This is a genomic window from Collinsella sp. TF11-5AC, assembly GCF_003436775.1.
In the GTDB taxonomy this organism is placed as follows: Bacteria; Actinomycetota; Coriobacteriia; order Coriobacteriales; family Coriobacteriaceae; genus Collinsella.
In genome coordinates this window covers 57074-102053 of sequence record NZ_QSQO01000007.1, presented here as the reverse complement: position 1 = coordinate 102053, position 44980 = coordinate 57074, and the positions used below count along the sequence as shown (strand labels likewise).

Annotated in this window: 38 protein-coding genes and 1 riboswitch (1 of these 39 only partly in view); of the genes, 15 read left to right on the top strand and 23 right to left on the bottom strand. The window is 59.6% G+C overall.

All coding sequences use genetic code 11. From position 1 onward, the window contains the following. Window positions 1-575 precede the first annotated feature (575 nt). From ppk1 to DXD16_RS05045, 5 genes are all read left to right on the top strand, one after another. Window positions 576-2978, top strand: a complete 2403-nt coding sequence (gene ppk1 / locus DXD16_RS05065; RefSeq protein WP_233502624.1) for a polyphosphate kinase 1 — start codon at window positions 576-578, stop codon at window positions 2976-2978. 99 nt (window positions 2979-3077) lie between these two features. Further along, window positions 3078-4406 carry a 23S rRNA (uracil(1939)-C(5))-methyltransferase RlmD gene (rlmD, locus tag DXD16_RS05060; protein WP_117655327.1) on the top strand — a complete coding sequence of 443 codons (1329 nt, stop codon included), beginning with the start codon at window positions 3078-3080 and terminating at the stop codon, window positions 4404-4406. Window positions 4407-4513: 107 nt separating this feature from the next. Continuing rightward, complete coding sequence (locus DXD16_RS05055) at window positions 4514-5056, top strand: DJ-1 family glyoxalase III (RefSeq protein WP_117655326.1); 543 nt, start codon at window positions 4514-4516, stop codon at window positions 5054-5056. Beyond that, window positions 5053-5634 carry a nucleoside triphosphate pyrophosphatase gene (locus DXD16_RS05050; protein WP_117655325.1) on the top strand — a complete coding sequence of 194 codons (582 nt, stop codon included), beginning with the start codon at window positions 5053-5055 and terminating at the stop codon, window positions 5632-5634. Before DXD16_RS05055 ends, DXD16_RS05050 begins: the two co-directional genes overlap by 4 nt. 100 nt (window positions 5635-5734) lie before the next feature. Beyond that, the gene (locus DXD16_RS05045; RefSeq protein WP_117655324.1) at window positions 5735-6736 is read left to right on the top strand and encodes a P1 family peptidase; all 1002 of its coding nucleotides are present in this window, start codon (window positions 5735-5737) and stop codon (window positions 6734-6736) included. A 372-nt stretch (window positions 6737-7108) separates the two neighbouring features. Here the strand turns inward: DXD16_RS05045 and DXD16_RS05040 are convergent, their stop codons facing one another. Both DXD16_RS05040 and glf read right to left on the bottom strand, forming a co-directional pair. Beyond that, on the bottom strand, window positions 7109-8140 hold the full coding sequence (locus DXD16_RS05040; protein WP_117655323.1) for a glycosyltransferase family 2 protein: 1032 nt from the start codon (window positions 8138-8140) through the stop codon (window positions 7109-7111). Continuing rightward, a complete protein-coding gene (gene glf / locus DXD16_RS05035) occupies window positions 8133-9335 on the bottom strand; it encodes a UDP-galactopyranose mutase (protein WP_022094097.1) in 1203 nt (400 codons plus the stop codon). The genes DXD16_RS05040 and glf overlap by 8 nt, the downstream gene beginning before the upstream one ends. Window positions 9336-9566: 231 nt before the next feature. Between glf and pta the strand changes: the two genes are divergently transcribed. Continuing rightward, entirely contained in the window at window positions 9567-10547 is a 981-nt protein-coding gene (gene pta, locus DXD16_RS05030; protein WP_117655322.1) for a phosphate acetyltransferase, read from the top strand. 347 nt (window positions 10548-10894) lie between these two features. On the opposite strand, the gene DXD16_RS05025 is transcribed toward pta, so the two are convergent. The 9 genes from DXD16_RS05025 to rnd all read right to left on the bottom strand — a co-directional run bounded on the left by DXD16_RS05025 (window position 10895) and on the right by rnd (window position 19910). Continuing rightward, window positions 10895-12073 (bottom strand): acetate/propionate family kinase, encoded by a 1179-nt coding sequence (locus DXD16_RS05025; RefSeq protein ID WP_117655321.1) that lies wholly within the window; start codon window positions 12071-12073, stop codon window positions 10895-10897. A 163-nt stretch (window positions 12074-12236) separates the two neighbouring features. Continuing rightward, entirely contained in the window at window positions 12237-13415 is a 1179-nt protein-coding gene (locus DXD16_RS05020) for an acetate/propionate family kinase (protein ID WP_117583927.1), read from the bottom strand. 120 nt (window positions 13416-13535) lie between these two features. Then, entirely contained in the window at window positions 13536-14696 is a 1161-nt protein-coding gene (locus tag DXD16_RS05015; protein WP_117655320.1) for an MFS transporter, read from the bottom strand. Between the two features lie 119 nt (window positions 14697-14815). Next, a complete protein-coding gene (locus DXD16_RS05010; protein ID WP_117655319.1) occupies window positions 14816-15706 on the bottom strand; it encodes a LysR family transcriptional regulator in 891 nt (296 codons plus the stop codon). A gap of 41 nt (window positions 15707-15747) precedes the next feature. Continuing rightward, window positions 15748-16083 carry a histidine triad nucleotide-binding protein gene (locus tag DXD16_RS05005; RefSeq protein WP_117655318.1) on the bottom strand — a complete coding sequence of 112 codons (336 nt, stop codon included), beginning with the start codon at window positions 16081-16083 and terminating at the stop codon, window positions 15748-15750. Window positions 16084-16131: 48 nt separating this feature from the next. Further along, on the bottom strand, window positions 16132-16398 hold the full coding sequence (gene xseB, locus DXD16_RS05000; RefSeq protein ID WP_006234311.1) for an exodeoxyribonuclease VII small subunit: 267 nt from the start codon (window positions 16396-16398) through the stop codon (window positions 16132-16134). A 42-nt stretch (window positions 16399-16440) separates the two neighbouring features. Then, on the bottom strand, window positions 16441-17892 hold the full coding sequence (gene xseA / locus DXD16_RS04995; RefSeq protein WP_369831466.1) for an exodeoxyribonuclease VII large subunit: 1452 nt from the start codon (window positions 17890-17892) through the stop codon (window positions 16441-16443). A gap of 115 nt (window positions 17893-18007) precedes the next feature. After that, a complete protein-coding gene (locus DXD16_RS04990) occupies window positions 18008-18712 on the bottom strand; it encodes a zinc metallopeptidase (protein ID WP_117655317.1) in 705 nt (234 codons plus the stop codon). Window positions 18713-18776: 64 nt separating this feature from the next. Continuing rightward, window positions 18777-19910, bottom strand: a complete 1134-nt coding sequence (rnd, locus tag DXD16_RS04985) for a ribonuclease D (protein ID WP_117655316.1) — start codon at window positions 19908-19910, stop codon at window positions 18777-18779. A gap of 98 nt (window positions 19911-20008) precedes the next feature. On the opposite strand from rnd, the gene DXD16_RS04980 reads away from it, so the two are divergent. The 5 genes from DXD16_RS04980 to DXD16_RS04960 all read left to right on the top strand — a co-directional run bounded on the left by DXD16_RS04980 (window position 20009) and on the right by DXD16_RS04960 (window position 26847). Continuing rightward, complete coding sequence (locus tag DXD16_RS04980; RefSeq protein WP_117655315.1) at window positions 20009-20926, top strand: diacylglycerol kinase family protein; 918 nt, start codon at window positions 20009-20011, stop codon at window positions 20924-20926. Window positions 20927-21334: 408 nt separating this feature from the next. Beyond that, window positions 21335-23278: a C69 family dipeptidase gene (locus DXD16_RS04975; RefSeq protein ID WP_117655314.1), complete on the top strand. Its 1944-nt coding sequence runs from the start codon at window positions 21335-21337 to the stop codon at window positions 23276-23278. Between the two features lie 399 nt (window positions 23279-23677). Next, entirely contained in the window at window positions 23678-24250 is a 573-nt protein-coding gene (locus DXD16_RS04970; RefSeq protein WP_117635404.1) for a hypothetical protein, read from the top strand. A gap of 106 nt (window positions 24251-24356) precedes the next feature. Then, window positions 24357-26108, top strand: a complete 1752-nt coding sequence (locus DXD16_RS04965) for an ABC transporter ATP-binding protein (protein WP_117655313.1) — start codon at window positions 24357-24359, stop codon at window positions 26106-26108. Then, window positions 26101-26847: an energy-coupling factor transporter transmembrane protein EcfT gene (locus tag DXD16_RS04960; RefSeq protein WP_022094111.1), complete on the top strand. Its 747-nt coding sequence runs from the start codon at window positions 26101-26103 to the stop codon at window positions 26845-26847. The genes DXD16_RS04965 and DXD16_RS04960 overlap by 8 nt, the downstream gene beginning before the upstream one ends. 126 nt (window positions 26848-26973) lie before the next feature. On the opposite strand, the gene DXD16_RS04955 is transcribed toward DXD16_RS04960, so the two are convergent. Together DXD16_RS04955 and DXD16_RS04950 are read right to left on the bottom strand one after the other, a co-directional pair. Continuing rightward, a complete protein-coding gene (locus tag DXD16_RS04955) occupies window positions 26974-27720 on the bottom strand; it encodes an aspartate/glutamate racemase family protein (protein ID WP_233502622.1) in 747 nt (248 codons plus the stop codon). Between the two features lie 84 nt (window positions 27721-27804). Then, entirely contained in the window at window positions 27805-29061 is a 1257-nt protein-coding gene (locus DXD16_RS04950) for an ATP-grasp domain-containing protein (RefSeq protein WP_117655311.1), read from the bottom strand. A 394-nt stretch (window positions 29062-29455) separates the two neighbouring features. Here DXD16_RS04950 and DXD16_RS04945 point away from each other — a divergent pair, with 394 nt between their 5' ends. Continuing rightward, window positions 29456-30589: a glucosaminidase domain-containing protein gene (locus tag DXD16_RS04945; protein ID WP_117655310.1), complete on the top strand. Its 1134-nt coding sequence runs from the start codon at window positions 29456-29458 to the stop codon at window positions 30587-30589. A 37-nt stretch (window positions 30590-30626) separates the two neighbouring features. Here the strand turns inward: DXD16_RS04945 and DXD16_RS04940 are convergent, their stop codons facing one another. The 5 genes from DXD16_RS04940 to DXD16_RS04920 form a co-directional block, all read right to left on the bottom strand. Then, on the bottom strand, window positions 30627-32006 hold the full coding sequence (locus DXD16_RS04940) for a protein kinase (RefSeq protein ID WP_158551586.1): 1380 nt from the start codon (window positions 32004-32006) through the stop codon (window positions 30627-30629). 98 nt (window positions 32007-32104) lie between these two features. Continuing rightward, window positions 32105-32527: an XRE family transcriptional regulator gene (locus DXD16_RS04935; RefSeq protein WP_117635411.1), complete on the bottom strand. Its 423-nt coding sequence runs from the start codon at window positions 32525-32527 to the stop codon at window positions 32105-32107. A gap of 32 nt (window positions 32528-32559) precedes the next feature. Then, the gene (locus DXD16_RS04930; protein WP_117635412.1) at window positions 32560-33003 is read right to left on the bottom strand and encodes an FxLYD domain-containing protein; all 444 of its coding nucleotides are present in this window, start codon (window positions 33001-33003) and stop codon (window positions 32560-32562) included. 164 nt (window positions 33004-33167) lie between these two features. Continuing rightward, window positions 33168-33491, bottom strand: coding sequence for a hypothetical protein (locus DXD16_RS04925; RefSeq protein WP_147326450.1), 324 nt, complete (start codon window positions 33489-33491; stop codon window positions 33168-33170). A 2-nt stretch (window positions 33492-33493) separates the two neighbouring features. Then, window positions 33494-34681: an N-acetyldiaminopimelate deacetylase gene (locus DXD16_RS04920; protein ID WP_117655307.1), complete on the bottom strand. Its 1188-nt coding sequence runs from the start codon at window positions 34679-34681 to the stop codon at window positions 33494-33496. A 145-nt stretch (window positions 34682-34826) separates the two neighbouring features. Further along, a riboswitch (Lysine riboswitch) is annotated at window positions 34827-34995 on the top strand. 65 nt (window positions 34996-35060) lie between these two features. Between DXD16_RS04920 and dapA the strand changes: the two genes are divergently transcribed. The 3 genes from dapA to dapD are packed head-to-tail and all read left to right on the top strand — an operon-like array spanning window position 35061 to window position 38862. Continuing rightward, a complete protein-coding gene (gene dapA / locus DXD16_RS10475; protein WP_117655306.1) occupies window positions 35061-37370 on the top strand; it encodes a 4-hydroxy-tetrahydrodipicolinate synthase in 2310 nt (769 codons plus the stop codon). Then, the gene (dapB, locus tag DXD16_RS04910) at window positions 37363-38103 is read left to right on the top strand and encodes a 4-hydroxy-tetrahydrodipicolinate reductase (RefSeq protein WP_199408108.1); all 741 of its coding nucleotides are present in this window, start codon (window positions 37363-37365) and stop codon (window positions 38101-38103) included. Before dapA ends, dapB begins: the two co-directional genes overlap by 8 nt. Before the next feature lie 39 nt (window positions 38104-38142). Beyond that, the gene (gene dapD, locus DXD16_RS04905; RefSeq protein ID WP_117655305.1) at window positions 38143-38862 is read left to right on the top strand and encodes a 2,3,4,5-tetrahydropyridine-2,6-dicarboxylate N-acetyltransferase; all 720 of its coding nucleotides are present in this window, start codon (window positions 38143-38145) and stop codon (window positions 38860-38862) included. A gap of 245 nt (window positions 38863-39107) precedes the next feature. On the opposite strand, the gene DXD16_RS04900 is transcribed toward dapD, so the two are convergent. The 5 genes from DXD16_RS04900 to DXD16_RS04880 form a co-directional block, all read right to left on the bottom strand. Then, window positions 39108-40112 (bottom strand): nucleoid-associated protein, encoded by a 1005-nt coding sequence (locus DXD16_RS04900; RefSeq protein ID WP_117583913.1) that lies wholly within the window; start codon window positions 40110-40112, stop codon window positions 39108-39110. Between the two features lie 111 nt (window positions 40113-40223). Next, the gene (locus tag DXD16_RS04895) at window positions 40224-41384 is read right to left on the bottom strand and encodes an Mbeg1-like protein (protein ID WP_117655304.1); all 1161 of its coding nucleotides are present in this window, start codon (window positions 41382-41384) and stop codon (window positions 40224-40226) included. A 133-nt stretch (window positions 41385-41517) separates the two neighbouring features. After that, window positions 41518-42468, bottom strand: a complete 951-nt coding sequence (locus DXD16_RS04890) for an L-lactate dehydrogenase (protein WP_006234343.1) — start codon at window positions 42466-42468, stop codon at window positions 41518-41520. A gap of 201 nt (window positions 42469-42669) precedes the next feature. Then, entirely contained in the window at window positions 42670-43833 is a 1164-nt protein-coding gene (locus tag DXD16_RS04885) for a pyridoxal phosphate-dependent aminotransferase (protein ID WP_006234344.1), read from the bottom strand. 118 nt (window positions 43834-43951) lie between these two features. Beyond that, window positions 43952-44980, bottom strand: partial view of an NAD(+) synthase gene (locus DXD16_RS04880; protein WP_117655303.1) — the 3' portion only. Its footprint extends 960 nt past the window's final position; 1029 of the gene's 1989 nt are visible here — the last part of the coding sequence; its start codon lies beyond the right edge, outside the window — the gene reads right to left on this strand; its stop codon occupies window positions 43952-43954.

The window sequence follows — 44980 nt, the reverse complement described above, 5'->3', positions numbered from 1 at the left end:
TGCAGACCTTTCGTCATGGCCTCCTACCTTTCTTTCGGGCCTTTCGGCCGAATGTATCAGCGCCCCTCCATATGAGACGCTGCTTGCTGACAGCTCTAGTTATATCCAAAAATCAGCCGCAATTCCACCTCGCCCCCGAACGGTCAACAAAGTGCGATGAACGGTATATCGCATGTGATTCCCCCATGATGTACTTCGGCGTTCTAAAGTAACTTTTCTAAGGTAAACGCTCTTTTTTCTCAAAAATCATTCGCAATTACAACTCCAATCTTTCGATTAGGAATTGCATATCTAAAACGGTTTTATGTATATAAATGACGCTTGTTCGTGTTTCTGTCTGTATTCGATGATATTCAGCTACCTATCATTCTTATTCACATATACTCACCAGTTGAGTGAGGATATAGACCGTTTTTTCACAACGTGACGGGCGTCAGCTCTATGGCTTGTCAGCGTAAGAAGTAGGTAAAGATACCGTTCACGCGATACGTCCGTGCCATAGGTCGACTAAATTGAGACAATAGTGAATAGTGTTAGGCAACCGTCCCCTGCGGGGACTGAACGGACAGATGCATATGCCGAGCAAAATCGAAAAAAAGCAAGCCGCCGCAAAGCTGCGCAAGCCGCCGCGCGACTTCTCGTACACGCAGAACCGAGAGCTCAGCTGGCTGCGCTTTGACAACCGTGTGCTTGACGAAGCCTTCGACGAGACCGTTCCGCTGTTCGAGCGTCTAAAGTTCGTGTCGATTTTCGAGTCCAACCTCGACGAGTTTCTCATGGTGCGCGTGGGCGGCCTGTCCGATCTGGCAGAGCTCAAAAAACAGCCTGTCGACAACAAGAGCAATATGACCGCCTCCGAACAGGTCGATGCCGTCATGGCCGAAATGCCCGGGCTCCTTACCCGATGGGAGTCCATCTTTAAGAGCATCGAGGGCAAGCTCGACGCCCTGGGCGTTCACCGCGCGCGTGCCGATTCGCTTACGCCCGAGGAGCGCACCTTTGTAACCCGCTACTTCCAGGCCTACGTGTCGCCGGTCATCTCACCGCTGGTGATTGACCCGCGCCACCCCTTCCCCAACCTGCGCAACGGCGCACTCTACCTGGCCTGCGGCCTGGACGGCGTCACCGACGAGGAAAGTCTGCTGGGCCTCATCGAGATTCCCGCCTCGATGAACCGCGTGGTCGAGATCCCCTCGCCCGCCGGCACCTACTCCTACATTCTGCTCGAGGACGTCATCCTCGCCTGCCTGGACAGCTGCTTTGGCTCCTATAAGCCGCTCGACCGCGCGCTCATCCGCGTCACCCGCAACGCCGACATCGACCCGGACGGCGAGGGCGTCGAGGAGGAAGAGGATTACCGTCAGCACATGAAGCGCATCCTCAAGAAACGCTTGCGCCTGCAGCCGGTGGTGCTCGCGGTCTCGGGGTCGCTCGAGAAGGCGACGCTCAAGACCATCCGCAAGGCGCTCGAGCTTTCGCGCCGCTCTGTCTTTACCTGCGATATCCCGCTCGACCTAGGCTACGTCTTTGGCATTGAGGGCAAGATTCCCGAGCACCTGCGCAACGAGCTGCTCTTTACGCCGTTTAAGCCGCAGCCCAACCCCACCATCGACATGGCCCGTTCCATCCGCGAGCAGGTGCTGCAGCACGACAAGCTGCTCTTTTACCCTTACGAGGCCATGAATCCGTTCTTGGACCTGGTGCACGAGGCCGCCTACGACCCCGATTGCATCTCGCTGCGCATCACGCTCTACCGCGTGGCCAAGCAGAGCCGCCTGTGCGAGTCGCTGATCGATGCCGCCGAGAACGGCAAAGAGGTCACGGTGCTCATGGAGCTCCGCGCGCGCTTTGACGAGCAGAACAACATCGAGTGGGCCGAGCGCCTGGAAGAGGCCGGCTGCACCGTCATCTACGGCTCCGAGGGCTTTAAGTGCCACTCCAAGATCTGCCAGCTCACCTATCGCGAGGGCATGGCGCTAACGCGCTTGACGCTGCTGGGCACCGGCAACTTTAACGAGAAGACGGCCAAACTCTACAGCGACTTTATGCTCATGACCGCTCACCCCGGCATCGGCGAGGACGCCAACCTGTTCTTCCGCAACCTGTCGCTGGGCAACCTGCGCGGCGATTACCGCTTCCTGGGTGTGGCGCCCGTCGGACTGAAACCGCTCATCATGCGCGGGCTTGACCGCGAGATCCAGCGCGCCCTCGCCGGCGAGCCCGCCCGCGTGTTCTTTAAACTCAACTCGCTCACCGACCGCGAGGTCATCGACAAGATCGCCGAGGCATCGTGCGCAGGAGTCCGCGTGGACATGATCATCCGCGGCATCTCGTGCCTCAAGCCGGGCGTTCCTGGCAAGACCGAGAACGTGCATGTCCGTTCTATCGTCGGACGCTTTTTGGAGCATGCGCGCGTTTACGCCTTTGGCGTGGACTCGGACATGATCTATCTGAGCTCGGCCGACATGATGACACGCAACACCGAGCACCGCGTGGAGATCGCCTTCCCCGTGCTCGACCCCACCTGCCGCGCCCTGGTGCACGAGTACATGAGCATGCAGCTGCGCGACAACGTGAAGGCCCGCAGCCTCACGAGCGACGGCACCTGGGTCCCCGTGGAGCGCGCAGAGGGTGAGAAACCCTTCAACTCGCAGGAAGCCCTGCTGGAGCGTGCCTACCGCAACGCCGAGGCCGCGCCCGAGCCCGTCATTGAGGCAAAGCCCGCCCCTGCTCCTAAGCCGCAGCCGGCCACACCCGAGGTTCAGAAGGTCCAGGCGACCGTCATTGAGCCCGAGCCCGCACCTGCACCTCAGCCCGAGCCGCAGGCAGCTAAGCCCGCACCCGAGACGAGCGCCCGTCGCGATAAGCCCGCCGGCAAGACCAAGGCCATTGAGCGCCATCGCCCCGGCCGCGTGCGCATGGGCTTGGGCCTGATCGGCCTGGGTCTTAAGACGCTCATTACCGGTAAGACGAAATAGTCGTTTGTAGAAGCAGTTTGTAGAAGCGCCCCGCATTTGAGGAAAGCCTCGGATGCGGGGCGCTTTTCCCTGATACCATGGTTGCGGACAACAACGCGAATGACGGGCAGGAATATGAAGCTCACCATAGAATCGATGACGTATGGCGCCGATAGTCTGGCGCACGCCGACAACGGCAAGGCCGTATTTGTGCAGGGCGCCGTGGCGGGCGATACCGTCGAGGCCGAAATCGTGCAGGACGGCAAGTCGTTCATGCGCGCCCGCACCACCGAGGTTCTGGAGCCAAGCCCCGATCGAATTCAGCCTCCCTGCCCCTTCGTGGGCGTCTGCGGTGGCTGCTCGTGGGGCAATCTCTCGCGCACCGCTCAGCTTGCCGCCAAGGAGCAAAACCTGCGCTCCACGCTCGAGCGCATCGGCAAGTTCACCCCTGAGCAAGTCGACGAGCTGGTGCAGCCCATCCGCCACACCAAGGACGATTGGGGCTACCGCAATAAAATTGAGCTCGAACCGACCGTTGTAAACGGCCGCGTGCGTCTTGGCATGCACGGCGTCGATCCCAGCAAGATTGTGACCGTCGATTCGTGCCCGTTGTTCGACAAACGCTTCCCCAAGGCACTCAAATCGGTTGTCGGCGCGCTCAATTATCTGAGCGGCAGCCACGACCTGGGCTTGGAGCGCGTGGGCATTCGCGCCTCGCGTCGCACCAAGGCACTCGAGGTGGCGCTCTGGACGCCTACGGGCTCTTTCCCGCGCTCACAGGTCTCGCGCGTGCTGGCAGACGCCGCGCACCCCACAAGTGTCGTGCGCGTGATGAGCAAGGGCGAAAAGAAGGCCCGCCGTGTCTCCAAGGTCGAAATGCTCGCCGGAGAGGGCTCATGGACCGAGAATATCGCCGAGGGTCAGATGCGCTTGTCTGCCCCGTCGTTTTTCCAGGTCAACACCAAGGGTGCCGAGATTTTGATCGAGCTTGTCATGGAGGCGCTCGACCCGCAGGAAGACGAACTTGCCGTGGACCTGTATTGCGGAGCTGGAACCTTCACCCTGCCGCTCGCCCGCCGCTGCGACTTTGTTGCCGCCGTCGAGGCTTACGGCCCGGCCGTGCGCGACCTGCGCCGTAACCTGGAGATCAACAAACTCGATAACGTCGACGTCATCGGCGGCGACGCGGTGCGCGAGTTCCCCGATCAGGACGCCGATGTCCTGGTGGTCGACCCGCCGCGTGCAGGCCTCGCCCCCGAGGCGATCGACCTTATCGCCAGCACGAGTGCTCGCGATGTCGCCTACGTGAGCTGTGACCCGGCCACCCTGGCACGCGATCTCAAACGCTTTGTCGAAGAAGGCACCTTCTCCCCCGTAAAGATCACGCCAGTTGACCTGTTCCCGCAAACCTTCCACTGCGAAACCGTCGTCCACCTTAGGCGCAACTAGCCACTTAATCATTGCTCAGAAAAATCATTGGGAAATCGAGCGTGGCAAGCGGAGGTCTTCGGGGTATAAGACGGCTAATTGTATGCCGCCTTACGAAAGGAACTCTCATGCCCAGCGTTGCCGTTCTCGCCGCCGATGGCTTTGAAACGATTGAATGCCTGACCATGGTCGACGTCATGCGTCGCGGCGGCGTGCGCGCCACGCTCGTCTCGATCATGCCCACGCGCGAGGTCGTGAGCTCGCTGCAGATTCCCGTGACTTGCGATACCCTCTTTGACGAGATCAACTTTGACGAGTACGACTGCGTCGTGCTGCCCGGCGGCCTGCCCGGTGCCACCAACCTGCGCGCCGACCAGCGCGTCTGCGACGTAGTCTGCGATTTCGCCGCGACCAAGCACGTTGCCGCCATCTGCGCCGCCCCGTTTATCCTGGGCGAGCTTGGTTTACTCGAGGGGCGCCGCGCCACATGCTTCCCTGGCTTTGAGAAGAGCTTCCCCGAGGGAGCTTATACCGGCGAGAAGGTCACGCAAGACGGCAATATTATCACTGCCAGCGGCATGGCGCAGTCACTCCCCTTTGCCTTGGAGCTGCTGCGCACGCTCGCCGGTGACAAGGCCGTCGAGAAGGTCGCCGAGGGCATCCAACTATGATCTTGGCTTCGCAATCGCCGCGCCGCATTGAGCTGATGCATGAGGCAGGCTACAACATTCGCGTGATTCCCGCAGATATCGATGAAACGCCCTTTGATGGCGAAGCTCCGCTTACGCTCGTCGAGCGTTTGGCGCGTGCCAAAGCCGCTGCCGTCGCCGCCGAGCATGCCGAGCCCAATGAGCTGACCGTCGCGGCCGATACCATCGTCACCTTCGATGGCAAGATTTTGGGTAAACCGGCAAACGAGGACGAGGCGCGCACCATGCTCCGCGAGCTTTCGGGCCGCACGCACCAGGTTGCGACCGGCGTCTGCATCGTTAAAGCCGGCGACGCTACAGCTCCGCATGCCGCCGAGAGTCTGTCGTTTGTCGATGTGACCGACGTGACGTTCTATGAGCTTACCGAAGAGCAGATCGAGCACTATGTCGCCTCCGGCGAACCCATGGACAAGGCTGGGGCCTACGGCATCCAGGGCACAGGCGGCCGCATGCTCGTGCATGACATTTCGGGCGACTTCTACAACGTGGTGGGCTTGCCCATCGCTCGCGTCGCAAGCGCGATTCAAAAACTCTCGTAATTGCATCTGGCGCTGGGTATCCCCCAGCGCCTACAATTTTGCCGTACCGTACGGATCCCGACCGGGCATAAGGCCCGGCGGAAAACCGATAGGAGAAAATATGGACACGCTGCTCGAAGCCATCGATGTTTGCAATGTCGATGGCTTTTGCTATGGCAACTATACGGACGAGGAGGCCGGCACCGGTTGCACCGTAATCGTGGCACCCGAGGGCGCCACCGGCGGCGTTGACGTTCGCGGCGGTGCCCCGGCATCGCGCGAAACCGACCTGCTGCGACCCGAGAACACTGTCGACAAGGTCCACGCCGTCTGCCTTTCGGGTGGATCGGCCTTTGGCCTCGAGGCTGCAAGCGGCGTCGCTCGCGAGCTTGAGAGCCGCGGCATCGGCCTTCCCGTCGGCCCCACGCAGGTGCCTATCGTGTGCTCCAGCTGTATCTTCGATCTCGCCTTTGGTAACCCCACCGTTCGCCCCGACATTGAGGCCGGCATCGCCGCCGTGCGCGAAGCACTCGACAACACCCCCACCACGCTCGAGCAGGGCAATGTAGGTGCCGGCACAGGTGCCACCGTCGGAAAGCTCATGGGCCCCGCCACCTGCATGAAGGCCGGCCTTGGCGCTGCCGCCGTGGCGCTCGGTCCCGTTAAGGTAGGCGCCGTGGTTTCGGTCAACGCCTGCGGCAACGTGGTCGACCCCTTCACCGGAGAGTGGGTCGCCGGCATGCGCGCCGCCGCCGATAGCGACCAGATCGTCGACATGGAACTCGCGGCCTTTGCCGCCGCCGGATCCATGCAGATGCCGCTCGACCGCACCAACACCACCATCAGCTGCATCGTCACCAACGTGGAACTCACTAAGGCACAAGCCACCAAGGTCTCCCAGATGGCCGCAGACGCCTACGCACACGCCATCCGTCCCACGCACACCACCAACGACGGCGACACCATCTACACCCTTGCCAGCGGCAAGTTGGGTGCCCAGGCTAGCGCCGCCGCACCCCTAGACCTACTGGGCATGCTCGCCGTAAGGGCCCTGGAAACCGCCATCGTAAACGGAGCCAAAACCGCCAAAACCTCCCACGGCATCCCCGGCGCCGCAAAGTAAACTAGCTCGTCCGGTTGCCCGGTGGGGTTTGGTTATGTTTGCTGCTCTACAGTCCTGGCTCGCACGAAGAGCACATTAAGTGCTCTTCGGCTCGTGCGGAACTCGCGACAAACATAACCAAATCCCACCGGGCAACCTACCAACCAGATTCTTTTCAGCCCAGGCCCCTGTGTACCGCGCGTCGAAGATCTTCAAATTCAAATAACCTGACAATCGATTCTTATAGCAGAGGCCCCTTGGCCTTTAGTTTGATACAAGTTCCGCACGAGCCGGAAAGCACTTAATGTGCTTTCCGTGCGAGCAGGACTGTTCGCAGTAGCAAACTAAAGGCCAAGGGGCCCAGTCAACCTATCAGCAGCGATTACTCAGCAGCTAGTTGAATTTGAAGATCTTTGAGGCAAGACGGTATAGGCCGAGTGTGGTTTTGTCTCCGGCACGACCGCGGAGGTTAGTGAAGAAGCCGACCACGCCGTAGCGAGCACGACGATACATGCGCTCATCGTAGGCCTTCAGGTCCGCCCACAGCGTCTTCAGGCGCTCGTCGGCGCAATCCTCGTCGGAAAGCTTGGTGAGCACCGAGCAGATCGCCATCATCATAGTGAAATAACCCATCATGTACGAACGCAGACGCGACGACTCGACATCGCTGTACAGGTGGTACGACTCCATCATGATGCGCGTAACACGGAACTGCTGGTCCAGACGCTTGACCATCGTGGCCTCGTTGACACTCTGGCCCTCGCGACCGATAAAGTAGCGATAGAGGTCGATGTCGGCGTAGTACATGGTCTTGCAACGCGGCAGCGGCACGTAGGCGTAGATGTTGTCCACATAGAACGTGTGCGGCGGCATGGGAAGGTTGGACTCGCGCAGCACGTCCGTGCGATAGCACAGGCTATGCATGAGCAGATTCTGGTCCAGGCGGAAATGGCCGATCTGGTCCCAGGTAAAGATCTTTTTTCGAGGCAGGGCAAACTTGTAACCAATGGCCGTATGCGTACCCTCGTAAACCTTCTCGTACACGTAGTTCGAGATAAACAGGTCAACGCGCTGGTCGCGCTCTTCAAAGCCGCGCAGAATCGACAGCATGGTCGAAAGGGCAGCGCCGTCAAGCCAGTCGTCCGAGTCGACAACCTTGTAGTAGGTGCCCTGCGCCTCGCGCAGACCCGAAAGGACGGCAATACCGTGGCCGCCATTCTCCTGGTGCACCGCGCGGATGATTCCAGGATAACGGGCCTCCCACTCGTCGGCCTTGGCGGCCGTCTCATCCTTGGAGCCGTCGTCCACCACGATAATCTCGATATCGGTGGCATAATTGCTCCCCTCCAAGATGGAGGTGATGCAATGGTCCATGTCCTTAGCGGCGTTATACGAGGGAATACCGAATGTTATGACTTTATGCATGGCAGGCGATAATCTCATCCGAAAGATCGAGGGCGGAATTGGTCACGGCATCCATATCGTAGTAACGATACTCGGCCAGACGACCCACCGGGTGGAAGTTTGTCAGGTTCTGGACGCGCTCAAGATAGCGCTCATAGAGCTCACGGTTCTCGGGCTCAAGAATGGCGTAGTACGGCGTCTCGCCCGAGCCGGGCGTATAGGCCTTGGAGTACTCCTTCATGATGGTGGTCTTGCCGGGCAGGACCTGACCAGTCATGTTCTTGAACTCGGTGATACGCGTGTAATCCTCGCTCGTGGTGTAATTGACGGTGCCCACAGGCTGGAACTGGTCCATATCGAGCGTCTCGAACTTCATATCGAGCGTACGGTACGGCAGAGCGCCCAGGTCGAGGTTGAACAGCTCATCGAGCGGACCGGTATAAACGATCTCGCCGCCATAGACCTTACCGTCGATCTTGACGGTGGTCTCGTCGATCTCGAAGAGGTCGCGGGCGTCCACGTCGCAGAACACATCAATCAGATCGTGGTCGAGCATATGCTCGAACAGCGCGGTATAGCCGTCCTGCGGCATGCCCTGGAAGGGAGCCTGCGGGAAGTAGCGGTCATCGTCGCCCACAAAGACGGGAACACGGCCGGTGATCGAGGGATCGATCTGGTCGGGCGTCTGGCCCCACTGCTTCATGGTGTAATGCAAAAAGACGTTCTCGTAGACGTAATCAGCGACCTCGGCCAAGTCGGGATCGTTCTTCTTACGCAGCTCCATAATGGGCACCTTGACATCCTTGCCAAAGGTCTCCACGAGCTTCTGATACAGCTCCTCGCCGCGCTCGTCACCAAAGGCGAGCTTGAGACTCGCGTGGTTGAAGGGCACGGGCATAAGGGTGCCGTTGATGTTGGCGAGCACCTTGTGCTGATAATCCGTCCACTTGGTAAAGCGCGACAGGAAATTGTGCACGCGCTCGTTAAAGGTGTGATAGATATGCGGACCGTACTCGTGGATCAGGATTCCGGCCTCGTCAGTGCAGTCATAGGCATTGCCCGCAATGTGGCTACGGCGCTCCAAAACGGCAACACGATAGCCGATGGTCTCGGCAAGACGGCGGGCGCAAACGGCACCGGCATATCCAGCACCGACGACAATCATGTCGTACGCGCCGGCGTTAAAGCCTTCAGGCAGGCCTGAGGTAATCTGCATCGATACTCCTTGTCAAAAGCCACGGGCTCGTTAGCTGGGCTTTTCTCGAACATTCTTCGAGACATATTTATCAGAGCGATTATAGCGCTAATGCGTCCTATAATAAGCTTGCCACACAAGGAAAGCTCAAGCACCGCGGCGTACAAATTTGAAAGGTAAACCCGCTAGCAGCGGGTTTATTCGTGAACAGCCGGGTGCCTGGAGCTTAGTGAAACGCTTGTAAGGAGTAACATGAGCGATTTCCTTAACCGTATGAAGTCTGCCGCCAAGGCCGACCTTAAGACGATCGTCCTGCCCGAGGGCGAGGATCCGCGCACCATCGTCGCGGCCACCAAGATCATCGAGGAGGGCCTGGCAAAGATCGTCATCCTGGGCAACCCCGACGAGATCAACGTTCCCGGCGCCACCGTCATCGATCCGCGCAATGCCGAGAAGCACGAGGAGTACGCGCAGAAGTTTGCCGAGCTCCGCGCCAAGAAGGGCGTCACCATCGAGCAGGCTCGCGCCCAGGTGATGGACGCCACCTACTTTGGCACCATGATGGTCAAGATGGGTGACGCCGACGGCCTGGTCTCCGGCGCCTGCCACTCCACCGCCGACACCCTGCGCCCCGCGCTGCAGATCCTTAAGACCGCCCCGGGTACCAAGCTGGTCTCGGCCTTCTTCGTGATGTGCACCGACACCCCGCAGTTCGGCACCGACGGTACGCTGATCTTCGCCGACTGCGGCCTCAACATCAACCCGTCCTCCGACGAGCTCTCCGAGATCGCCATCGCCTCCGCTCACTCCTGGTCCACCTTTATGGGCAGCGTCGAGCCGCACGTGGCCATGCTCTCCTACTCCACCATGGGCTCCGCCGGCGGCGAGGTCGCCAAGAAGGTCCAGGAGGCCGTTAAGTTCTGCAAGGAGAAGGCTCCCGAGCTCGCCATCGATGGCGACCTGCAGCTCGACGCCGCCATCGTTCCCACCGTCGCCCAGCTCAAGGCCCCCGGCTCCTCCGTTGCCGGCAAGGCCAACGTGCTTGTGTTCCCCGATCTCGAGGCCGGCAACATCGGCTACAAGCTGGTCCAGCGCTTCGCCGGCGCCGACGCTTACGGCCCCATCCTGCAGGGCATCGCCAAGCCGGTTAACGACCTTTCGCGCGGCTGCTCTGCCGACGACATCGTGGGTGTCGTAGCCATCACCGCCGTCCAGGCTCAGATGGCTGAATAGCTTACATATCCCCTCGGGACCCTGCAGGGCAAAGCTCTGAAAACGTCCTCGGACATGCAAAGAGGCTCCGCTGCGCGCTTCGCGCGGCGGAGCCTCTTTGCGTCCTGCGGAATGTTTTCAGAGCTTTGCCCTGCAGGGTCCCTGCCGTCACGCAGCAGTCAGGGAATCTGGAGTGGGCGGCGGCTTGGCTACGAGCTGGGGCTGAGGATCTGAACGAATGGGTGACGTTGCTGGGAGCGCAGGCGTTGCCGGCGATGATCACTTTGGAACTGGAATTTCCGCCTGCTAGTAAAAAGGCCTCCGGGCTGTTGCTCTGGAGGCCTTTTTGTCAATTACAGACGAATGCGTTAGTTGTTCTTGGTCAGGCGCTCGACGTCGTGGGCGATCATGTATTCCTCGTCGGTGGGGATGACCATGACCGTGACGGCGGAACCGGCGGCGCTGATGACCTGCGGACCGTTGCCCACGGCCTCGCGGTTCTTGTTGTTGTCGATGCGCACGCCCAGCCACTCGAAGCAGTCGCAGAAGGCCTTGCGGATCGACCAGTCATTCTCGCCGATGCCGGCGGTAAAGGTAATGGTGTCCACGCCCGCCATGGAAGCGATCATGGAGCCGGCCTGCTGCATGGCCTTGTAGGCGAACATATCGAAGGCGAGCAGGCAGCGCTCGTCGCCCTCGGAGGCGCGCGTACGGATGTCACGGGCGTCGTTGGAGATGCCCGAGATGGCAAGCAGACCAGACTGCTTGTTCATCATGTCATCGACTTCCTGGTAGCTGTAGCCGCCCTCGCGCTGCAGGTAGCACACGGTAGCCGGGTCAATGGAACCACAACGGGTGCCCATCATCAGGCCGTCGAGCGGCGTGAGGCCCATCGTGGTATCGCGGCATACACCGTCCTCGATGGCGGCAAGCGAGGCGCCGTTGCCCAAATGGCACGAGAGCAGGCGGTGGCAGCGCGAGCCCAGGATCTCCTTGGCCATCATCCACTCATAGCGGTGACTCGTGCCGTGGGCACCGTACTTGCGCACGTGGTACTTGTCGCACACGTCCTTGGGCAGCGCGTAGGTGTAGGCGACCTCGGGCATGGTCATGTGGAACGAGGTGTCGAAGACGGCCACGTTGGGCAGCTCCGGATACTTCTCACGGCAATATTCGATTGCCGCGGCCTCGCCGTAATTGTGCAGCGGGGCGAGCGGAGCAACCTCGAGGATCTTAGCCATGACCTCATCGTCGACGACCGCGGAATCATCGAAGTGCCAGCCACCCTGAACGATACGGTGGCCGATGCCATCGATCGTAAAGTCGGTCTTCTCGAGCTCCTCGAGCACGCGCGCAATGGCGCAGCGATGATCGGGAAAAGGAATCTCCTCGGTCTGCTTGGCACCACCGTTCTCGGAGTGGCCAAAGATGCCCATGTCCGAGCCGATACGCTCGCAGTTGCCCTTGGCGAAAACCTCGCGGGTATCGGTATCCAAAAGCTGATATTTAAGGCTCGAGCTGCCGGCGTTGACAACAAGTACGTTCATGAGACTCCTTTGCAGTGCGATACGGTCGGCGCAGACCCCTTAAGGCGGCCGCATGTTAATAAGAAGTTATCACAACTTGATAAATAGCTATCAGGCATATCGCTCAACGAGACAAAAGAGGGGCTGAACGGCGCTCGGTCGTCCAGCCCCTCCCCTCTTGCAATTACTTGCCGTTGACGATGCGCTCGACGTCGGAAGCGATCATGAACTCCTCGTCCGTGGGGATGACGAAAATCTTGACCTTGGAATCCTTGGCAGACAGGCACCAAGCGCCGTCACCACGCAGGGCGTTGCGGGCATGATCCATCTTGACGCCCATAAAGGCCAGGCGGTCGGCAACGCCGGCGCGGACGGCCGGAGCGTGCTCGCCGATGCCGGCGGTAAAGACCAGGGTGTCCATACCGCACATAGAAGTGGCCATCTCGGCAGCCTTGGCGGCAATCTTGTAGACGAACATATCGAAGGCGAGCTGAGCCTCGGGGTCGCCAGCGGCAGCGAGCTCCTCGACATTGCGGCAGTCGTTGGTCTTGCCACCGGTCACAGCCAAAAGGCCGGACTTCTTGTTCATCATCTCGTCAACCTCGTCGAAGGTGTAGCCGCCCTCGCGCTGCAGGTAGCACACGGTAGCCGGGTCGATGGAGCCACAGCGGGTGCCCATCATGACGCCGTCAAGCGGGGTGAGACCCATGGTGGTGTCCATGCACTTGCCGTCCTCGATGGCGCACAGGGAGGCACCGGAACCGATGTGGCACACGACGACCTTGCGGGCCCCGCCGTTGGTCATCTCGGCGACCTTCTTGGAGATGTAGCGGTAGCTGGTGCCGTGGGCGCCGTACTTACGAATGTGCAGCTTGTCGCAAACATCCTTGGGCAGAGCGTAAGTCTTGGCGACCTCGGGCATGTTGAAGTGGAAAGCGGTGTCATAGACCGTGACGTTGGGCAGGTCGGGATACTGCTCCAGGCAGTACTCGATAACGTTGGCCTCGGGGTTATTGTGCAGCGGGGCGAGCGGAGCAACCTCGCGGATCTTGGCGAGGACGTCCTCGTCGACGAGGGAGGAATCACCGAAGTACCAACCGCCCTGAACGATACGGTGGCCGATACCCTCGATCTTGACGCCGTTGGCCTCGAGGTCCTTCAGGACGACCTCGATGGCGACCTTGTGGTCGGGGAACTCGATGTTCTCGGTCACCTTCTTGGAGCCGTTGGCAGCGTGGGTGAAGGTACCGCCGGTAAAACAGACGCGCTCGCAGGAGCCCTTTGCGGACACCTTGTGGGACTTGGTATCGATGACCTGATACTTAAGGGTCGAAGATCCTGCGTTGACGACCAGAACGTTCATGTGTCTCCCTACTAACAGGCGGTGTGGCGCCGCCAGGTTACATACGCTTCAATAATAAACCCAAACGCCCTCGCGCTCGGGTTTATTGCGTTGATATATAAGTTATCGGTGCCCAAATACTCATGACCTTTGGCTTGTAAGACGAAATAGCGCGGGGATATACACAAGGGAAGAAATCCCGAGCGCGACAAGCAATACGACTCGAATGCCCGCAACGCTACTCAACACAGCGTTGAGCAGATAGAAAAGAACGGCACCCACCGCCACCATCTGGCTTTGAACCGAAATCAGTGAACAGCGCATCGAAGAATCGGCTGCCTTTTGAATAATTGAGTATTTAATTGGAGCAAATAACGAGTACGCAACCGTCTGCAGCACATAGAACACGGGCAGCAAATTAGCCGGAGTAAGGGGGATCAAAAACAAAGCTGTCAATACTAAGCGAACGATGCCGCAAATACGCGCAAAGCGGCCCTTGTCGACATGAGCAATCGCACAGGGCACAATAAGTCCCATGGAGGCCGAGGCAAGGAGCTGGACCGCAATGGTCACACCCGAAGCGACGGCATTCATTCCGCGACCCGCAAGCAGCAGTGAGAAAAAGTCTTCCAGGGCGACAAAAGCAAATGCCTGAGAACAGTCCATGATGAACGCTGAACGAAGAATGCCATTACCCGCAATAGCGGTACCGATCATCTTCGGGCTAATCCCATGTTCAGGTGTCGTCGCAGTGCCTCCTCTTCGCATTTCAGGAATGCAGACAACGACAACCAACGTCAACACCATTGCGATGATATCTGCCGAAAGACCAATGAGATATGCACCGACGGACGAAATGAAACCGCCCACGCAAGCGGAGATGGCATAAGAGGCATAGAAAACAAATCGCTCAACGACATTAAGTCTTACGAGCTGGTCCTGAGAGACGCTGTCAATGTAAATCGCTTCGATGGATCCGCTCACACACGCAACGGCAAAACCCTTGAGAGCGAACGCACCGATTAAAAGCAGGGGAGAACGGACGAGAAGCAGGGCGGCGTAGTATCCAAGCACTCCCACGACGCCAACGAGACCGCTTGTCTTTCGTCCAAACTTATCAGCAATATAGCCAGTGGGAACTTCAAGGATGAACTTGCTCACTTGATATGCAATCATCATGCTAGAAATCGATACCATCGAAAGTCCGACGAACTCAAGGTAGACAGTTAGAAAATACAAGATGGTGCTGAAGTTCGACAGAAAAACGAACGTCATATAAAGCAAAACCGTACGGTTTTTCATGCTCCACCCTCCAAGAGTCAGCAATCTAAATCGGAATCTTGGAAAAGCATGAGGGCAAAGCTGTCAGCCATGTGTTACAAGGCGTCAATAATCACTTGATGCCTCGAAGCCAATTAATCTCACGAAGCAAGATGACGCAATAGGTGCAGAAAAACCGTCTGGTGTCGATCAGTCCAGGCATTTTGTCGATAGCAAAAGTAGATGGGCAAGGCTACGTCACGCGAACCTTCAATGGAGCACTCGCTCACTTCCAATACATCTGATGCGAGAGAAGAGCCAGAAAAACTCAATATCAATCCCCCGGCTTGAAGAAACTCAGTCTGCGCCCTGTTTCCGTATTCAACATCACGGAAGCGAAAATTGACGAGCTGGGCTTCGGGACATTGATTGATTGCATTGAGACAGGGTGACAAATTAATGGGAACAGCGAGCCTGCCGCCCAGTAACTCGCGAATGGTCATGGCGCCCACAGATTGATGACCCGCTGGGCATGAAAGAACCTTGAGCTCCTTTTCACCCAAATATTTTGAAGAAAGGACGCTGTCCCGTGGTTCCTCGAATGAGATAGCCGCATCCGAAATGCCAAGCACAAGTGATTCAAAGCATGTAGCCGTTGGCTGATGCCACACATCAAGGTGAATCTGAGGGTGCGAGCGTTCAAACGAGTCATACCAGCTTTCGGCAAAAAGGCGCCCCCGTCCATGAAGGCAGGGGGCGTAAAGACGAAAGTGGCCATCGGGCGAAACGCCGCCGCCCCTCGATTGAACGTACTTTTTGAGATCGTCGACTTGTGCCAGGATCATACGTGCGCGACGCGCGAGCTCTCTGCCCGCCGGAGACAAAACAGCCTCCCCCGCCGATCGGTCGAGCAAAACAATCTGATACTCAGATTCCAACTTTTTGATTGCCGACGAAACGGCCTGCGGACTCACATGAACGGCGCGAGCTGCTTTGCGCACGCCGCCATAGTTCGCTACCGCTTGAAGGTATTCGAGTTGAGAAAGCTGCATAGAGTACTCCAAAGGCCGCCAAGTCGACGGGCTACGCGTCCTCAGATGAGGTTCTCGCCCAGGTTTTTGCCGCCGAGGACGTGCATATGGAAGTGCATGACGGTCTGGCCGGCGTTGACACCCTTGTTGGAAATGACGCGGAAACCGTCCTCCAGTCCCTTGGCCTTGGCGACCTCCTGGATGGCGTGAGCCATGGCGCCCATGGTCTCGGCTGGCACGTTGTCGGCGATGTCGCTGTAGTGCTTCTTGGGGATCACGAGCGTGTGGACCGGCGCCTGGGGGTTAAGGTCGTCGAACGCGATGACCTGGTCGTCCTCGTAGACGACGGTCGAGGGGATATCGTGGTTGGCAATTTTGCAGAAGATGCAATCACACATGGTTGTTCCTTTCTCACAGACCAAGGTAATTATATTTGGTCGGGATGGTTAGAACGAAAGGTTGTCGTCGGTGTTGGCGGCCTCGCCGTCGGCGAGTACGTCGTTGCCGTCGACGTCCTTAAGGAGCACCGAGACCTTCTGCTCGGCATCGGACAAGCGGGTGCGCAGGCTCTTGAGGAGCTCGACGCCGCGGGTGTAGCTCTCAAGCGACTCCTCGAGCTCCATATCGCCCGACTCCAAGCTGCGGATGATGAGCTCCAGCTCTTGCGAGGCCTGCTTGTACGTAAGCTGCTCGACCGGGGTCTTCTCTGCCATATCTGTTTCCTTTCCTAAGGGTCCATCACTGTGAAACGCGGCCTACTCGACCGCGTTGACGGTTGCCGACACGTTACCGTCCGCCATGCGCACGCGGATGGCGTCGCCCGGCTTAAAGGTCTGGGCACTTATAGCCACACCATCGTCGCTGTACGCGATGGAATAGCCGCGGGCAAGTACCTTAAGCGGCGACAGGGCATCGAGCGAAGCCGCTGCACGGCCCAGGTCGGACGCTGGTTTGCTGAGCATCGTGCGCCCTTGATGCTCTAGGCGGGAACTCGCAAGCGTGAGCGCATGGCGCTTACCATCGAGCCCCGAGGTGCTTGTAATCAGACGCTCGGGCAAGCGCTCAAAGTTGGAGCGGAATGTCCCGACCGAGCGTACTATGGCGCCCGACAGGCGATCGGCAGTCAGCGCAAGCTCCGATTCGCGACGCTCGACCATAAATGTGGGGTCGTTGAGGCACGGGCGACACGCAGCGGCATCGAGCGCATCACCCAAGCGAGCCGTATAGGTATCCCAGGCACGGCGACCGCGCTGATCGAGCATCTCCAGGTCGACCTGGGCCGACCCAATCATCGATGCCATCGCGGCACCCAGACGCTGATGGCGCGCCTCGAGCACATCGGCCAACTCCGTCATAGCCGGCGCCACCGATTCTGCCGCCGCCGTGGGCGTGGAGGCGCGTCGGTCGCTCACCATGTCGCAAATCGAGGTATCGGGCTCATGGCCAATGCCGGTCACCACGGGCACAGGACAAGCCGCCACCGCGCGGGCAAGCTCCTCGTCATTAAAGGTCATGAGGTCCTCAAAGGAGCCGCCGCCGCGCACCAGCAAAATACAGTCGGGCGCCGGCGTAATGGAAGCGGCGCGGCGCAAGCCATCAATGAGCTCGGCCGGCGCACCCTCGCCTTGAACCTTGGCGCCCACGCAGACAAGCTCGACGAGCGGGTTGCGACGGCGCAGCGTACGCTTGACGTCGTCGATTACCGCACCGGAAAGCGAGGTGACGACCGCCACGCGTGAGCAAAACACCGGGATGCGGCGTTTGCGGGACTCGTCCATCAGTCCCTCGCGGCGTAGCTTTTCGGCCAGTTGCGCCACTTGTTGACGCAGCAGACCCTCCCCCGCCAGCGAGAACGAGCGGGCAACGAAGCTCATGCGACCCGTAGGCTTGTAGAGATTGAAGCTGCCCTTAAAGCTTACCTGCATGCCGTCGCGCAAGTCGAAGGTGCGCTTAAGGTAGGCGCCCTTCCAGATGATGCAGTCGACGGCGGCCGAGTCGTCTTTAATCTGGAAGTAGCAGTGGCCGCTTCGGGCGTTGGGACCACGGAAACCCGTGACCTCGCCCAGGACACTCAGCTGCGGAATGGCATCGAGCGCACCGGCGGCGATCTCTACCGCCTGGCTCACGCTGAGCTCCTTACGCTCCTGCTCGTCCGAACCGTCGAACTCGGCGGAAACGGCATTGCCGGTTAGATTCCAGCCTGCCACGCAGCCTCCTTTCGTCATCGTGCACAAGGGCTCCGGCCCTGCGCAAATTCAAGTCCAACACATAGTACAGCGCCGCGAGGACACGAATCCCCGCGGCGCCTGCCTGTCCCATTTGTTATCGGTTGGAGTTTCTGTTGTAGCGAGCCATAAGATAGAGCAGCTGAATAATCGAGGTGAGCGCAGCGGCAACATAGGTAAGCGCGGCGGCCGTCAGCACCTTCTTGGCACCGTTGACCTGCTTGGAACTCATGCCCGACTGCTCGATATACGCCACGGCGCGGCGGCTGGCGTCAATCTCGACCGGCAGCGTAACGAGCTGGAACAGCACGCTAAACGAGAAGAAGATCAGCGCGAGGGTCGTGAGTCCCGCGATGTTCATAAACAGGCCCATGAGCAGCACGATGGTCCAAGTGTTCTGGGTAAAGTTGACGACCGGCACGAGGGCGGTGCGTACCTTCATCATGGCATAGCCGCTTTGACGCTGGGCGGCATGGCCCGCCTCGTGGCAGGCGACGGCAACGCTTGCGACCGAGCCGCCCGAACGGTTGGAATCCGACAGATACAGATTGTTGTCCTGCGGGTTGTAGTGGTCGGTAAGCTCACCAGCGACGCCCTTGATACCCACGGCATTGCAGCCGTTGGCGTCGAGCATGCGGCGAGCGACCGTGGCGCCCGTGTCGCCGTCCGAGCGAACCTTGGACCACGTCTTGTACGTCGAATTGATATAGCTCTGCGCGGCAAGGCCAAGCACCGTGCAGACAAGCACAACCAGCAGGTACAGCGGGTCGATACCAAAGCCGTATCCATAGTAATAGGGCATGCGAATTCCTCCAAATCGAGTTACACGTTGGAGGCATTCTACCCACTCAGCAGACTAGGCTTCCCTATAACAACTCAATCTTTCCGTCCTTCACGGTGAGTCCCATATTGCCGGAAAGCAGATCGTCCAGACGCGAGCCCACAAGCTCAAAACGCCAGCCTTCACGCAGGGGGCTCTGCTCGGGATGCTCAATGTAGTCGGCCAGGTCATCGCGCGAGGCAATAACCGAGGTCGCCACTCCCGAGCGTTCGGCAACCAGGCGGATGAGCGCATACATCAGGTCCGTCACGCTCTCCAGCTCCGGCGAGATCTGACGGTGCCCGCGCACCATGAGCGGCAGGCGATCGTACGGGCAGCTCGCGCCGCGCTTGATGGCCATGAGCGCGCCGTCCACATCGCGCTCCCCCAACTGGTCGGTACCGCGAATGCTACGGAACTCCTCAACGCGCACGGGATTGCGCTTAACGAGCGCAAGCAGCGTGTCGTCGGACATGACCCACTTGCGCGGGATGTTACGGCGCTCGGCGCGGTCCTCGCGCCAGGCGGCGAGCTCGCGCGCGATGCCCAACTGGTGACGGCTGCACGAATTGATGCGTTTGACCTTACGGAACGCCTCGTGGCGATCGGCGCGATAGTGCGACTCGTCAGCCAGCGGGCGCAGCTCGTCGAGCACCCAGTCCACGCGGCCCAGCTCGCGCAGGCGGCTCATCATCTCGGTATAGGCGACGATCAGGTACTTGACGTCATCGATCGCGTACTCGATCTGTTTGTCGGTCAGCGGGCGACGCGACCAGTCGGTCAGCGACTCGGTCTTGGGCAGCGAGACGCCGCAAAACGTCTGCACGAGCGCACCGTAGGAAATCTGCTGGCGTTCGCCCAAAAAGGCGGCGGCCACCTGCGTGTCAAAAATCGGACGCGGCAGCACGCCTACGGTATGAAGCATAACCTCCATATCCTGCGAGCAGGCGTGGAAGACTTTGGTCACGCTCTCGTCGGCCATAAGCTCGGCCAACGGCGACAGGTCGTCGATCACCAGAGGGTCGACCGCGACGCTCTCGGCAGGGGTGGCAATCTGAACCAAACACAGGCGCGGATGGAACGTGCGCTCGCGCAAAAACTCGGTATCGACGGCAATCGCGTCAAACTCACGGGCGCGCTGGCAAAAGTCGAGTAGAGCCTGATGTGTGGAAATGTACATATCAACCCATCGAATAAGGTTAGGCCCGAAAAACACGGGTAGGATATCGGCATTGCCTTACAACTATACTCGGTTAGTCACAGAACGGGAACGTAAGTATGCGCTGCCTTATCATCCACAACCCGGCATCGGGCCCCAGCTCAGATGAAATCTACGCATTCACGCACGCCCTCGCGCAGGGCGGCGACGAGGTCGCGATGCGTTTTATCGGCGATGGCATGGAACCCGAAGACGCCGTGGCAGACGTGCGCGAGTTTGATCGCGTGGTCGTTTCGGGCGGCGACGGCACCGTCTCCAACGTGCTCGATCAGATGCGCGGATGCGGTGTCCCCACGCTCGTCTTCCCCTCCGGTACGGCCTGCCTGTTCTTCAACAACATCGGCAATGCCCCTGAGGCGGCGGCACTTGCCAAGGCCTGCCGTGCCGGTCGCACGGTCAAAGTGGACATGGGCGAGCTCTTTTGGCTCGACGAGAACGGCAACGAAAGGCGCCACGGCTTTATCATCATCGCCGGCTCGGGCTTCGACGCCGAGATCATGATGAAGGCCGCCCCTACCAAAAACGACATCGGCGAGATCGCCTACTTCCTCTCCGCGCTCGCCACGCCCAACCCCACGGTGGCGCACTTTACCATCGAGCATGACGGCATTGTCGAGGAGCTCGATGGCATCTGCTGCATGGCCGGCAACACCTCGGTCATCCAAAACGACATCAACCTGTTCCCCAACTGCCGCATGAACGACGGCATGGTCGACATTGCGGTCATCGAACCCGTGCGCACCGTGCAGCTGCTGCCTACCGTGATCACCGCTGCGCTTGACCCCGCCGGCAAGGTACTCGGGCGCCCACAGTTCAAGATCATCCAGACCAAGGAAGCCAAGATCACCTGCACCCCGTCACTGGGCATGCAGTTCGATGGCGAGATTATCTCCAGCAATTCGGGCGTCTTTGGAGCCCGCGCGCTTCCGCAATGCCTCGACCTCATCGTCGACGAATTCTCCCCGCTCGGAAAATAGGAGGACCCTATGAACGACAATCCCCTGATCGGCTTTATTGTCATCGTCTTGGCCATGCTCGTCGGTTACGCCATCAACGTGATTCACCGCCGAAAGAAGTAAATCCACATTGGTATGATATTCATCCAGTTATCGACTCTCCCACTGTTTATGCATTCGTCAAACAGCGGGGGATTTTCATTTCGGGCATTCCCAGCTACTTTATTCGGCTACAGTAATTACAGGGCGTCTTTATTAAAGTAAAGCTGCAAACTGAGTACGATTAACCGTTCATCGCATATTTCATCACGCTTATCGAGTAAGTTTCTTTCATAGATGAATATTGTTTCCAGCTCGTTACGCTAATGAGGTGTCTTTATTGGCTGAAGCCCTCTGGCGACAGAGGGCTTTCGCACGCTGGGAGGGAAAATGAGGAAAACTCGCCCCGTCAACGCGCTCAAGAAGCTAGGCATAGGCCTCGCCTTTGGAGCTGCGACCATCATGTCCATGCCGACATCTGCGCTCGCCTGCACGCAGATGTACATGGGCAAAAACCTAACAGCCGACGGCAACACATATTATGGTCGCGCCGAGGACTTTGGCCCGCGCTACCTCAAGCACTTTGGCATTGAGCCGTCGCATGCCCCCGGGTATACCTACGGCTCAGACGAGTCCGACTTCTCATACAGGTCGACCAAGACTACATATCGTTATAGCTACGTGCGCGATCATCCTTCGCAGTGGCACGGGCGCTATGATGCCTACTCCGAGGCAGGCATCAACGAGAAGGGCGTGTCCTGCTCCGCAACGCTGACCACCAACATGAACGATAAAGCCGCCAAGGCAGACCCCCTGACCGACACTGGCATTGGCGAGTATAGCTACGGCAGCGTTATCTTAGGCGAAAGTGCCAAAGCACGTGAGGGTGTCGAGCTCCTCGGCAAGATCATCGACGAGCAGGGCGCCAACGGCAACGATCAGATTATCATCGCCGACAGCAACGAGACTTGGCTGTTTGCCGCACTTTCCGGCCACCAGTGGATCGCCATGAAGCTCGCCGATGACGTCGCCTCACTCAACCCCAACATCGGCGGACTCAATTACGATGTCAACCTTGATGACGCCGAGAACTGCCTCCACTCCGACGGCATCCAGACCATGCCCGAGAAAAATGGCTTCGCCGAGTACACCGACGGCAAGTTCGACGTTGCCAAGACCTATGGCAAAAGCGTCGCCGATTCCGGCGTTCATCAGTGGACTCGCTATGTCCAGGGCCGCGATTACTTCATGGCCCCGTTGACCAAGGGTGCGGATTACGACATCGTCACGGTTAAACCGGAAAAAGGCCCCGACCAAATCGGAGCCATGGTCAGCGAGATCCAGCCCCTGTTCTTCAAGCCCGGCAAGTCCGACTGGAACACCTTTGAGATGATCCGTGCATTTGGCAACCGCGGCGAAAATGTCCCCGGCCTCAACGCCAACACCGACGGTGTCTACGCCATCGGCACCGAAAGAAGCACCGAGACCAACCTCTTCCAGATCCGTCAGGGCATGGACCCCGAGATCGCGACCATTCAGTGGGAGATGCTCTCCCGCGCCGCCTACTCCGTCGCTATTCCTCTGTACTCTGCACTGCTCACCGAGGTCAGCCCCTACTTCAGCAATCAGGATGTCTCCTACGATCACTGCGAAGAGACGGACATCGTGAACAACGAGGAGCCCGAGAACTCCATCAACTACGTCCTCATGGACATTAGTTCCCTCTGCTACGAGCACCGCGAGCAGCTCGGCACCGGCGTTCGCGCCTACCTCGACGCTCTCCAGAACGAGCTCATCGAGCAGAACCTTGAGGTCGATGCTGCTATGCAGGCCGAGACCACCACTGAGGGCCGCACCGCCCTGGCAAACAAGGCCGGCAAGGCTGCCACTGAGAACACCTACGTCAAGTGCAAGGCCCTTCTCCAGGAGATGCGCGCTTATCTGAAGGCTGAGGATTTCAACACGCCCTTCACCCCGAGCGACCTGAACACTGAGACCAACGGCCTCAAGGTGTCCATCACCTATGCCAAGGACACTCTTGCCACCGACCCGGTGACCCCGGATCAGCCCGGAACTCCCGAACAGCCCGGTACCCCCGAGCAGCCCGCTAAGCCCGAACAGCCCGCTAAGCCCGAGCAGCCCACCACCAAGCCCGAGAAGCCCGGCAAGTCGGACACCACGACCACGGTAACCACCAACAAGACGAACACCAAGGGCGGCCTGCCCACCACTGGCGATCGTTTTGATGGCCGCATGGTGGCTGCATTCGCCATCGCTGGCGTTGCCGTCATCTCCGCGGGCGGTTACTTCCTCTACCGTCGCAATAAGGAGTAACGTCTTAGCTGAGCGGGCGGGGCACATGAGTCACCACGCCCACTTAACCCGCCTTTTTGACCGACGGGAAACCCGCCTGAAATCTTTTTAAAAAAGATTTCCCCGCACACACTTCGCTGTGCTATAGTGCAGCGCAACAGCAACTAGGTGCGACCGCGCCACGGCATCACGAAAGGAGCCACCAACATGAAGAACACGATGAAGTCTCTCAACAACTGGTGGTGGCGTGATGCGAATACGATCGGTCGACAGTGAGTCCCTCACGCCTGTTTTTGCGCTCTAGGTGATTGGAAGGCCTCCGGTTTCGACCGGGGGCCTTTTTCTATCTCGAGCCCGATCGCATTCGCATCACGCGCCTCCGCTTTTCTCTTGCAATCCCCTTCCGAAAGGATTTTCACCATGTCTCAGAACACCACCGCCACCCAGCCCCGCACCGTCCAGACCGCCGATCGCGGCAAACTCGATGTCCGCGCCCTCGTCCTGCTCGCCATCCTGCTCGCCGCCGGCTTCATCCTCAACTTCACCGTCGGCAAGGCAATCTCGGGCATCTCGGGCGGCATGATCAGCCCCGAGTTCATCATCTCGGCCTTCTGCCTCACCATCCTGGTCGTTCGCCCCAACATCGGCCAGGCGCTCGTCATTGGCCTCATCTCGGCTGCCGTGATCCAGATCACCACCACTTCGCCGTTCGTCGATTTTGCCGCCGAGGGCATCGCCGCCATGCTCATGGCCGGCATCGTCAACGCCGCCGGCAAGAACGGTCAGGTTAAGCCTGCCGTCGCCATCGTCGCTACCTTCGTGACCACCTTTGTCTCCGGCGTCATCTTCATGGTTATCAAGATGGCCATGCTTGGCGTGGTCGGCGAGCTCGCCGCCGCTATGTTGCCCGTCGTCGCCATGACCGCCGTCTTTAACGCCATTCTGGTCGGCGCCCTCTACCTGCCCATCCAGAAGGCCCTGAAGCTCAACTAACCCACAGTGACCCATCGGTAAAGACCGTCCCAAACAACTAGCTCTTGGGGACGTTCTTAAACGACTAGTCATTAAAGAACGTCCCCAATGACTATGAAAGGTATCCATGGAAACGATCATCAACGTCGACGATGTCTCGTTCTCCTATGGCACGCAGACCGAGCGGGCGCTCAGCCACATCTCGCTCAGCGTGAACAAGGGAGATTTCATCGGCATCATCGGGCCCTCGGGCGCCGGCAAGTCCACGCTTGCCGCCTGCCTGTCGGGTGCCGTGCCCCACCACTACACCGGCACGTTCTTTGGGGCCGTCATGGTAGACGGCCACGACACCTGCGAGGTCTCGTTGACCGACGTGTCGCAAATCGTCGGCAGCGTGCTGCAGGATATCGACACGCAGATGGTCGCCTCGGTCGTCGAGGACGAGATGCTCTTTGGCCTCGAGAACTTTGGCGTCCCCCATGACCAGATCGAGCAGCGCGTGAGCGAAACGCTCGAGACCGTCGGCATCAGCGACCTGCGCGACCGCGAGATTGCCACCCTCTCGGGCGGACAGAAGCAAAAGGTAGCCATCGCCGCCATTCTCGCTATGCGTCCGCGCGTCTTGGTTCTCGACGAGCCCACCGCGGCACTCGACCCTGCCAGCTCCACGCTGGTCTTCGAGACGCTGCGTGAGGCAAACCGCGCACTTGGAATCACCATCGTCGTCGTTGAGCAAAAGGTCGCCCTGCTCTCGGAGTACTGCAACCGCGTGCTCGTGCTCAACCATGGCGAAATCGCGCTGCAGGGCGAACCACACGAGGTCTTCGCGCATACCGACAAGCTCCGTGCCATCGGCGTCGACTGCCCTCGCGTCACGCGTATCTTCAATAGCCTCGAGGCCGATGGCCTGGTAAGCGGTACCCCTTGCTTGGATGTCGATGAGGCCGAGCGCCTGATTTCGGGCATCGTCGACCCCGCACACGCGGCCAGCGAAGCCCAGGCGCCCGCCGGCTCCCCGCATGCACCGTCGTTGCGCCCGCACGCCAAGGACGCCGAGCCCGTGCTCACCTTCGATCACGTTGAGTTTGCCTATCCCAATGGCGGCGCCGCCGTACACGACCTCAACCTGACCCTCTATCCCGGCGAGCTCGTGGGCATCGTCGGCCAGAACGGTGCCGGCAAGACCACGCTCACCAAGCTGCTCACAGGCCTGCTTAAGCCCGCCTCGGGCAGCGTGCGCGTTACGGGGCTGGACACCGCAGCCGTTCCCACGAGCCGCATCGCCCGCGAAGTCGCAACCCTCTTCCAAAACCCCGACCGCCAGATCTGCAAGGATACCGTACTCGACGAGGTCGCTTTTGGCCTGGAGCTTGCCGGCATCGACCGTGCCGAGGCTCTGCGTCGCGCTCGACTCGTTATCGACCGCTTTGGCCTGCCTGCCGATGAGGCACCTTTCTCGCTTTCGCGCGGCCAGCGACAAATGGTGGCGCTTGCCTCCGTCGTAGTTGTTGAGCCCAAGATCGTCGTGCTCGACGAGCCCACGAGCGGCCTTGATTACCGCGAGTGCATGACCGTCATGGAAACGGTGCGCACCATGGCCGAGCGCGGCTGCGCCGTGATTATGGTCTGTCACGACATGGAAGTCGTTTCCGACTTTGCCGAGCGTATCGTAGTAATGGCCGACGGTCGCATCCTCGACCGCGGCCGCACGCACGAGCTATTCTCGAACATCGATCTCATGCGGCGTGCCTACGTGGAGCCTCCCCAGGTTATTGAACTCTCGCGCCGTCTGGCACCTTCCGTCTCGCCCGCTTTTGCGCAGGTGAGCGAGGTCACCGATGTCGTTCGCATTACCAAGGAGATGGTCCACCGTGGTTAACGTCATCGACTACATGCCGGGCGATACGCTACTGCATCGTTTGAACCCCGTCGTCAAACTGGGCCTCGCCGCCGCCATCATCGTCGGCATCTTCTTGTCCGACACCTACGTGGCGCTGCTGGGCTTTTTGGCACTCACCCTTGCGCTGGGTGCCTATGCCGGCGTCGTCGACCGTCTGTTCTCGTTGCTCAAGTTGCTGATTCCGCTCGCGCTTATCATGCTGGTGCTCCAGCTAGCCTTTATGCGCGATGGCAACGTGGTGTGGGGCTTTATCACCGACACGGGCCTCATCACGGGATCGAAGGCCTGCCTGCGCCTGCTGGGCGTGGCGTTACCACTCATCCTCATGCTCATGGTGACCAAGCTCAACGACCTTGCCAACGCCTGCGTCGAGGTGCTGCACGTGCCGTATCGCTATGCCTTCACCTTTACCACGGCGCTGCGCTTTGTGCCGGTGTTTGGTCAGGAGATGAACGCCATCATGGAAGCGCAGACCGCACGCGGCGTCGAGTACGACACCAAGAACCCCATCAAGAAGCTTAAGCTCATGCTGCCACTGTGCGTGCCACTGCTCATCTCGAGCGTGGGCAAGACCGATGCCACAGCCTTGGCGGCAGAACAGCGCGGCTTCTATCTGCGTACACGCGCCAGCTCGTACAAGCGCTACCCCATCAAGGGCCTGGACATCGCCGTGCTCATCGTCAGCATCGCCCTCATCGCCATCGGCTTCCTGTTCTAGTTCGCCACCGACAGCAACCACCCAACGCAAAAGGCCTCGGCTCGCACCAAACGAGCCGAGGCCTTTACTGTTTCACCAGATAAAATCTACCAAAATTAACCTGTCCCTTTTTTGGCAGGTCGGAAGCTAGAGGCGGTAGGGGGCGCCGCTGCGGATGATGGATTCGCGCACCAGGACATCCATGGCATCGAGGGTGATCTCGGGCATCTCTCGATACTTCTGCAGCACCGATAGCTCGGTGCAGGCCAGAATGACACGGTCGCAGCCGCTACGGGCGAACTCCCACATCACGCGGTCGAACTTATCCATATCGGGCTCACGTCCGGCTTTCACATCATCGTAGATAAGCGACATCACATCGTTCTGACGTTTCTCGCTGGGATAGACGACCTCAACACCCGCAGCCTCGCATTCGCGGCCGTAGACGCCCGCGCCCACGGTTCCGTCGGTGCCCATGATGCCAATCTTGCGCACCGGCTCGGCCGGCATGCTCAGGTTGGGGTCGAACTCGCACTCCCCCATCACCGCACCCGCAAGGGCATAGCGCACCGACTCACGCGGCATGTGGATAATCGGCACCTTCGTAAACGACTGGATCTGGTCGTAGAAGTAGTGTGACGTGTTGCAGGGAATGGCAATGTGCGCACAGCCCAGCGACTCGAGTGCCTGGGCACACTCTTTCATGGTCGCCAGCAGCTTGGCGTGCTCGCCAGTCTTAATGGCCAGCGTGCGGTCGGGCATGGTCGACTTGGAGAGCACCACCATGTCGATATGATCCTGATCGCAGGCAGCAGCCGTATGACGCACTACCTGGTCGTAGTAATACGACGTGGCCTCGGCGCCCATGCCGCCGATAACTCCCAGCTTTTCCATCGCCGCCTCCTTGGTGACGCTTGCGCAATTGCGCGTATCATACCCGCGCCCGCCCGATGTAAACCGGACGGGCGCCGCACTCATCTACTTGTAATACGTCTTGAACAGCTTAAAGTGGCGCAGCTTGGTGTGCCACATGCGCAGCCAGCGGTTAAAGACAAAGTCGCCCTTCATAAACGAAGGGTCGGCGCCCTTGCCTTCCTTGTCCAGGCGATGCACCTTAGCGCGCAGCTCGGAATCCTTGACGTACTTGTCGACGACGCGCATGGGGACGACCATCCACAGCGCCTCGTCCTGCGCCGTCACAAACTCCGGCTCAAACGGGCGGTTGAACACATACTCGTCCACCACATACTTGGCAACGTTAAAGCCGCTGTTAGTGACGTAGTAGTTGCTGCGACCTTGGCGCGTGTTGAAATCGAAGAACTTAAACGAGCCGTCGCGCTCGTCGTACTTAACGTCAAAGTTGGAATAGCCCACAAAGTGAAGGTCCTCGAGCAACTTGCGCACGCCGCCCATGAGCTCGTCATTGGGCTCGGTGATGATACAGGCGTGGTTGCCGACACCGTGAGGCTGATGCTCCTCGAGCAGCACGTGACCCAGGCACATCATGCGCACCTTGCCGTTGCGGTCGGAATAACTGGTGAGCACGCGCATGCACTCGTCATTGCCGGGCACGCGATCCTGCAAGATCAGGTCGTCGGTGTAGCCGCTGGCATACGAGTCGCGAATGACCTGTTCCAGCTCGGCACGGTCGGCAATCTCATAGGCCTTTTTCTGGCCCTCGAACTCGTGCTGCCACCACATGATGCCGTCAGAAGGCTTCAGGATCATCGGGTAGGGGAAGTCAATCTGGTCGAGCACTTCGGCAGGTGCCTCGCCTTGGGCGTTCAGCATCGCCATGGTGAAGGTAAAGGTATGCGGATAGGGCACGCCGTGCTTCTCGCACAGCTCGTAGAAGATCTCCTTCTTCTGACATTGCTCAAGCATGCTATAGGGAGCGTAAGGCGCGACGATGTTATCCGCCAACTCATGGGCATCCTTGGCCTGAGCCACGAGGGCAACATAGTTATCGCCACAGCCCACAAGGACAATCGTCTTATCGGCATGCGCTTGGGCAATGCCGTTGACGGTCCTGAGCATCACAGGCATGGTATCGATATCCACGTTGGGCGTGTAGTCGATAATCTGGCTGCGGTACGCGGGACCCGTCTGGTACTTGCCAAAGACCAGGCTCTTGACCTGGTACTCCTCGTAGAAGGCGCGCGCCACCGAATAGGCGTTGATGTCGCCACCGAGCAGCACGGGAATGAACTCGCGCTCTGTAAACTGCAATGCCATGGAAACTTCCTATCATGAACTGCCCACACAACGGGCGGTCTTTGCGCAACTGATTTATTCTAGCGTGCCAAACCGCCGGCGCCCAAAGCTCCACCGTATCTATGGCAATCGACGTGATCGTCCAGCATAAAGCCGCACTCACCGCGATGGGGCCTTGTAGCCGCAAACCCCCTGTTGAGATAGCTTTCACGACCGAAAGCCCGTCCGCAAACAGGCCCCCGTAACGTTAAAGTTGAACTCTATGGTTTCTCAACAATTCATCATAACTGCAGGTCAAAGCCAAAGCCTCAAGTTCAACTTGACCCTTTGGAACCTTTAAGGTTCAAGTTGAGGTCGAAAGCAGTAGTAGAATACCGTTCGAACCATAACCTACGATTGATTGCAGAGGGACTGGATGCAGCATTCGAATCATCGCACCGCAGCGCTCATTGCGTCGAAGCCGGCTCGTATCATCACGAGCGCCGCGCTCGCCGTTGCGCTGACGGCCACGCCGATGCTCTCCCCCGTTGCGGCGTATGCCGCCTCGCAGGCAACGCAGGACCAGCTTTCTGCAGCCCAGCAGAAGATCGAAGCCGCCACGAGCGCCTACAACGACGCCCGCACCAAACTCGATGACCTGCAAAAGCAGATTGACTCCAACGAGGCAAGCATCGAGGAAATCGAGGCTAAGCTTCCCGAGCAGCAGGCCAAGGCAAGCTCCGCCATGCGCGATCTGTACAAGTATCAGAAGGGCACCAATCCCATCGTGAGCTTCCTGGTCAATGCGCAGAGCCTGGGTGAGTTCATCACGACCTGCAAATACACCAACCAGATCACGAGCTCGAGCGTCAACGAGATCGAAGAGCTCAATAATATGCAAACCGAACTCGAGCAGAACAAGGCCGAGCTCCAGCAGGCCAAGTCACAGCTTGAGGCAGAGCAGAAAAACGCCGAGGATGCGCTGGCACAGGCCCAGCAGCTCCGCAGCGAGGCACAGGCAAAAGCCGAGCAGGAAAATGCCGCCGAGCTTGCCAAGCTTGAGGCCGATAAGGCCGCTGCCGCCGAGAAGCTCTCGGGCGAGGGCGTAAGCGGCGGCAATTCCAGCAGCCAGGCCACCAACACCAACACCACCATAGACACCACGGTGAACAACTCCAATACCGGTAGTTCCGATTACGATTCGTTCATTAATGAGTGGACGAGCCGCATCGACAATTATCTTGCCGGCTCCCCCATGGCAGGCCAGGGCTATAACTTTGCCGTCGCCGCCTGGAATACCGGTGTCGACCCCCGTTGGTCCCCCGCCATCGCCTGTATCGAGAGCACCAAGGGTGCTTATTGCGCCAATTCTTACAACGCCTGGGGCTGGAGCGCCCGTGGCGGCGGTTGGCGCAGCTTTGGCAGCTGGAGCGAGGGCATCTCCGCTCACGTTGCCTATCTGGGTGCCAACTACGGCTCCACCCTTACTCCGGCAGCGGCCAAAAAGTACTGCCCGCCCACGTGGCAGGACTGGTATAACAAAGTCGCCGCTCAGATGAACCGCATCTAAGCGCAACTGCAAAGGGCCCCAATGGGGCCCTTTTCTTTTAGGTAGCGGAGGTATCGACGACGCCGGTCGCATTGGCAACCGCGACTATGACGATCATGCATAGGAGCAGCACACCCAATGCCTTGAGCCAGAGTTTCGCGAGTTTCTTGCCGCGATAGCTGTCGAGCAGTACGAATCGCCGACGAAGACGGCGCTTATCGAGCAGCGCAAAATGCATAAGCACCATAAGGCCATCGACAAAGAAAAAATACTCGATTATGAGAAGCCACGTCGGGTAGCTTTGGTTTGCTCCCGTGGGGTGAAAGACGGCAAAGTGACTTCCGGCAAAGAACACAAGTAGCGAGAAGCAGACAAGCGTATTCCAAATGCGCCCCAGAGACTCCGGAACGCGAGAGAGCAGACCGCATGCAACAGAGGCGGCAGGCCTAGGAAGCCCTGCGGGGTTCTGGAGCCCTTGGGGCGTCAACGCCGTCTCCGATGCCGGAGTACGGATAGGCGCAGGCGCAGGAGGCCGCACGGGGCGACTCAGGTCGTATGCCGCGCGCGTAGCCCGTCCCAACGCTTCCGCACTCGCAAAACGCTTAGCCGGGTCGAGCGCCATCGACATGCAGATGACATCGGCAAGTGGAGTGGGAATGCCACGCGCCTCGCATTGCTCGCGCATGTCGAGCCCTGGTTTAGGGTCGATTCCCGTCAAGCAGAAGAACAACAGGGCGCCAAGTGCGTAGACGTCGCTGCGCACACTCGTCTGCCCAAACCCATACTGCTCGGGCGGCGCATAGGGTCGCGTGCCAAACTTGACGGTGTCGGCATCGGCGCCATCGCGCCATACGCGCGCGATCCCCAAGTCGATAATCACCAGCGATGAAAACGTCAGGCCCTCATCGAGCGTACGGCTCGCACCTGTCACGATGATATTCGATGGCTTGAGGTCGCGATGGATCACCGGCGCCGACGTCTCCCCCGCCATTGCAAAACCGGCGTGGAGCTCGCCCACGGCGTCGCAAAGGGCAGGATACAATTCACGTGCATAATCGGGGGTGGCTCCCAGACGGTCCACCAGCACCCCGAGCGTCTCTCCTTCGATATATTCCATAACCACGTTAAGCTCGTCGCCCACACGACGGCAATCGACGATTCTGGGCAGGTGCTCAAAACGCCCGCCCGCCCGCTGGGCGGCAAACAGACGCTCGTATGCCCCGCCGATTTGAGCCGAAGCATCGATGCGTTTACGGACAAAGGGGCCGAGCGAACCACCGCCGGTTCCTTCAAAGTACACGAGCTCAGTTGTTTCAACGGACGAGCGCTTAAGTACACGCTCCACGCGATAGCTGTCGTCGCGATCGAGCGACGCCAGGTGCTCGGCAAGCGCTGCGGTCAGCTCGTCATCGGGATATGTTGGGGTCTGAGTATCCATAGCCTCCATCATAGCGCAGGGCGCAGACACCCCATGGCATCCGCGCCCCGTTCGTTTGCATCGTTGTTCGGCAGCTCCGCCGGCTCAGATATCAGCCGCTAACTCACCGTCTCCTCGCCAAAGCGATACAGCTCCTCGTTGACCTTTTGGAGGCTACACCCGCGATCGATGCAAAAGATGATAATCGCATCACGGCGATCCTTGCAGTTAAGGACGCTTACCCCGGCAGCCGTCAGCGCACGGTTGGTCTCTTTGAGCGTCAGCGCCATCGCAAAGGCAATCTGCAGCACCTTATTGCGACTCGGGTGACGCGCACCAGTAAAGATCTGATAGCCAAAGGTCTCATTGAGATCGGCCATACGAACCACGCGCGAACGCTCCAAGCCCTTTTCCTGCAGCAGCTGCTTCAGATAGTCCGAAAGCGACGGGGCGGCAAAGTCGTGCTCCCTGATATAGCCATCGATGTTCGGCGCATCGAGAAGCTCGTTGAGCAACTCCTCGGTCAGCTTTTTATCGGGCATACGACTTCACCTCCCCCAGTGCATGCAACATGCTAGAAACCGCTTACGTCCGAACGCTCCCAGCTAGCAACCTGGTCGGGAGACACCGTACCCAGCGCCTCGAACTTCCAGGAGCCGCCCGCCTTCAGATGATTGGTGTTTGCAAGAGCCGTTCCAACCTGGTTGCCATCGGCATCATACAGAACATACTCAATCTGAATGTAGCTCTTTTCCTTGTCCGTGTTATTGGTCAGCGTGCCCGTGATCTTATAGGTAAACTGATTGGAAGTGTCTTCAGCCTCGTCAGCAATGGTATACGGTTCTTGCGGTTCTTTTTGCTCCTCAGCCTGCTGTGTCATCTCGGCAGGTTTTGCCGAATCGCTCGCAGACGAATCGGTTGAGTTGCCGCCCATAGAGCCCACGGCACCGACGATAACCAGCACCACGATGATGCCTAGGACAATCTTGCCGATCGGCTTCTTTCCCTCTTTTGCCATTATTCATCCTTCCTACGATCCGGCTACCGTGCCGGCACACAGCACATCGTAGGAAGGATTGAACTTGAATTCATTAGCTGAGAGCTAAGGTTGCGGTAAACGGCCAATGCAGTTATCCAAACGCCGAGCAAACGCACTTTGCACGACCGTCTGCTGGCAGTGCATCAACCCACCGTGACGGATTCCCCGGTAAAGGCACTGATCATCAACAGGGCAAAGAACACCAGGTAGCTGACACTCAGCGGGTACGCAATGATCAAGAAGACGACCCAGCCGACATTGGTCTTACCATCGGCACGACGTTGCTCGCGAGAACGGCACAGCCAGACCGTCACGCCAATGGCCACAATCAGCAACACGAGTGCCGCTGCTGCCACCCCGGCAAGCGCAAACATCACGCCAATGCTCACAGCAATAACCGGAAGCAGTAGCAAGCCACACCCGCATCCACCCGGGCTATATACGGAAGACTGTCGGCGTCGTTCCATCGTCACTCCAAGCCAAGCAATCGTTTGTAGACATCGAGGCCCTTGAGTAGGATTTCCTCGTCAAAGAGCATGCTATCGGTATGCAGGGCGCTTGTTGCATAGGCGGGGCAGCCATCCGAATCACTCGGGTTGTCTTGGCCCTCTGGCACGCCCGTGCCCAGCAAGAAGAACACGCCCGGCAGATGCCGCTGATAGAACGCGAAATCCTCGGCGATTAGCAGCGGCTCGTCCACGAGCTGCAATTCGGGCAGAGCGGGCGCGATTCGGGCAAACAGCTCGGGGTCGTTGTCGACCGGCGGATACCCTTCAGCAAAATCGAGATCGTACGCGCAGCCCGTTGCAGCACACGCCTCATCGAGCACGCGGCGCACGCCCTCTCGCGCACGGTCGAACATATCGTCCGTAAACACGCGCAGACTGCCGGCCACGTGGGCCTCCCCCGCCACCGCGTTGCAAACCGTACCGGCCCGCAGCAGACCAAACTTACCGATACAGGGCTCGTCGGCGCCCAACTCGTCCATCAGCTCGCGCTCGGCAACCAAAAACTTCGCTGCCGCCAATGCGGCATCGTGCGACTCCTCGACCGGTACGCCATAGGTCTTGGCGATATGGATGCTCATCCCGTGAATGTGCACATGCGTCTCGCTCGAACGCGCTAGCAATGGACCGGGACAGCTCGCCAGCGTGCCGGCGGGAAGGTCGGGCCACACGTGAAAGCCAAAGATACGGTCGGCACCATAGCGCTCGAACACACCGCTCTCGCATACCGTCTTGGCACCACCGGTCGTCTCCTCGGCAGGCTGGAACGCAAAGAGCACGTTACGCTTAATGACACCCGGCCGCTCGCGAATCGCACGGTCGACATACGTCGCTGCGGCAAGCGCCATGGCCATGTGCCCATCGTGCCCGCAAGCGTGCATCTTGCCGGGATGAGACGAGGCGAAAGCCGCGCCCGTCGCCTCCACAATGGGCAGCGCATCCATGTCGGTGCGAATCGCCGTGGCATGCGCGGCACCAACGCCAGCGTCGAAGAAAGCGCAGACGCAGCTGGGACACGGATGGGCCACCTCGCAGGCGAGCGGCGCCAACACACCCTCGATATAGGCGATCGTCTGCGGAAGATCGAAGTCGAGCTCCGGGATCCTGTGCAAGTCGCGCCGATAGCGGCGGAGTTCTTGGAGCTCGGTCATAGAGGTTCCTTTCATGGGTGCGCGTCGATTGCCATCTATTGTGCCGCAAGATTGCCACACCCTTATTTCCAGCATATCCCTGCATTTTTTAAACGTTATATACGAATACTCTTGTTTGGTAAAGTGCAACGTGGTAGGGTCGTTACCACTTGATAGAGGCGCGGGCACGAAGAGCCGCGGGCGAGCCGGCAGGCTTTGACCCCGCGGGGAGGCGAAACCCGCCGAACTGGGCTTTTCGGGCACGAACAGCCTGGTGGGCCTGCGGGAAACACCCACAGGACTGTCTGCAGCAATGCGGGAGCGCTATCCGGACATTGGGTCCACGCTATGCGGATTCGATGCGCAGATGGCGCCGTCTGGATAGCGAGGTTTACGGGACATGGCATTGACCCCCAACGAGGCATATGCGGCCAAGCAGCCGTTTTTGGACAAGGAGACACTCGAGCATATCGTCGAGCAGTTCCCCACGCCGTTTCATCTATACGACGAGGCGGGCATCCGCCGCAACATGCAAGAGGTGCGCGACGCCTTTGCATGGAACCCGGGCTTTAAGGAATACTTTGCCGTCAAGGCCAACCCCAACCCGGCGCTCATCTCCATTCTCAACGAATACGGCTGCGGCTGCGATTGCTCGAGCTATACCGAGCTCATGATCGCCCGCTCGCTGGGCATCACGGGACATGACATCATGTTCTCGTCCAACGACACGCCGGCGGCTGACTTTGAGCTCGCCGACAAGCTGGGTGCCATCGTCAACTTTGACGACATCAGCCATATCGAGTTCTTTGAGCACGTTGCGGGGCCCATCCCCAAGACAGTCAGTTGCCGCTTTAATCCGGGCGGCTTGTTCCAGCTCTCCAACGGCATCATGGACAACCCGGGCGACTCCAAGTACGGCATGACCACCGAGCAGCTCTTCGAGGCCTTTCGCACGCTCAAGGCCAAGGGCGCCGAGGACTTTGGCATCCACGCATTCCTTGCCAGCAACACCGTCACCAACGACTACTACCCCAAGCTCGCGCGCATCCTCTTTGAGCTTGCCGTGCGCCTGGAGCGCGAGACCGGCGCACACGTCGCCTTCATCAATCTATCCGGCGGCGTCGGCATCCCCTACCTGCCCGAGCAGCAGGCTAACGACATCCACGCCATCGGCGAGGGGGTGTGCGCGGCCTACGACGAGATCCTGGTTCCCGCCGGCATGGGCGATGTGGCGATCTGCACCGAGATGGGTCGCTTTATGATGGGGCCCTACGGCTGCCTGGTCACCAAGGCCATCCACGAGAAGCAGATCTACAAGGACTATATCGGTGTTGATGCAAGCGCCGTCGATCTGATCCGTCCTGCCATGTATGGCGCTTACCACCACATTACGGTGATGGGTCAGCCGAGTGGCGCCGACAAGACCGCAGCACCCGTTACGGACACCTACGACATCACGGGCAACCTATGCGAGAACAATGACAAGTTCGCCATTGATCGCGAGTTGCCGCATATCGACATGGGCGACCTGCTCGTGATCCACGATACCGGCGCGCATGGCTACTCCATGGGCTACAACTACAACGGCCGTCTGCGCTCCGCCGAGGTGCTGCTGCGCCCCGATGGCTCGGCCGACCTCATCCGCCGTGCTGAGCGCCCGGGCGATTACTTTGCCACGCTCGACGTGCTGCCGAGCGGCCGAGAGCTGCTGGCCAAGTCGCGCGCCGAAAGTGCCCGCCGTCGCGCCCAGGACGAGCGTCTGGCCGTCGCCGCTCAGTGGAACAAACGCATCCAGATCGCGGAAGCGAAGGAGAAGAACATGGATATCCGCAACCTCGAGGGTTCGATCGTCGCCCTCGTCACGCCGTTTAAAAAGGACGGAAGCGTCGACTTTGACGCGCTCGAGCGCCTTATCGATTTCCACCTGCAAAACGGTACCGACGCCATCCTCACTCTGGGCACCACCGGCGAGAGTGCCACGATGACTGACGATGAGGACAACTCCGTTGTCGCCGCGGTGGTCAAGCAGGTTGCAGGCCGTGTCCCCGTCATCGCCGGCTCGGGCTCCAACTCCACGCAGACCATGCTCACCAAGTCGCTCACCTATCAGGGCCTGGGCGCCGACGGCCTGCTGCTCATTACCCCCTACTACAACAAGTCCAACGAAGAGGGCATCTACCAGCACTTTAAGACCGTTGCCGATGCGGTGGACATCCCCTGCATCCTGTACAACATCCCCGGCCGTTGCGGCTGCGGCATCAGCGAGCGCAACGTAGAGCGCTTGGCCGCGCACCCCAACATCATGGGTATTAAGGAAGCCTCGGGCAACGTCGCCTACGCGGCCAAGATCGCCCACCTGCTGTCCGACGACTTCCGCATGTACTCGGGCGAGGACGCCCTCACCGTGCCGCTCATGAGTCTGGGTGCCTCGGGCACCATCAGCGTGTGGGCCGATGTTCAGCCGCAACTCGTGCACGACATGTGCCGCGCCTATCTGGACGGTGACGTGGAGCGCGCCCGCGATATCCAGATCGCCGGTCAGCCGCTCATCAACGCCCTCTTTAGCGAGGTCAACCCCATCCCTGTTAAGGAAGCGCTCGCACAGATGGGTATGATCGAGGCAAACTACCGCATGCCGCTGTGCCCCATGGCAGACGACACGCGCGCTGCACTTACCGATGCTCTGAAGGGAGCTGGTCTGCTTGATTAAGACCGTCATTATGGGAACGGGCCGTATGGGCTCGCTCATCCGCACCACCGCCGAGGGCGTTGTCGACGCCGCCGGTCAGCCCGTTTTTGATATCGTCGCCCAGATCGGCTTCGACTTGTCCGAGCTCGAGAGTGCCCCGGCAGCCGACGTCATCATCGACTTCTCGAACGTCGTGACCTTCGATGCCGTCGTCGCCTATGTCGAGCGTACAGGCGCCGCGTTGGTCTCGGGCACCACGGGCTACACACCAGAGCAGATGGATCGCCTGCGCGAGCTGGGTCAGAACGCCCGCGTCATGCACTCCGGCAATTACTCCATCGGTATCGCAGCCCTGCGTCATCTGGTAGCACAGGCCACACGCGAGCTGCCCGGCTTTGACTGCGAAATCGTCGAGACGCACCATAACCAAAAGGTCGACGCCCCCAGCGGCACTGCCAAGTTGCTGCTCGATGCCGTCGTCGAAGCCGAGCCCGAGGCGGGCTACCACCCCGTCTATGGCCGCGAGGGCATGTGCGGAGCGCGCGACCCCAAGGAGATCGGCATGCACTCGCTGCGCGGTGGCACTGTCGCCGGCGTGCACGAAGTGAGTTTCTTTGGCCAGGACGAGGAAGTCACGCTCACGCATCGCGCCACGAGCCGTCAGATCTTCGTCAACGGCGCCCTGGCAGCCGCGCAGAAGCTCGTCACCCGCGAGCACGGCTTCTATACGTTCGACCAGGTCATGTTTGCCTAACCAGGTATCAACCGGATCCACCCAAAGGAGAGACAGCAAATGAGCAATGCAGCCGATATGGATGCACAGGAGATTATCAACTACATCGCCACCGCGCCCAAAAAAACGCCCGTCAAACTGTACGTGCGCGAAAAGCCGGGCATGAAGGTTGCCTGGGGCGACGCACACGTCTACGGCGGTCGTCGTGGCAAGACTGTCTTTGGCGACTGGGACGAGCTCAAAGCCATCCTTGATGCCAATGCCGATTCCATCGATTACTACGATGTGGAGAACGACTGCCGCAACTCCGCCGTGCCCATGCTCGACCTCAAGGGCATCAACGCCCGCATCGAGCCGGGCGCGATCATCCGCGACCGCGTCGAGATCGGCGACCGCGCCGTCATCATGATGGGTGCCATCATCAATATCGGCTCCGTTATCGGTGAGGGCTCCATGATCGACATGGGCGCCGTGCTGGGCGGCCGCGCCACAGTGGGCAAGAACTGCCACATCGGCGCTGGAACCGTGTTGGCAGGCGTCGTTGAACCCGCAAGCGCCACGCCCGTCATCATCGAGGACGATGTCATGATCGGCGCCAACGCCGTGGTCCTGGAAGGCGTGCACGTAGGCAAGGGCGCTGTCGTTGCCGCCGGCGCCGCGTGCGTCGAGGACGTCCCCGCTGGTGCCGTCGTGGCCGGTGTCCCCGCCCGCGTCATCAAGATGCGCGACGAGAAGACCGACAGCAAGACCGGCCTCGAGGAAGGTCTGCGCCAGCTGTAGGGTTACGCGGGTTTACCAACCCGCGTAACGGCTCGACGCTGCAAACGCCCCAGAGCGGCAATCTGACGTCCAATCGTCGGGCATGACCAAAAGGTCAATGCCCTCCTCTTTCACGTCACCTTGCTCGCTCTGGGGCGTTTTCGCTGACTTATGCTCAACCAGTAGCGTAATTAAGCCCCAAGTAAAAAGGCCGAAGCCCTCATCCGAGGCTTCGGCCTTTGTTTTTTGCAGCGTCCAGGCGCAGTTTATCGATTCTCGATGCTGCCGATGTTTTTGAGCTCGATGGAGATGAGGCCGTTGGGTTCGTTGACGAACTCGATGTACTCGGAGTTCGAACCCATCTCGGCCGGGAAGCTGATCTCGATGCCCGTATCGGTACGAATCTTGTGATTGCGTACGGCCGCGCGCTCGACCTGCTTGCGTTCCACGGGAACGCGCTCGGGAACTTTCTCCTCGGTCAGTGCCGCGCGCACGCTTTCCTTGATGACCGGTTCGTCCTCAAAGACCTCATCGACGATATCCCAAGGCGGCAGCTCCTCGTCATCCTCAACCTTCTCGGCCACAGCAGCCTTAACCTTGGCGAGCGCTACGGCCGTATTGGCGCCGTGCTCCTCAGCGACCTCCTCGACCACACGCGTCACGGTGTCGATGACTTCCTTGCCCGATACGCCCGTGTCGCACTGCAGCAGGCCATCGGGAATGAGCATACGGTCCTCGCCGGCAATCTTGCGCTTCTTGTCCACATAGCCGATCTCCATGGTGCTCGCACGCACGATGGCATAGCTTGGCACCTTTTGGGAAGGATTCGGCAGGATAGCATAGTGGCGCGCGATGTCGTTGCGTACCTCGCCCTCCTCGCGGCCCACCTCGTGCATAAAGGCCTGCTTGGAGCCCAGCAGCATCACGGCAAACCAGCGGGCATCCTCATCGTCGTCAAAGTCGGCCACGAGCACATCGGTGGACTCGGCTTTTTCGGCCTTGGTAAGCTCGGAGGAAATGAACTCCGCAATCTGCTGCGACAGGTCTACGAACTCGCGCTCGCCAAAGAAATAGCCCTTGAGCTCGCCGCCAAACGCAGAGTTCTCGGCAAACGCGGCGCGTTTATTGTCGGCCGAGGTACGTGCGCGGCGCAGATGCGTGGTCACGAAGTTGCGCACGGTACGGCTCTCGATATCGAGCTCGCGCTGGCTCATAACGTTGACGGCAGAGTCAAAGTCCAGGATATGCAGAATCGCATGATTGATTTTCATATACGGCATTCCGTTCTAGATTATATTGAGCACGAACCAGTATAGCGGTCGAGCCCGCCCCAGGCGCATCGAAGATTGGTGCATCGGGGACAGGCTGCTTTGCACCAATGGTTAGCGCAGGAGCTCGGACTGCCAAGCCTCGAGCTGTTCTGCCAGGCTCTTACCACTAGAAGGCACGCTGAACTCTGGACGCTTGGGCAGCAGCGCACACTTAAGAATCGCAACGATAGTCTGCGAGACAAAGCGTCGCGTATCCTTGTCAAAGCCTTGCGCAGCCTGGAGCATCACGGGCAGGCTCTCGCGCAGATTCCCAGCGATATCCGCAAACCGCTCAGCACCCGTAGCCTCAAACACGGAGAACAACGCATCTACAAAACGCTCGCGCTCGCTAGGTGACACTGCAAGCAGCATCTCGCGAATGGAGCCATCAACGTATCGAGCACCGGCGGACAGGCGCTCACAGTACACGAAGTCGCGACCATCAACCACCCAGCTAAAGGGATTGTGCTGCAGCAGGCTGAACTCGGTGCTCTCAACGATGGCATAGTCCTCCTGCGTCTCGAACATCATGCCAAAGATCGACGACCGAGGTAGCGTCTTATCGATTCGACCGGAAAGATCGGCAAAGGCGGTGCCGTTCAGAAACTCCTCGACGAAGCCCGGACCATCATGGGAATACGCCCGTTCGATTCGCTCACGGGCGACATCGGAGCACATCGCCGCACCGTACACCGCAAGGTTTCCACCCTTGGAATGACCTCCGCACAAAAGCGGCCCGTCAATCGCATCCGCCGCCTCGTCCACATAACGCGCCGCGGATTCCTGGGCCGGCACAGGATACCGGAACGCCATGTTAAAGTCCTCTTTCCAGCCCACAATCGTGCTGTCGGTCCCCCGGAAGGAAAGATAGCTAAACCCCGCCGGAAACCGGAACGCCATGGCTGCAAACTGCTCTGTCGCCACCACATCGCTCACGGCACGATAGCCGCAAACGTGCACGCCACGGTAGCGAGGACTTGCTGCCACGGCCTCCAGCAAGGCCTTGCTCCCCTCCGGGTCCCACAAGTCGTCAATCATGTCCCGGTAGCACTCGGCACGCAGCAGCTCGCGTACGTCTAGGCCCTGCCAGTTCGTCAGCTCCGCCATATCACCCGGCAAACGCAAATAGGACAACCACGCAAAGACCAGGCTATCCACCGCGCAGAACGGCCTCTCCTCAAACGGATCAAACGCCGTCTGGGCATAGGTTAAAAAATTAGGCGAATCCGACATGGCCCTCCCATCAACTATGGTGCATTGGGGCAACTATGGTGCATTGGGGTCAGGTTACTTTGCACCAAAAAGGCGCCCGGGCCGTGTGGACCCGGACGCCTTCATTGTAGCTTTTCGCTCTAGCGAGCTTGATTTAGCAGGAGAAGTCGACGCTGTCGATGATGTCCTTGAGGGCCTTGGCGGAGGCGGTGAGCTCATGCTGCTCGTCATCGTTCAGCGGCACGGGGACGCGACAGACGACGCCGTCGCGGCCAACGACCGTCGGCATGGAGATGGCAAGATCGGACAGGCCATACTCGCCCACCATGAGCGAGGAGACGGGCAGAACGGTCTGCTCATCGCGCATGACGGCGGTGCAGATGCGCTTGACGGCCATGGCGACGCCATAGTAGGTGGCGTGCTTCTTCTCGATGATGGTGTAGGCGGAGTTCTTGACGTCCTCGGCAATGCGCTTCTCGGCAGCCTCATGCTCCAGATGACCGTGAAGCTCGCAGAAAGTGTTCAGCGGCACGCCGGCAACCTGGGCGCTGGACCAAGCGACAAACTCAGAGTCGCCGTGCTCACCCATGACATAGGCCTGGACATCGCGCGGGTCAACCTCGACGTGGGCACCAAGCATCTGCTGCAGACGGCCGGTGTCGAGCACGGTGCCGGAACCGATGACGTGGCCCTCGGGCAGGCCGGACATCTTGATGGCGGCGTAGGTCAGAACATCAACCGGGTTGGAGACGATGAGCAGGATGCCGTCGAAGCCGGACTTCTTAATCTCGGGGATAATGGACTTAAAGATGTTGACGTTCTTGTTGACCAGGTCCAGGCGGGTCTCACCGGGCTTCTGGGCAGCACCAGCGGTGACGACGATCATGGCGGCGTCGGCGACATCGGAATAATCGCCGGCGTAGATCTTCATCGGCTCGGCAAACGTCATGCCGTGCGCGATATCCAGAGCCTCGCCCTCGGCGCGGTTCTTGTCCACGTCGATGAGGACCATCTCGGAGAACAGACCACTCTGCATCAGCGCGAACGCCGAAGACGAACCGACGAAACCGCAGCCGACAATAGCGACCTTCTTCTCGTTAACCATTAGAAACTCCCATCTCTCTCCACAAACAAGCCGCCCGGGAACGACCCGAGCGGCTTGCCGTAATCCCAATACATCCAATCGGGACTTTGATTATGCTCCTATTCGCAGGCAAATATCGACCGTTTACCGAAATTATTTGCAGGATTCGTAAAATAACTGCACGAAATCGGTTTCGAGCTATTGACGAGCCAAAATACCTTTCTAATACAGGCCCGCCTCACGAATGGCCTCGACGGCCAAAGCGATCTGATCGGGCGGCAGGACCAGCGCCATGCGCACGTGCCCCTCGCCCGAAGGGCCAAAGCTCGCGCCCGGCGTCACCACAACGCCGGCCTTCTCCATAAGCTCCTCGCAAAACGCCATGGAATCGGTGCGGCCACCGGGAAGCTTGGCCCACACAAACATAGATCCATGCGCGTTGGGGCGTTCCCAGCCCAGGCCCTCGAGACCGTCGCACAGGGCATCGCGGCGCTCCTGGTACTTCAGACGCTGCGCCTCGACCTCATCGCGCGGACCGTTCAGGCAGGCGATGGCAGCCTTCTGGATCGGGAAGAACATACCAAAGTCGATCTGGCCGCGCAGCTTGGCAAAAGCCGAGACCACATCCTCGCGACCGACCAAAAAGCCGATGCGCGCGCCGGTGACGTTAAACGACTTAGAGAGCGAAAAGAACTCAACGCCCACCTCGAGCGCGCCGGGATACTGCAAAAAGCTTCCGCCCGGCTCGCCGTCGAACACGATGTCGGAGTACGCGTTGTCATGGACGATGAGCAGGTCGTGCTCGCGGGCGAAAGCGATGATCTCCTCGTAGACCTCGGGCGTTCCAACCGAGCCCACCGGGTTGGCGGGCAGCGACACGATCATATACTTGGCACGATCGGCAACCTCGGGATCGATACCCGCCACATAGGGCAGGTAATTATGCTCGGCAACCAGCGGATAGTACTCGAGCTTGGCATCGGCGATCTTGGCGCCCGCCTCAAAAACCGGGTAGCACGGATCGGGCACCAAGATGGTGTCGCCCGGATCGAGCAGGGCCAGGCCCAAATGGCCCACGCCCTCCTGCGTGCCGTTGCACGACTGCACCATGGACGGCGTAATGCCCGAAACGCCAAAGCGACGCTCATAGTAATCGCATACGGCTTGCTTGAGCTCGGGCAGGTCGCGCAGGGCATACTTCCACATCTCAGGATCTTGGGCTGCTTGCGTGAGCGCCTCGACCACGTGGTCGTACGGCTTAAAGTCGGGCGTTCCCACGCTCATGTTGTAAATGGTCTTACCCTGAGCCTTCAGCGCGAGGAGCTTGTTGTTGAGCGAGGCGAAGACCTCCGCGCCAAAGCGGTCGAGACGCTGCGATGCCTGCATGGTGCCACCTTTCGATATAAAAAACGCGGCGCTCCGACAAGAGCGCCGCGCGATACGGGCCATCAGATTGCAAAAGTGTAACGCTTGCAAACCCCGTATTGGTTCAATTTAGCCAACCTTAGTCAATTGGATTGAGCGCGTCGATCTGCGCAAGCCACAGATGCGAGCTGGCGTCACTCGGCATACGCCAATCGCCGCGCGGGCTGAGCGTCACCGAGCCCACCTTGGGACCATCGGGCAGGCAGCTGCGCTTAAACTGCTGGGCAAAGAAGCGACGATAGAACGTACGCAGCCACGTGTGGACGGTCTTGGCGTCGTAGGCGCCCTCGAAGCTCTTGAGCGCCATGCGGTAGATCTTGCCGGGCTCAAAGCCAAAACGCAGCAGGTAGTAGAGGAAGTAGTCGTGGAGCTCGTACGGGCCCACCAAATCCTCAGTCTTCTGCGCAATCTCGCCGTCGCCCGTGGGCGGCAGAAGCTCGGGAGATACCGGCGTATCGAGGATATCGAGCAAGACCTCGGCAATACGCCCGCCAAAGACATCAGCCGCATAGCGCACCAGATGGCGCACAAGCGTCTTGGGCACGCTCGCGTTGACGGCGTACATGCTCATGTGGTCGCCGTTATAGGTAGCCCAGCCGAGCGCCAGCTCCGACAGATCGCCCGTACCGATGACAAAACCGCCAGCCTGGTTGGCCAGATCCATCAGAATCTGCGTGCGCTCGCGGGCCTGGCTGTTCTCGTAGGTCACGTCCTGCACGGCCGGATCGTGCTCAATGTCCTTGAAGTGCTGCTCCACGGCCGCGTGAATCGAAACCTCGCGGAAGTTCACGCCCAGGTCGCGGGCAAGTGACTCGGCATTCGACTTGGTACGATGCGTCGTGCCAAAGCCGGGCATGGAAACCGCCGTGATGCCCGTGCGCGGCAGCCCCAGCGCATCGAAGGCACGCACGGTCACAAGCAGTGCCAGCGTGGAGTCCAGGCCGCCCGAAAGGCCGATGACGGCCGCCTTGGTGCCCGTATGGGCAAGGCGAGTCTTGAGGCCAGCAGTCTGCAGGTCGAGGATGGTCTCGCAACGCTCGGCCAGGTCACCATGGTCGGCCGGAACAAAGGGCGCGCGCGGAAAAACGCGGTCGATGTCGCAGGCGTT

Excerpts from the sequence above, each read along its gene's own strand:
- ppk1 (WP_233502624.1), top strand. The coding sequence starts at position 576 with ATGCCGAGCAAAATCGAAAAAAAGCAAGCCGCCGCAAAGCTGCGCAAG.
- rlmD (WP_117655327.1), top strand. The coding sequence starts at position 3,078 with ATGACGGGCAGGAATATGAAGCTCACCATAGAATCGATGACGTATGGC.
- DXD16_RS05055 (WP_117655326.1), top strand. The coding sequence starts at position 4,514 with ATGCCCAGCGTTGCCGTTCTCGCCGCCGATGGCTTTGAAACGATTGAA.
- DXD16_RS05050 (WP_117655325.1), top strand. The coding sequence starts at position 5,053 with ATGATCTTGGCTTCGCAATCGCCGCGCCGCATTGAGCTGATGCATGAG.
- DXD16_RS05045 (WP_117655324.1), top strand. The coding sequence starts at position 5,735 with ATGGACACGCTGCTCGAAGCCATCGATGTTTGCAATGTCGATGGCTTT.
- DXD16_RS05040 (WP_117655323.1), bottom strand. The coding sequence starts at position 8,140 with ATGCATAAAGTCATAACATTCGGTATTCCCTCGTATAACGCCGCTAAG.
- glf (WP_022094097.1), bottom strand. The coding sequence starts at position 9,335 with ATGCAGATTACCTCAGGCCTGCCTGAAGGCTTTAACGCCGGCGCGTAC.
- pta (WP_117655322.1), top strand. The coding sequence starts at position 9,567 with ATGAGCGATTTCCTTAACCGTATGAAGTCTGCCGCCAAGGCCGACCTT.
- DXD16_RS05025 (WP_117655321.1), bottom strand. The coding sequence starts at position 12,073 with ATGAACGTACTTGTTGTCAACGCCGGCAGCTCGAGCCTTAAATATCAG.
- DXD16_RS05020 (WP_117583927.1), bottom strand. The coding sequence starts at position 13,415 with ATGAACGTTCTGGTCGTCAACGCAGGATCTTCGACCCTTAAGTATCAG.
- DXD16_RS05015 (WP_117655320.1), bottom strand. The coding sequence starts at position 14,696 with ATGAAAAACCGTACGGTTTTGCTTTATATGACGTTCGTTTTTCTGTCG.
- DXD16_RS05010 (WP_117655319.1), bottom strand. The coding sequence starts at position 15,706 with ATGCAGCTTTCTCAACTCGAATACCTTCAAGCGGTAGCGAACTATGGC.
- DXD16_RS05005 (WP_117655318.1), bottom strand. The coding sequence starts at position 16,083 with ATGTGTGATTGCATCTTCTGCAAAATTGCCAACCACGATATCCCCTCG.
- xseB (WP_006234311.1), bottom strand. The coding sequence starts at position 16,398 with ATGGCAGAGAAGACCCCGGTCGAGCAGCTTACGTACAAGCAGGCCTCG.
- DXD16_RS04990 (WP_117655317.1), bottom strand. The coding sequence starts at position 18,712 with ATGCCCTATTACTATGGATACGGCTTTGGTATCGACCCGCTGTACCTG.
- rnd (WP_117655316.1), bottom strand. The coding sequence starts at position 19,910 with ATGTACATTTCCACACATCAGGCTCTACTCGACTTTTGCCAGCGCGCC.
- DXD16_RS04980 (WP_117655315.1), top strand. The coding sequence starts at position 20,009 with ATGCGCTGCCTTATCATCCACAACCCGGCATCGGGCCCCAGCTCAGAT.
- DXD16_RS04975 (WP_117655314.1), top strand. The coding sequence starts at position 21,335 with ATGAGGAAAACTCGCCCCGTCAACGCGCTCAAGAAGCTAGGCATAGGC.
- DXD16_RS04970 (WP_117635404.1), top strand. The coding sequence starts at position 23,678 with ATGTCTCAGAACACCACCGCCACCCAGCCCCGCACCGTCCAGACCGCC.
- DXD16_RS04965 (WP_117655313.1), top strand. The coding sequence starts at position 24,357 with ATGGAAACGATCATCAACGTCGACGATGTCTCGTTCTCCTATGGCACG.
- DXD16_RS04955 (WP_233502622.1), bottom strand. The coding sequence starts at position 27,720 with ATGGAAAAGCTGGGAGTTATCGGCGGCATGGGCGCCGAGGCCACGTCG.
- DXD16_RS04950 (WP_117655311.1), bottom strand. The coding sequence starts at position 29,061 with ATGGCATTGCAGTTTACAGAGCGCGAGTTCATTCCCGTGCTGCTCGGT.
- DXD16_RS04945 (WP_117655310.1), top strand. The coding sequence starts at position 29,456 with ATGCAGCATTCGAATCATCGCACCGCAGCGCTCATTGCGTCGAAGCCG.
- DXD16_RS04940 (WP_158551586.1), bottom strand. The coding sequence starts at position 32,006 with ATGGATACTCAGACCCCAACATATCCCGATGACGAGCTGACCGCAGCG.
- DXD16_RS04935 (WP_117635411.1), bottom strand. The coding sequence starts at position 32,527 with ATGCCCGATAAAAAGCTGACCGAGGAGTTGCTCAACGAGCTTCTCGAT.
- DXD16_RS04930 (WP_117635412.1), bottom strand. The coding sequence starts at position 33,003 with ATGGCAAAAGAGGGAAAGAAGCCGATCGGCAAGATTGTCCTAGGCATC.
- DXD16_RS04925 (WP_147326450.1), bottom strand. The coding sequence starts at position 33,491 with ATGGAACGACGCCGACAGTCTTCCGTATATAGCCCGGGTGGATGCGGG.
- DXD16_RS04920 (WP_117655307.1), bottom strand. The coding sequence starts at position 34,681 with ATGACCGAGCTCCAAGAACTCCGCCGCTATCGGCGCGACTTGCACAGG.
- dapA (WP_117655306.1), top strand. The coding sequence starts at position 35,061 with ATGGCATTGACCCCCAACGAGGCATATGCGGCCAAGCAGCCGTTTTTG.
- dapD (WP_117655305.1), top strand. The coding sequence starts at position 38,143 with ATGAGCAATGCAGCCGATATGGATGCACAGGAGATTATCAACTACATC.
- DXD16_RS04900 (WP_117583913.1), bottom strand. The coding sequence starts at position 40,112 with ATGAAAATCAATCATGCGATTCTGCATATCCTGGACTTTGACTCTGCC.
- DXD16_RS04895 (WP_117655304.1), bottom strand. The coding sequence starts at position 41,384 with ATGTCGGATTCGCCTAATTTTTTAACCTATGCCCAGACGGCGTTTGAT.
- DXD16_RS04890 (WP_006234343.1), bottom strand. The coding sequence starts at position 42,468 with ATGGTTAACGAGAAGAAGGTCGCTATTGTCGGCTGCGGTTTCGTCGGT.
- DXD16_RS04885 (WP_006234344.1), bottom strand. The coding sequence starts at position 43,833 with ATGCAGGCATCGCAGCGTCTCGACCGCTTTGGCGCGGAGGTCTTCGCC.